The 57,671-nt window shown below is 51.0% G+C and carries 47 protein-coding genes (2 of these 47 cut by a window edge); 23 read left to right on the forward strand and 24 right to left on the reverse strand.

The window, feature by feature from the left end; translation table 11 throughout:
* The 4 genes from ACFMKP_RS12435 to ACFMKP_RS12450 form a co-directional block, all read left to right on the forward strand.
* Window positions 1-568, forward strand: partial view of a HEAT repeat domain-containing protein gene (locus tag ACFMKP_RS12435; RefSeq protein ID WP_382292255.1) — the 3' portion only. Its footprint begins 440 nt before the window's first position; 568 of the gene's 1,008 nt are visible here — the last part of the coding sequence; its start codon lies off the left edge, out of view; the stop codon is at window positions 566-568.
* Between the two features lie 346 nt (window positions 569-914).
* Window positions 915-1,652 carry a PIG-L deacetylase family protein gene (locus tag ACFMKP_RS12440; RefSeq protein ID WP_382292257.1) on the forward strand — a complete coding sequence of 246 codons (738 nt, stop codon included), beginning with the start codon at window positions 915-917 and terminating at the stop codon, window positions 1,650-1,652.
* On the forward strand, window positions 1,649-2,713 hold the full coding sequence (locus ACFMKP_RS12445) for a lipid II:glycine glycyltransferase FemX (RefSeq protein WP_382292259.1): 1,065 nt from the start codon (window positions 1,649-1,651) through the stop codon (window positions 2,711-2,713). Before ACFMKP_RS12440 ends, ACFMKP_RS12445 begins: the two co-directional genes overlap by 4 nt.
* Window positions 2,714-2,722: 9 nt before the next feature.
* Window positions 2,723-4,267, forward strand: coding sequence for a UDP-N-acetylmuramoyl-L-alanyl-D-glutamate--2,6-diaminopimelate ligase (locus tag ACFMKP_RS12450; RefSeq protein ID WP_382292261.1), 1,545 nt, complete (start codon window positions 2,723-2,725; stop codon window positions 4,265-4,267).
* Here the strand turns inward: ACFMKP_RS12450 and ACFMKP_RS12455 are convergent.
* From ACFMKP_RS12455 to ACFMKP_RS12465, 3 genes are all read right to left on the reverse strand, one after another.
* Complete coding sequence (locus ACFMKP_RS12455; protein ID WP_382292263.1) at window positions 4,252-4,860, reverse strand: hypothetical protein; 609 nt, start codon at window positions 4,858-4,860, stop codon at window positions 4,252-4,254. The genes ACFMKP_RS12450 and ACFMKP_RS12455 overlap by 16 nt on opposite strands.
* Before the next feature lie 310 nt (window positions 4,861-5,170).
* Window positions 5,171-5,857, reverse strand: coding sequence for a hypothetical protein (locus ACFMKP_RS12460; protein ID WP_382292265.1), 687 nt, complete (start codon window positions 5,855-5,857; stop codon window positions 5,171-5,173).
* 43 nt (window positions 5,858-5,900) lie between these two features.
* Complete coding sequence (locus ACFMKP_RS12465; protein WP_382292267.1) at window positions 5,901-6,629, reverse strand: hypothetical protein; 729 nt, start codon at window positions 6,627-6,629, stop codon at window positions 5,901-5,903.
* Window positions 6,630-6,833: 204 nt separating this feature from the next.
* Between ACFMKP_RS12465 and ACFMKP_RS12470 the strand changes: the two genes are divergently transcribed.
* From ACFMKP_RS12470 to ACFMKP_RS12480, 3 genes are all read left to right on the forward strand, one after another.
* The gene (locus ACFMKP_RS12470; RefSeq protein WP_382292269.1) at window positions 6,834-7,559 is read left to right on the forward strand and encodes a DnaD domain-containing protein; all 726 of its coding nucleotides are present in this window, start codon (window positions 6,834-6,836) and stop codon (window positions 7,557-7,559) included.
* Window positions 7,534-8,232 carry an ATP-binding protein gene (locus ACFMKP_RS12475; protein ID WP_382292271.1) on the forward strand — a complete coding sequence of 233 codons (699 nt, stop codon included), beginning with the start codon at window positions 7,534-7,536 and terminating at the stop codon, window positions 8,230-8,232. The genes ACFMKP_RS12470 and ACFMKP_RS12475 overlap by 26 nt, the downstream gene beginning before the upstream one ends.
* 102 nt (window positions 8,233-8,334) lie before the next feature.
* Entirely contained in the window at window positions 8,335-11,616 is a 3,282-nt protein-coding gene (locus ACFMKP_RS12480) for a tetratricopeptide repeat protein (protein WP_382292273.1), read from the forward strand.
* Window positions 11,617-11,889: 273 nt separating this feature from the next.
* Here ACFMKP_RS12480 and ACFMKP_RS12485 read toward each other — a convergent pair whose 3' ends face one another.
* On the reverse strand, window positions 11,890-12,807 hold the full coding sequence (locus ACFMKP_RS12485) for an ADP-ribosylglycohydrolase family protein (protein ID WP_382292275.1): 918 nt from the start codon (window positions 12,805-12,807) through the stop codon (window positions 11,890-11,892).
* 56 nt (window positions 12,808-12,863) lie between these two features.
* Window positions 12,864-14,087: a lipase family alpha/beta hydrolase gene (locus ACFMKP_RS12490; protein ID WP_382292277.1), complete on the reverse strand. Its 1,224-nt coding sequence runs from the start codon at window positions 14,085-14,087 to the stop codon at window positions 12,864-12,866.
* Between the two features lie 340 nt (window positions 14,088-14,427).
* On the opposite strand from ACFMKP_RS12490, the gene ACFMKP_RS12495 reads away from it, so the two are divergent.
* The gene (locus tag ACFMKP_RS12495) at window positions 14,428-14,706 is read left to right on the forward strand and encodes a hypothetical protein (RefSeq protein ID WP_382292279.1); all 279 of its coding nucleotides are present in this window, start codon (window positions 14,428-14,430) and stop codon (window positions 14,704-14,706) included.
* Between the two features lie 84 nt (window positions 14,707-14,790).
* Here ACFMKP_RS12495 and ACFMKP_RS12500 read toward each other — a convergent pair whose 3' ends face one another.
* Both ACFMKP_RS12500 and ACFMKP_RS12505 read right to left on the reverse strand, forming a co-directional pair.
* Entirely contained in the window at window positions 14,791-15,897 is a 1,107-nt protein-coding gene (locus tag ACFMKP_RS12500) for a pyridoxal phosphate-dependent aminotransferase (protein ID WP_382292281.1), read from the reverse strand.
* 1 nt (window position 15,898) lies between these two features.
* The gene (locus ACFMKP_RS12505; protein ID WP_382292283.1) at window positions 15,899-16,951 is read right to left on the reverse strand and encodes an STAS domain-containing protein; all 1,053 of its coding nucleotides are present in this window, start codon (window positions 16,949-16,951) and stop codon (window positions 15,899-15,901) included.
* A 185-nt stretch (window positions 16,952-17,136) separates the two neighbouring features.
* Between ACFMKP_RS12505 and ACFMKP_RS12510 the strand changes: the two genes are divergently transcribed.
* Window positions 17,137-17,337: a DUF2892 domain-containing protein gene (locus tag ACFMKP_RS12510; RefSeq protein WP_382292285.1), complete on the forward strand. Its 201-nt coding sequence runs from the start codon at window positions 17,137-17,139 to the stop codon at window positions 17,335-17,337.
* A gap of 16 nt (window positions 17,338-17,353) precedes the next feature.
* Window positions 17,354-17,878, forward strand: a complete 525-nt coding sequence (locus ACFMKP_RS12515) for an RNA polymerase sigma factor (RefSeq protein WP_382292287.1) — start codon at window positions 17,354-17,356, stop codon at window positions 17,876-17,878.
* Between the two features lie 43 nt (window positions 17,879-17,921).
* On the opposite strand, the gene ACFMKP_RS12520 is transcribed toward ACFMKP_RS12515, so the two are convergent.
* From ACFMKP_RS12520 to ACFMKP_RS12565, 10 genes are all read right to left on the reverse strand, one after another.
* Window positions 17,922-18,341 carry a DUF3054 domain-containing protein gene (locus tag ACFMKP_RS12520; protein WP_382292289.1) on the reverse strand — a complete coding sequence of 140 codons (420 nt, stop codon included), beginning with the start codon at window positions 18,339-18,341 and terminating at the stop codon, window positions 17,922-17,924.
* 51 nt (window positions 18,342-18,392) lie between these two features.
* A complete protein-coding gene (locus ACFMKP_RS12525; RefSeq protein ID WP_382292291.1) occupies window positions 18,393-18,809 on the reverse strand; it encodes an RNA ligase family protein in 417 nt (138 codons plus the stop codon).
* The gene (locus tag ACFMKP_RS12530; protein WP_382292293.1) at window positions 18,794-19,036 is read right to left on the reverse strand and encodes a hypothetical protein; all 243 of its coding nucleotides are present in this window, start codon (window positions 19,034-19,036) and stop codon (window positions 18,794-18,796) included. The genes ACFMKP_RS12525 and ACFMKP_RS12530 overlap by 16 nt, the downstream gene beginning before the upstream one ends.
* Before the next feature lie 35 nt (window positions 19,037-19,071).
* Complete coding sequence (locus ACFMKP_RS12535; RefSeq protein ID WP_382292295.1) at window positions 19,072-19,467, reverse strand: hypothetical protein; 396 nt, start codon at window positions 19,465-19,467, stop codon at window positions 19,072-19,074.
* 140 nt (window positions 19,468-19,607) lie between these two features.
* Window positions 19,608-20,366, reverse strand: a complete 759-nt coding sequence (locus ACFMKP_RS12540) for a Crp/Fnr family transcriptional regulator (RefSeq protein ID WP_382292297.1) — start codon at window positions 20,364-20,366, stop codon at window positions 19,608-19,610.
* A 29-nt stretch (window positions 20,367-20,395) separates the two neighbouring features.
* The gene (locus ACFMKP_RS12545; RefSeq protein WP_382292299.1) at window positions 20,396-21,397 is read right to left on the reverse strand and encodes an MBL fold metallo-hydrolase; all 1,002 of its coding nucleotides are present in this window, start codon (window positions 21,395-21,397) and stop codon (window positions 20,396-20,398) included.
* Between the two features lie 201 nt (window positions 21,398-21,598).
* Entirely contained in the window at window positions 21,599-22,981 is a 1,383-nt protein-coding gene (locus ACFMKP_RS12550) for a VWA domain-containing protein (RefSeq protein ID WP_382292301.1), read from the reverse strand.
* A 151-nt stretch (window positions 22,982-23,132) separates the two neighbouring features.
* A complete protein-coding gene (locus ACFMKP_RS12555; RefSeq protein WP_054536662.1) occupies window positions 23,133-24,065 on the reverse strand; it encodes a MoxR family ATPase in 933 nt (310 codons plus the stop codon).
* A gap of 367 nt (window positions 24,066-24,432) precedes the next feature.
* On the reverse strand, window positions 24,433-27,459 hold the full coding sequence (locus ACFMKP_RS12560) for a hypothetical protein (protein ID WP_382292304.1): 3,027 nt from the start codon (window positions 27,457-27,459) through the stop codon (window positions 24,433-24,435).
* Window positions 27,460-27,484: 25 nt separating this feature from the next.
* A complete protein-coding gene (locus tag ACFMKP_RS12565) occupies window positions 27,485-31,567 on the reverse strand; it encodes an adenylate/guanylate cyclase domain-containing protein (RefSeq protein WP_382292306.1) in 4,083 nt (1,360 codons plus the stop codon).
* A gap of 149 nt (window positions 31,568-31,716) precedes the next feature.
* Between ACFMKP_RS12565 and ACFMKP_RS12570 the strand changes: the two genes are divergently transcribed.
* Both ACFMKP_RS12570 and ACFMKP_RS12575 read left to right on the forward strand, forming a co-directional pair.
* On the forward strand, window positions 31,717-32,565 hold the full coding sequence (locus ACFMKP_RS12570) for a glycosyltransferase (RefSeq protein WP_382292308.1): 849 nt from the start codon (window positions 31,717-31,719) through the stop codon (window positions 32,563-32,565).
* On the forward strand, window positions 32,562-33,662 hold the full coding sequence (locus ACFMKP_RS12575) for a glycosyltransferase family 4 protein (RefSeq protein ID WP_382292310.1): 1,101 nt from the start codon (window positions 32,562-32,564) through the stop codon (window positions 33,660-33,662). Before ACFMKP_RS12570 ends, ACFMKP_RS12575 begins: the two co-directional genes overlap by 4 nt.
* Here ACFMKP_RS12575 and ACFMKP_RS12580 read toward each other — a convergent pair.
* The 3 genes from ACFMKP_RS12580 to ACFMKP_RS12590 are packed head-to-tail and all read right to left on the reverse strand — an operon-like array spanning window position 33,648 to window position 36,241.
* Window positions 33,648-34,241: a histidine phosphatase family protein gene (locus tag ACFMKP_RS12580; RefSeq protein WP_382292312.1), complete on the reverse strand. Its 594-nt coding sequence runs from the start codon at window positions 34,239-34,241 to the stop codon at window positions 33,648-33,650. The genes ACFMKP_RS12575 and ACFMKP_RS12580 overlap by 15 nt on opposite strands.
* Before the next feature lie 22 nt (window positions 34,242-34,263).
* A complete protein-coding gene (locus ACFMKP_RS12585) occupies window positions 34,264-35,682 on the reverse strand; it encodes a hypothetical protein (RefSeq protein WP_382292314.1) in 1,419 nt (472 codons plus the stop codon).
* 34 nt (window positions 35,683-35,716) lie between these two features.
* A complete protein-coding gene (locus ACFMKP_RS12590; RefSeq protein ID WP_382292316.1) occupies window positions 35,717-36,241 on the reverse strand; it encodes a VTT domain-containing protein in 525 nt (174 codons plus the stop codon).
* A gap of 518 nt (window positions 36,242-36,759) precedes the next feature.
* On the opposite strand from ACFMKP_RS12590, the gene ACFMKP_RS12595 reads away from it, so the two are divergent.
* The 7 genes from ACFMKP_RS12595 to ACFMKP_RS12625 all read left to right on the forward strand — a co-directional run bounded on the left by ACFMKP_RS12595 (window position 36,760) and on the right by ACFMKP_RS12625 (window position 46,912).
* Window positions 36,760-38,166 (forward strand): hypothetical protein, encoded by a 1,407-nt coding sequence (locus ACFMKP_RS12595; RefSeq protein ID WP_382292318.1) that lies wholly within the window; start codon window positions 36,760-36,762, stop codon window positions 38,164-38,166.
* 436 nt (window positions 38,167-38,602) lie between these two features.
* Entirely contained in the window at window positions 38,603-41,002 is a 2,400-nt protein-coding gene (locus ACFMKP_RS12600) for a hypothetical protein (protein WP_382292320.1), read from the forward strand.
* 486 nt (window positions 41,003-41,488) lie between these two features.
* Window positions 41,489-43,714 carry a protein kinase gene (locus ACFMKP_RS12605; protein ID WP_382292322.1) on the forward strand — a complete coding sequence of 742 codons (2,226 nt, stop codon included), beginning with the start codon at window positions 41,489-41,491 and terminating at the stop codon, window positions 43,712-43,714.
* A 57-nt stretch (window positions 43,715-43,771) separates the two neighbouring features.
* Complete coding sequence (locus ACFMKP_RS12610; RefSeq protein ID WP_382292325.1) at window positions 43,772-44,671, forward strand: amidohydrolase family protein; 900 nt, start codon at window positions 43,772-43,774, stop codon at window positions 44,669-44,671.
* A 286-nt stretch (window positions 44,672-44,957) separates the two neighbouring features.
* Window positions 44,958-45,674, forward strand: coding sequence for a thioredoxin (gene trxA / locus ACFMKP_RS12615; protein ID WP_382292327.1), 717 nt, complete (start codon window positions 44,958-44,960; stop codon window positions 45,672-45,674).
* Between the two features lie 84 nt (window positions 45,675-45,758).
* Complete coding sequence (locus ACFMKP_RS12620; protein ID WP_204753657.1) at window positions 45,759-45,983, forward strand: MbtH family protein; 225 nt, start codon at window positions 45,759-45,761, stop codon at window positions 45,981-45,983.
* 80 nt (window positions 45,984-46,063) lie between these two features.
* Window positions 46,064-46,912 carry a hypothetical protein gene (locus tag ACFMKP_RS12625; protein ID WP_382292330.1) on the forward strand — a complete coding sequence of 283 codons (849 nt, stop codon included), beginning with the start codon at window positions 46,064-46,066 and terminating at the stop codon, window positions 46,910-46,912.
* Window positions 46,913-46,968: 56 nt separating this feature from the next.
* Here ACFMKP_RS12625 and ACFMKP_RS12630 read toward each other — a convergent pair whose 3' ends face one another.
* Window positions 46,969-49,437 (reverse strand): ATP-dependent Clp protease ATP-binding subunit, encoded by a 2,469-nt coding sequence (locus ACFMKP_RS12630; protein ID WP_204753655.1) that lies wholly within the window; start codon window positions 49,435-49,437, stop codon window positions 46,969-46,971.
* An 84-nt stretch (window positions 49,438-49,521) separates the two neighbouring features.
* Window positions 49,522-50,526, reverse strand: coding sequence for a DnaJ C-terminal domain-containing protein (locus ACFMKP_RS12635; protein WP_204753654.1), 1,005 nt, complete (start codon window positions 50,524-50,526; stop codon window positions 49,522-49,524).
* A gap of 304 nt (window positions 50,527-50,830) precedes the next feature.
* Between ACFMKP_RS12635 and ACFMKP_RS12640 the strand changes: the two genes are divergently transcribed.
* Both ACFMKP_RS12640 and ACFMKP_RS12645 read left to right on the forward strand, forming a co-directional pair.
* Window positions 50,831-51,292 (forward strand): ABA4-like family protein, encoded by a 462-nt coding sequence (locus ACFMKP_RS12640; RefSeq protein ID WP_382292332.1) that lies wholly within the window; start codon window positions 50,831-50,833, stop codon window positions 51,290-51,292.
* Window positions 51,293-51,302: 10 nt separating this feature from the next.
* Complete coding sequence (locus ACFMKP_RS12645; protein WP_382292334.1) at window positions 51,303-52,307, forward strand: hypothetical protein; 1,005 nt, start codon at window positions 51,303-51,305, stop codon at window positions 52,305-52,307.
* Window positions 52,308-52,463: 156 nt separating this feature from the next.
* On the opposite strand, the gene ACFMKP_RS12650 is transcribed toward ACFMKP_RS12645, so the two are convergent.
* Window positions 52,464-53,705 carry a glycosyltransferase family 87 protein gene (locus tag ACFMKP_RS12650; RefSeq protein ID WP_382292336.1) on the reverse strand — a complete coding sequence of 414 codons (1,242 nt, stop codon included), beginning with the start codon at window positions 53,703-53,705 and terminating at the stop codon, window positions 52,464-52,466.
* Window positions 53,706-54,202: 497 nt separating this feature from the next.
* Window positions 54,203-55,660 (reverse strand): catalase, encoded by a 1,458-nt coding sequence (locus ACFMKP_RS12655; protein WP_382292338.1) that lies wholly within the window; start codon window positions 55,658-55,660, stop codon window positions 54,203-54,205.
* A 174-nt stretch (window positions 55,661-55,834) separates the two neighbouring features.
* Between ACFMKP_RS12655 and ACFMKP_RS12660 the strand changes: the two genes are divergently transcribed.
* Both ACFMKP_RS12660 and ACFMKP_RS12665 read left to right on the forward strand, forming a co-directional pair.
* Complete coding sequence (locus ACFMKP_RS12660) at window positions 55,835-56,722, forward strand: LysR family transcriptional regulator (RefSeq protein WP_382292340.1); 888 nt, start codon at window positions 55,835-55,837, stop codon at window positions 56,720-56,722.
* A gap of 369 nt (window positions 56,723-57,091) precedes the next feature.
* A protein-coding gene (locus ACFMKP_RS12665) for an SIMPL domain-containing protein (RefSeq protein WP_382292342.1) crosses the window boundary here: on the forward strand, window positions 57,092-57,671 show its 5' portion. The gene runs 83 nt beyond the window's last position; the window shows 580 of its 663 coding nt (coding positions 1-580); the start codon lies at window positions 57,092-57,094; its stop codon lies off the right edge, out of view.

Genomic DNA, 57,671 nt, shown 5'->3' on the forward strand with positions numbered 1-57,671 from the left:
CGAATTGGCCCAGCAACTTTGGGCCGCCTATGACGATCAGCAAACCTCGACCTTGGTGCGCCAACGGCTCTTGGAAACCTTAGGCTATTTGGCCGATAGCGATCCCCGTGTCAATCAAGAAATTGGCGCTGCCTACCAACGCTTTGATGATGGTTGGCAAGCTGCGGCGCTGTGTGCCATGGGCCGCACTGGCTTAGATCAATGGCTACCAACCATTACCAACAGCTTCCGTTCGAATGAGCCATTGTTGCGTTTCGAGGCTGTGCGAGCAGCGGGCGAGCTTGGCGATTTGGCCGAATCGATCGTTAATCAAGTGGCCCGCGCTACCGCCGATAGCGACATCGAAGTTGCAACCACCGCCATGTGGGCGCTTGGTCAAATTGGTGGTACTGCCGCCCGCCGCTTTCTCGAACAACTGATCAAAGAAGTCGAGGGCGTGCGCCGCGAAGCAGCCGTCGAAGCACTCAAAGAACTCCAATTCTTCGACGATCCCATGCAATCGTTGCCAATTGACGACGACGATGAGGACGAAGATGAGTATTGGTATGGCGAGGACGACGAGGAATAGCGCAAAGGATGAAGGATGAGGGATGAAGGATGAAATTGGGATCGGTGGTTGGGCGATTGGCGATTGGGAACAGCAATACGCTTCGCAATGGAGATACAGTAATTCGTGGCTAAAAAGACCTTTTTGCATTGATTAACGCAGAGGCGCAGAGGGCAAATGGCTATTGGTAATAGGCTATTGGGACATAATCCAAATAATCTGTGCAATCTGTGGCAAAAGCAATCTTTGCAATCTGGTCTAATACCCTGATCCCTAATCCCTGACCCCTGGCCCCTTCTCATTAGTAACAAGGAGCCGAACATATCCATAAGGCAGCTATGCTCTATGCTCTATGTTCTCTGTGCTTATGTATCAACACATTTGTTTATCGCCACATTTCGATGATGCGGCGCTCTCGCTTGGCGGTGCGCTGGCTAGTTGGAATGCTGCTGGCGAGCGTTGCTTGATCGTTACGATTTGCAGTGCACCACCAAGCGGCGAACTCAACAGTTTTGCCGCCTATTTGCACCAGCGTTGGGGCGCGGCCAGCGATCCCATTGCCATCCGGCGGGCCGAAGATCAAGCTGCCGCCGCTCGGCTTGGAGCCGATTTGCTCTTGCTTGAGCAACACGATGCGATTTATCGCCACGCTGCTTATGATTCTGTCGAGGCGATTTTTGGTACACCCATTGCCAACGATTCGCTGTGGGCGAGCTTAACCAGCCAACTTCAAGATCTCGCCAAGCAATATCCTGCAGCGCAGTGGTATGCACCTTTGGCGGTTGGCAATCACGTCGATCATCAAATTACCCATGGCGTGGCAGCAAAGGTTTTATCAAACCTGCGTTGGTATGAAGATTTGCCCTATTCTGCCCGCAACAATGCCCGCGAGCAACGCTTGGCCCACGTTCAACCAACGCTTGATCAGCTGATTCAAATCGACCAAACTTTAGCCACCAAACTGGCTGCGGTTGCCGATTATGCCAGCCAAATGGTTGAGTTGTTTGGCACGGTCGAGGCAATGGAGCAAGAGCTAAGCGCTTATGCAGCCAGCGTGGCCGAACACGGTTTTGCTGAACGATTATGGCGAGGAGGCCAAGCGTGAGTTTTGCGCTACGCGAGCTTGATGCGGCGCAGTGGTCGGCGGAGCTAGCAGCTCAGCCCACCGCCCATCTCTTACAACGCGCTGAATGGGGCCAACTCAAAGCCCAATTTGGCTGGCAACCCCAACGCATCGCCATCTACAACCAGCATGGGTTTTGCGCCGGAGCACAAATTTTGTGGCGCTCGCACTATGGTTTACGGGTGGCCTATGTGCCGCGTGGCCCAATTTGGTCAGCTGATCAAGCAGCCAATCGCTTGTTGTTGCAAAGCTTGGAGCGCTTGGCCCGCAAGCGTTGGGCCGCATTTTTGCGCCTAGAGCCAAATCTGCTTGATGCTGGAACGCCTGCGAAACTCCATTCTGAGCTGTTGTTGGCAGGCTACGAGCCAAGCAGCAGCATGCAACCCAGCGCCTCGATTCATCTTCAGCTTGAGCCAGAGTTAGCAGCCTTGCAAGCCCAAGCTAGCAAAGGCCATCGCGCCGATGTGCGCCGCGCTGAGCGCCAAGGCGTGACGATTCGAGTTGGCACAACCGAGGCCGATCTCGACCAGTTTTATGCAATTATGCAAGCCACCAGCCAACGCGCGAAGTTTGGCATTCATAGCCGCGAGTATTATGCGCAAGCTTGGCGTTTGTTTGGCGGCGATCAGCCCGATGGTGCGGCTCGCTTGCTGATTGCTGAACGCGAAGGTCGGGTGATTGGCAGCTTTTTGGTGTTTGCCCAAGGCGCTGAAGCTCAATATATGTATAGCGGCACTAACGAAGAAGGCCTGAAATTTGCCGCCAGCCATGCCTTGCAATGGGCATCGATTACTTGGGCCAAACAACGTGGCTGCACGCTCTACGATTTTTGGGGCATTCCCGAAGCATTCTTAGCTCTTGAAGCCACGACCGACCCTGCTGAGCGCGAACGCTTAGAACAAGCGGCGCAAGCCACGGGCATGGCCGGGGTTTATCGCTTCAAAAAAGGCTGGGGCGGTCAACCAGTCCGCTATCTGCCAGCCTATGATCGTGTTTTCTTGCGTCCGGCGTATTGGCTTTGGCAGCGCCGCCGTTCTGAATAGGAATAATTGATGAAATCGTTGGCTGAACTTTTATTGCATGTTGCCCATCAAGCCGCCGGTGATCACAGCACAACCATTAGCAACCTGGCCTATGATTCGCGCAAGGTTACGCCAGGCGCGCTGTTTGTGGCGATCAACGGCGTACACGTCGATGGCCATCGCTATATTGCGGCGGCCTTGGAGCAAGGCGCGGTGGCGGTGGTCTATGATGATCCCAATCAAGCGCCGCCAGCCAGCATTCCCTCGGCCTTGGTTGCCGATGCCAAAGTAGCGCTCTCGCCGATTGCAGCCGCCTTCTATGATTACCCCGCCAACCAATTAGAAGTGATTGGCATTACTGGCTCGAAGGGCAAAACCACGACTACCTTTTTAACGGCGGCAGCCTTGGAAGCCAGCGGCGAGTTGGTTGGCTTTATGAGCACCGTCGATTTTAAAATTGGCCCGCGCCAATGGGCCAACAAAACCCGCCAATCAACTCCCGAAGCTTTGGAAATTCAGGCCATGCTGCGCGAGATGGTGGCTGCTGGCTGTCGCTATGCGGTGGTTGAAAGCACCTCGCATGGCTTATCGCAGCGTTGGAATCGGCTTGGCGATTGTGCTTACGATGTGGCATTAATTACCAACGTGACCCACGAACACCTCGATTACCATGGCACGGTCGAGCAATATCGCGCCGATAAAGCCCAATTATTTCATTTGCTGAGCACCAGCCCCAGCCAAAAATCAATTCTTGGTCAAACCACAACCGTCGAAAAAGTGGCAATCGTCAATGCAGATGATCCGCATGCTGCGCAATATCGGCTGGCGGCTGGCAACCAAGTACGGCAACTGAGCTATGCAATTCATGCAGAAGCCGATTTGCGCGCAACCGAAATTGTTTCAACCAGCAAAGGCCTGCGCTTCACGGCCCAAACTCCCCAAGGCACGTTCAAGCTGAATTTACAATTAGTTGGCACGTTTTATGTCTACAATGTGCTAGCAGCGCTGAGCGTGTGTGTGGCGCGCGGGGTGGATTTGGCGGCGGCGATTCAGCGGCTCGAAGCGATTGCTGGCATCAACGGTCGCATGGAGCAAGTTGAGCTTGGCCAGCCATTTAGCGTGCTCGTCGATTATGCTCACAATCCCGATTCGTTCGAACAAGTGATGAGCATGCTGCGCCCGTTGACTCAAGGCAATTTGATTGCAGTTTTTGGCTCGGCAGGCGAGCGTGATCGCGCCAAGCGTCCGATTCAAGGCCAAATTGCCGCTAAATGGTGCGATCTGTTGTATCTGACCGATGAAGATCCGCGCGCCGAGGATTCAATGCAGATTTTGCAGGAAATTGCGGCGGGAGCACAAGCTGAGGGCAAAATTATCGAGCATAATTGCTGGCTGATTCCCGATCGGCGCACAGCGATTGAGCAAGCGCTGGCCAACGCCAAAGCTGGCGATGTGGTGCTTTTGCTCGGTAAAGGTCACGAAGGCAATATCATTTACGCCAGCGGCGACATCGATTGGAACGAACATCACGAGGCAGAACGGGCCTTACAAGGCTTGGGCTATACCAAACGATAAATCCGTTTGAGCCGATCAAGCTCGGTATGGGTCACTTGGGTCAGGAAGGGCTTAAGGTCTTGAACTGGTTGCAGAGCCTGATAGCCACGGCGCAAAAAGCGATGCAATTCGCCCATGCCCATTAGTTTGGCAAAGGTTTTGGTATTGTTGAGCGCCGTGCCAAGCAGGCTAATCCGCGATAAGCGATGCACCCGCCGCAACGATTCGTTGATCAGCTCGATTTGGCGCACCCGTGGCTCAAAACTATTGACCCGATAATAGGCCTCTTCATATTGAGCTTCGCTAAATGGCAGGGCTACGCCATTGTGTTCAAGCCAATCGGCAACCTGCTGATCGAGCCGAACCGTGAGATTGAGCAAATCGAGCGTTACCTCAATATCTTCGATACTCAAGCCCGGAGCTAAGTGAATAAATTGGTGTAAACGCCGGGCTTGGGTATCGCGGGCATGAAAATCATATGGCCCATACATATCTTCAAGAAAAAACTGGGCTAAACCATGGTATTGTGGCTCGGCGAGGAGATGTTTGTAATCGCGTTCTAAGCGTTTGGCCTGAAAAATTTGGAGATAGTTGTAATACTTGGCTGATGGCATAAGGCGAAGCACCGTTGCTTGAATTCTGTCATAGCAACCATTGTAGCACGCTGTGTCATCGCATAGAAATAGGTTTTAACGCAGAGGAAATGAGGCTATGGGCTTTTGGCTGTCGGAGATTGTACATAGGTAGAGTTTCCGTTCCCTCACCCCCAGCCCCCTCTCCCACTGAACGCGGGCGAGGGGGAGCACTCGTTTTCACCACGCAGTGCGGCAGAACCACGGGATTAAAGCCCCTCGCCCGCCACGTGGGAGAGGGGTTGGGGTGAGGGCATGCCGCTGATTGCCCATAGCCCATAGCCTTTTGATTTTATTGACTGCGCCGCCAGCCAACCAATGCACCTACGCCAGCCAAGACTCCGATGCCAACCAAAACCCAAGGCAAAACGCTTGCTTGCTCGGCTGTGGTTTCGGTGGCTGGAAGCACAGCCACTGGGGTTGAGGTCGGTATATTGATACTCGGTGCTGCATTTGGCTCGGCAGTTTGATCGACTGGCAGCACAGTGGCGGTGGGACCGCCTGCCAAACTATAATTGGTCAGCGTGCCCACCAAATCAGCTAATGGCAGGGTGTGCTCACGGCTTTGCTCGCGATAAACCACCTGATCTTGTTCAACCTTCAGCACACCATAATCGCCAAAACTCATTGGCTGCCAAACCGCTGGGCTATCGAATTGATTTGGGCCGAGGAATAAAACCCACGTGCTGCCCTCTGCAAAGCGATTACCATCGCCAAGCATAAGCTCGCACATTGCACCAGTGCCGATCATATGATTGAGGACACTGAACGGTTCGTTGGCAACTGCGCCTTTGATCGGCGTATCGACGGTGAAAAAAGCCTGATCACCGTCGATTGTGCTGACGGTGGCAACCACAACAATATCGGCTTGTTGGGTTAAGCTATCAAGGGTTGGCTCGACCATCGAGCATGCCGCAGCTTGGGTTGCCGGCCACAAAACGACGATCAACCCAAGCAAACATCCCCCCATCCAACGCATCGTAGCCTCCTTACAATCAAGTAGCGCTCAACGGATTGAATTATTATTGTGCGCTGCGGCTGCGTCGCCAGCCAAGCAATGCACCAATTGCAGCAACGACGGCTACGCCAACCAGCACCCATGGCAACCAACTCGGGGCGCTGCTAGAATTGGTTGCAGCGGGAGCAGCATCAACTGGCGCAGCGGGTTTAGCATTGCTATTGGGCAATGGTTCGACCAAAGCTGGGTCTGGGGTTGGCATAATTGCTGGCTCGACCGCAGGATTGCCAATCACTGGATCACCCAACTGATTCGGATTAACCCCACTAAAATTGGTCAACGTTTCGACCATATCGGGCAATGGCATTTGTTGGGGCGATCCTTGCTCGGTATAGCTTACTTGATCTTGTTCAACTTTCAAGGCACCATAATCGCCAAAACTGGCGGTTTGCCACGTAATATCGGGGTCGAGCGTGGTTGGCACAAGGAACAAAACCCAGCGGCTGCCTTCGATAAAACGATTGCCATCGCCCAAATTTGGCTGACAATCAGGGCCGTTATGAATTTGATGGTTGAGCACATCAAGATCATTTTGAGGCAAGCTGCCTTTGATTGGCGTTTCAACGCTAAACGTTGCTTGGCTGCCTTCAACCTTGGTAACAGTTGCGACAACGACCAGCTCAGCTTGTTGGGTCACACTATCAAGCGTTGGTTCCATCATTTTACAGGCGGCAACTGGCGAAACTTGCCAAAGCGCGACACAAACTGCCACAAGGCCTAAAATTCGGCGCATTAGGAAACTCCATCTTGCTAATAGAGAAGTAAGGATTTAGATTAAAGGCATAACGCTTATTGGCCCTGAGAAGTTCCTAGCCTGCGCTTGGCGCTAGGCTGGATGTGGGTGACTTCCACCGTGGATAGTTGGTCGCAAGCGTTGCGGCATGTGGTATCATTGAGTGCAGACGAATCAGCGCAGTGCTACTTTTGGAGGCAACCCGTGGCGGCGTTTCATGGCTTCTCAACTGAGAATCTCGTGCCGCTACCGGCAGAATTCTTTAGCGATGTTCTACCCTCGATCAGCAATTTGGCTGAGCTTAAAGTAACCCTGCATATCTTTTGGTTGGTCAGCCAGCAGCGCGGGCGAGCCAAACGGGTTTCATGGGATGCATTATGCAACGATCCCGTGCTAGCCCAAGCCTTACGCAGCGTTTCGCAATTGCGTCCAACCAGCGATGTTTTAGAAGAAGCCTTGGGCTTGGCAGTTGAACGCAGCACACTGCTGCACTTAATCAGCCCAGAGCCTGGCCGCGTGGTCAGTTGGTATTTAGTCAATACCCAAGCCAACCGCCATTGGGTCGAGCGCCAAGCAGGCCAACGGGTGCTTGCCCCCGAAGCTAGCCCCGCCGCTCAACCAACCATTTTTGGCCTATACGAAAAAAATATTGGCCTGCTCACGCCATTGCTGATTGAGCAATTGCACGAAGCCAGCGCCAAATATCCCGCTGAATGGCTCGCAGAAGCCATCACCAAAGCGGTTGAAGCCAATGTGCGCAATTGGCGCTACATTCGGCGCATCTTAGAACGGTGGGAAACCGATGGAAAAGAATCTACGTCGCATCGATCCGAGCAGCTTTTCGATCTCAGCAAATATACCACGGGCAAATATGCCGCCCTCTTCGGAAGAAGCGGCGACTCCGATGGAGGAGATTTGTCCGATTTGTAAGGGCGCTGGCTATTTCTGCATGGATGTGCCGATTAACGACCCGAACTTTGGCCATTTGATTACCTGCCAATGTAAACTTGCCGAAAAAGAAGGCCGCCAACGTGATAAACTATGGCAACAAAGTAATTTGCAGGCCTTTGAATCGAAAACCTTTACAACCTTCAACGCGCATATCGTTGGGGTGAACGAATCCTTTGCACGAGCCAAGGCGTTTGCTCAAGCACCGAAAGGTTGGTTGCTTTTAGTTGGCGGGTATGGCTGTGGCAAAACCCATCTTGCAGCCGCCATCGCCAACGAAGCAGTGCGCCGCGAGTATCAGACGATCTTTATGGTCGTGCCCGATTTGCTCGATTATCTGCGCTCGACCTTTGGCCCAAGCTCCGAAGTAGCCTACGATGAGCGTTTTGAGAAAATTCGCAATATTCAGCTCTTGGTGCTTGATGATTTGGGGGCAGAAAGTTCAACTGCTTGGGCACGCGAAAAATTGTTCCAAATTATCAATCACCGTTATAATAATCACTTACCAACGGTTTTTACAACCAATGTCGATTTAGATAAGCTTGATCCACGGATTGCCTCGCGTTTATTAGATGTGGAACTGTGTAGACAAACCGTAATCCAAGCAAAAGACTATCGACAAACAACACGTAACAATAACATTCGATACAAGTAAGATCGCCAACGGGCCGAGTGCGCGGCATTAATCCAGGCAACTGGCTGCAACGTCCACACTCATCCAACGAAGTTCTTCATCCTTGTGTCTGTGGGGGTTCGGATGGCAGGGAACCAAGCAATTTTTGACCGTGCGTTAGAACAATATCAGCTTGCATCACGTGCTGGCGATTGGAACAAGGCCTTAACTGAAGCCGCTCGCGCCATGACCGAATTTCCAACTCACGAGCAGGCACGGATCGCTGTCGCCACAGCTTTGTTTCATACCAATAAGTTGCCGCAATCGTTGCAATTGTGGCAGGAATTGCTCAAACGCAATCCTGATAATCCAATTTTCAGCGAATATATCGCCAAGATTTATCGCGCCCAAGGCGACACCGATCAAGCGATTGAGCTGTTTATGCAGTTGGCCGAGCGCTTGATCGCCCAAAAATTGCCGCTCAAGGCCGTGCGCGCCTACCGCGATATTTTGGAGATTCACCCCAGCCACGAAGAGGCGCGGGTACGCTTGGCCATGGTGCTGGCTGAATCAGGCGATAAGCCTGGCGCAATTCGCGAATATTTGCATTTGGGCCAGCAGTTTTACGATGTTGAGCAATACGATGCCGCCGATGAAGCTGCGGTCGAAGCACTCAACGTCGATCCTGCCAGCCTCTCGGCCCAAGAATTCAAGAAGAAAGTCGATCTGGCACGCCAAGCCTTAATTACGGCGGCAACCGGCGATCAATTGCCCGACCAAGGCCGCTTGCAAACCAAAGAGCAAATTGAACGCGCGGTCAACGAGGCCATTGAATATCAAAATAATGGCTTGTTGGAGCAAGCAGCCCAAATGTATGAACGGGTGGTCGAAGTCCTGCCCGAACGCGCCGACATGCAATATAGCTTGGGCTTGATTTACGATGAGCTTGAGCGCCACCAAGATGCCTTGCGCGTGCTCGACATTGCCAGCAACAACGATGAATATGCGCTCTCGGCCCACTTCGCAATTGGCACAATCTACCAAAAAATTGGCCAAATGGAACGCGCCGCCCAAGAGTTTGAGCAAGCAATTCGCTACGTCGATTTGCAATCGATTGGCAAAGAAGAAGCCAGCGATTTGATCGATATGTACGAAGCGACCTCGGCAATTTATCTTGAGCTTGGCGATGTAGCGCGAGCCGCCTCGTTGTATTCAACCTTGGCAGGCTTTTTGCAGGGCAAGCGTTGGGGCACCGAACAAGCAGCCCAATACAATGCCAAAGCCAAAGAATTGACCGACCGCAGCATGATGTCGAAATTGCGCATGCTGGGCACGGGCATTTTGAACGCGCCGCCACCAGAAGAGGCTGTGCCCGAACCACAGACCGAAACGTGGGGCAAAATGCCGTCGATCACCGATTTCCTCAGCCCCAAAAACCGCGTCGAAGCCAGCCCAATCGACGATATGGCCAGCCTTGAGGCCTTGATTAACAGCAATACCAACCATCTAGCTCACGCGCCGCAAACTATGCTGACCGACATCGATCCACTTGATGTGCTAGCTGCCAATTTGCCACCAGCCAGCGAGATGCATTTTGCGCCGCTCACCCCAATTGATATCGAAGGCCGCAGCGAACGTATTCAGCGCTTGGTCGAGGCCAGCGAATCGTTTACCGAGCAAAATTTCTTGTATGCTGCGCTCGATGCCTGCCATGAAATTATTCGCTACGATCTTGAATTTTATGCGATTCACTTGCGCATGGCCGAAATTCTCGAACGCTTTGGCCGCATGGATCAAGCGCTCTCGAAGCTTAATTTGTTGATCGAAACCTACAAAGCGCGCGGCGAAACCCACAAGGCAATTGGGGTGTATCACAAATTAATTGATCTTTCTGCTGATAGTACGATTATTCGGGCCGAATTGGCTGAAGTGCTGCGCAAACAAGGCCGCAACGACGAAGCTGCCGAACAATTGGCCTACGTTGCTAACCAACAATTCCGCCAAGGCCAAACCGTCAAGGCGCTTGAGCAATTCCGCAAGTTGCTTGAATGGGCACCTGATAGCGTCAATTTGCGTGCTCAATATGGCCAAGTGCTGCTCAAGCTCGAACGCTGGGAAGCAGCCTTGGAAGAGTTCCGGCGCGTCATCGTGCAAAAGCCCGATGATTTGGTGGTGATGGCCCAAGCCAATATTGCCTTGGCGATGATGGGCGAGTTTCCCGATGCCATTTGGGATTCAGTGGCGAGCTTGATGCAAAAGTTGGCCAACCATCCGCAGCAATTGAACGATGTGCAAGCAGAATATCGCTCGGTCACCTTAATTACCGATCGAGCAATTATTCAGTTTCTTTTGGGCTTGATTCAACAATCAACCAAGCAACATCAGTCGGCAATGCACTCGTTCAATCAGGCGCTCGAATTACTGGAAATTGATGCCGATCCGTTGGTGCCGCCAGTCTTGGTTTATCAAGCAATTGCTGATAGCTATATTGCCGAAGGCAACGCTGCTGGCTCGATTGAGCAATTGCGCAAAATTGAGGCGATTCTGATTACTGGCACCGTGCCAGCGCTGAGCACCAAGCATGCCTTTGCCCAGCCCTTCAACGAGGGCGAGTTGCAACGCCGCTTGGCCGAAGCCTACGCCGCCAACGAGAACTTCGAAGGCGCGATTCAGGCTTTGCAACGGGTCAAGCAATTGCTACCCTACGATCGCCAAGCCTACACCAAATTGGCCGACATCTACTTCCGCCAAGGGCGCTTGCCTGAGGCTTTGACCCAACTTGACGAGTTGGCAAGCTACTACGAAAGCCAAAGCCAGCTTGACCGAGCTTTGGAGATTTTGGCAACAGGCTTGCAACTCGCCCCCAAGAATATCCCTATCAAATCGCGCCATGCTCAAATGTTGATGCGGCGGGGCTACCTTGACGAGGGCTTGGCAGGCTTGGATGAACTGGCCGAACTGCAACGCAAGCAAGGCTTGGTCAAGGATGCAGTCGCCAGCATTCAGCAAGTAGCGGATGTGTATTGGACTTTGGGCAAGGTTGATAAAGCTGCCGAAATGTACAACAAAATTGTGCAGATTGCCCCCAACGATACCGAAGCCCGCCAACACTTGGTCAGCTTTAACATTCTCTCGTTGCGCACCAAAGATGCGGTGGTGCAATTGCGCGAAATTGCGCGGCTCTCAATTCAGCAACGCAATTACGAAGAAGCAATCGCTTCATTTCACCAAGTGATTGCGCTCGACCAAAAAGATGCAGATGCCTACGAACAGTTGGCTGATGTGTTGATGCGCGTGCAGGAGTATGGCCAAGCGGTGCGAACCTACAAACAACTAGCCAAATTGTTGCCCGATGACGAGCGGGTTGAAGCGTTGCAAAGCGCTGCCCAACGGATGCTCGATCAGCAGCAAGTTGCCAAAGGGTAAAATTCCCTCACCCCAACCCCTCTCCCGACCAGCAGGAGAGGGGCTTGGCTAGGTTGTTAAGATCCCCTCACCCCAACCCCTCTCCCACTGCGGCGGGCGAGGGGCTTTTGGTTGTATGGGTTTGGCATGATTGGTGGTGAAAACGGGTGCTCCCCCTCGCCCGCGTCCAGTGGGAGAGGGGGCTGGGGGGTGAGGGAACGCTCCACCGCCGACCAATCGCTCAAAACCTACCCCTAAGCGTTGAACGGACGAGAGGTTTTTTGTTTCGTGGCTTTAGTGGCTAAATCGATATAATCGTTCGGCAAATTCGACAATCAGGTCGTGGCTCACAATCGGCTTGCGCCATTCGGTGGGGATGCCAGCCTCGCCATAGTAGGCTCCAGCGATTTGGCCATAAATTGCAGCAGTGGTATCTGCATCGTGGCCAAGATTGGCCGCCATCAAACAGCCCTCGCGAAACGAATCGCTGTTGGCAAAAGCCCACAAAGCAGCTTCAAGCGACCGCACCACATAGCCAGTGCCCTGAATTTCTGGCGGTTGGCGCTGCCAAAACGAGCCAGCGGCAATCTCGGCAATATCTGCTTGCAATGGTTGTTGCTGCCAATAATTGGTAATTGGGCTATAGTGTGGGGCCAGCAACGTCGCCTTATCAACCCCATTCAACGCACCAATTAACAAACCTGCGAAATAGCGACAGGCATCAAGCGCCGCTGGTGCGCCATGGGTTGTGCGCGAGCTATCGACCGCCATTTGCATGGCATGCTCTGGTTGGCTGGCATAGGCCAAAACCACTGGAGCCAAACGCATCAACGAGCCATTGCCAGCAGTCGCAGGGTCGGTCGAGCCGCTATAGGGTTCGCCAGTGCGTTGAAAGCTACTAAGAGCATTGCCAACCGTAATTCCGCAATCAAAACACGAGCTAGTGCTGCTCATATAGCCATAATCACGCCAACGACAATAGCGCTGCATCTGATCAACTGCATCGAAGCCTTGGCGTTCGATCAAGCTGGCAGCAAGGCATAAGGCCATCGATGTATCATCTGTCCATGCTCCAAGCGGCAAATTAAACGGCCCGCCGCCAACCATCTCGGTCAAGGGCTTAAACGAGCCTGGTGGGCTAAATTCTACCGTCGTTCCAACTGCATCGCCAACCGCCAACCCCAACAAACAGCCACGATAACGCTCAAGCATAGCTACCTCATCAACGTCGATGGATTCAATTGTAGTGCTGCAACGGCTTCTGTCTATCAGTTCTCGAGTGCAATCTTAGCAGCATTCATGCCAGATTCAAGCGGCTGCAACCAAGCCAAAAGCTGCTGATAGGCCACTTGGTTGGCCAAAATGCCTAAATGATGGGTGCGATACACAATTGCCTTGCGCTCAGCAGGAATCTGCAAATCGAGATCTGGCTGATTCGCGGCATTGCCCAACGCACTAGCAACCGCCACCAAGCCATCACCCCGCAAGCTCGAATGCGCGGCTTTTTTAGCCGAACGGGTCGCCGCCAAGGCATAACAGGCAACATGCGCGGGCAATGCTACGCGATCAGGGCGTTGGCCAGGTTTTTCAAAACGATCAAAGGCTGGCAGATCGTAATCAATCAGCTTGCCATAGCGCAAATCGGTAATGCCTGCGCTGCGTAAACGAGCAATCTGGCCAAATAAGGCGCTATAGCGATTGCGTTCAAGCAGGTAGTGCAACCAAGCGCCATAGCGTTCCACCGCAGAACCATGGTGCGGGGTGGCCAGAAAGATCAGTTTGCTCAGTTTCTGAGGCCAGCTATGCCCCAATTGCTGAGCATAGTAACAAGCGCTGCGCGCAACCAAACCGCCCATGCTATAGCCCAAAATCACAACTTCGGCAACGGACACAGGCCAATTGGCGAGCAGTTGTTCAAGCAATTGGCTTAATTGCTGACCATTGCTGGCAATCGGCAAACCAGTGTTATAGCGCCCATGAATTGGACTATAACCTAAAGCTGCGGCGGCAGCCAAGCCATGATCATGGCCATGCTGTTTGAGTTGCTGCTCGTGCATACACACGCCATGCAGGTAGAGCAAAATTCGCGCTTGGGGCTGATCGATTGCTGCATGCAGATCATCAAACTCAAGCGTTTTTCCTGCCACGCGTAGGCTCATGCTGGTTTGTAAAGGGTTGTTGCTGGCCACGAGATAATCGCCTAAAACACCATTTAAGGCTGCCAGCAGGTCGTCGCGTTGGCGAGATGATTCTGTTTGCGTGGCCGCTGTGCTAAATGCAGCCAAAACTGCCTCAAGGCCCTCGCCAACCAAGCGCGTAATCGTATGAATTTGGCGATAAACGAAGCCAGGAATTCCGCCAATGCGGCGGTTTGGGCGGCGCATAATCGTGGCAAACAAGCCTTCGCTGATGTTGGTAATCTGGGTTGTAGCCTCAATTGCCAAGCGACTAAGGCCTTGCAGATCACTGCGTTGCAGATGAGCTTTGGGCATAACGCCTCCCTGCCTATGAGTAGGCTGTGATCAATGTTCAGGTAGATGAAATAGCTAATGAGCAGAACTGCAAGCCAACCCAATCAACCATTACAGCTATTGTATAGCAGATACGCGAGCGCTGACGGCTTCTATGCTATACTATGTTAAGTTTCTTCGATCAATGTTGCGTCTGTTGCCTATGTTTGGGATGGTGCTATTTGCCAACAAGCAGATCAGCAATGCAAGCTTCCTCGCTTAATCAACAACTCATGGATGCTCAAAGCAAGCCACATGAGCCACAACCAATTGATGTTTTGCTTCAGCGATACCCCAAAATCCTATGAAATGAGGCCAGTCAATGCCCCCGAAAACCTATCTGCATACCCGCAGCCAGCGTTTGGCTGAGAATGCTGCTGCCAACGAACGCATGCTTGATGAACGTATTGCCCGCGTTGTCGCCACTGCCAATGCCGCAGAATCAGTCCGGCTCGCCGAGATTTGCCCAAGTTGCCAGCGGGTAGCCTGCCAAACTCACCGAAGTTGTATGATTCGGTTTCGTGCCATCACTCAACATCGGCTGCGCCAAGAAGCTGAAGCAGCCACACGCTGGCATGAAAGTCGCGATTTTCCACGCTAAACATATGCTTCAACACCAATTCAGCGTGATAAGGATTGCCGTCACGCTGAATTATTTACTTCACAAAGCTGGGTTTGACAAACATCAATGCTGACTCAACCTGCGCAGGGTTTGCTGAAATAGGTCTAAGCCCGATTCCAAAACTGTGGAATCGCCACCAAAGCCAAGCCGCACATGCTGGTGGTAGGCTGGGCCAAAGAATGCTCCAGGCACACATCCAGTTAATGCAGCTACTTGCGAGATTTGGGCCACAGGCAGATTGAGGCTGGGGAAATAGCTACAACCAGCGTCAGGAAGCACTCCACTGATCAATTCGCGCTCAATGAGTGGTTGAATTACCGCATGCACTATTTGGCGATTGGCGGCAACATGGCGTTGAGCCTCCAGCTGATAGGTTGCCAATTGTTCAATCACGCTTGCGGCCAGATATTCGGTCAGCGGCGAGCCAATGTTAATCAAATCAAGATAGGCGGGGCGCAGTTGTTCAAGCATTGATGGCGCTGCCATAATCCAACCACAGCGCAACAAACTTAATCCATAGACCTTCGAGAGGCTATTGATGCTGATCCATTGTTCGCCAAGTTCAGCAACGCTGTCAAATTCAGGCTGCGCCACTAAATGCCAATAAATTTCATCAACCACGATTGGCAGCGGCGCAAGGCCAAGTTTAGCAGTCGTTTGATTGAGGGTCTGTTGCAAAGCCAGCAACTGGCTTTTAGTGCTTAAGTTGCCGCTTGGGTTATGCAAATTACTGAGCAGCACAAGCTTGGTACGTGGCGTAATGCTGGTTGCTAGTTGCGCTAATTCAAATTCGAAGCTGACTGGATGGCGTGGGCAGGCGCTCCAGGTTGCGCAGCGAGCCAAAACACAACGCCGAAATGGCTCGTAGTGCGGAGTTTCGATTAAGGCATGGTCGCCTGGTTGCAACAATGCTTGGCAGACGATCGCCAAAGCGCTCGAAGCTCCAGCCACAATTAATGGAGCGTGGCTACTCTGATGCCAAGCCTGCAACGCTTGTTGCAGCCGTGGATGGCCCCAAGGATTGGCATGTTGCGCAGCCTCGAACCAAGCAGAATCAGCCAATTGCTGTTGAATCGCGTTGCGCACACTTGGCAGGTATACGCTGCTATTGCTCAAAATTGCGCTGGCTGGCTGCTGTTTGGCCCATTCAAGGTAGGGTGATTGGGGCATGCTACTTTTTGCTCTGAAGCATGGTTAAATCTTCAATTGCATCGGCGATAGTGGCATAGGTTTCGGGCAAGGCGGTATGCAAATCAAAATCAACAAACATATGCGCAGTTTTTGGCTGAATTCCAGTCAGAAATACCTTTGCGCCCAACACATAAATTGCTTGCACCAAACGCTGTAAGCCTTGAGCAAAATTCTGATCAACACTGGTCACACCAGTAATATCCACCAATACAGTTTGAATCCGCTCACGATGAATATGCTCAAGCACGATTTTTTGAATTTTGCTTAAACGTTCATCGGAAACATAGCCCAAAATCGGAATAACCACGGTATCGGCCAGAATTGGAATCGCCGGCGTTTCCAGTGTATCAATCACATCAAGCAATTTTTGTTTTTCAAGGTTATCATGGTGCAATTGTTCGTTGAGGGCAATTTGATCAAGGCGGGCTTCTTCTGCATCGCGCGCCCGTAAAAATGCTTCGTCTGAACTCTCTTCTAAACGTTTAACTGCCATGTTAATGATAATTGCGGTAACGATTAACATACTCAATGATGCAATAGTTTGAACAATGAATGAGATAGTTGCACTACTATCAAATTGATAGGCTTTAAACCATTGATTATAGTCGGCGATTGCTAAAAATATCGAAACAAAAATTGATAATAACAAAGGGTAAATTGTATAGCGAAAGCCAATTAAGATGGCACTAACAATTATCAACAAAATTGAAACGAGTGCCATAAACGAGGGAACATTAAACACAACTGCCAAAATTGCGCCTAATAAAATACAACTCATAATGAAGAAAAATGCTCCACGTTGTTGATGGCCTTGGCGAATCCAGTATAAACTGGTGAAAATCACCGCAACTCCGCTGATCGCAACGAAGGTCATAATCACAAAGGGAATTGTTCGGGCTTGGGAAAAGGCCAAGGCAATCAGCATCACAACACTGAGCGCGCTCGTCGACATGAGAATGGTGCGAAGAATTTGATTAAGCAGGGTTTGCTGAATTTGGCGATACGATTGACCAATTGTTTTATCTGCTTCCATAAAAAGCTCCCAAGACCCTAGCAATGGAGATTGATGGTTGGGGCCTATTATACTCTAGCACTGACCGCAATGATAGTTCCCAATCTGGCAGCTTGATGACAAGCCGATTTTGCCGATTTTGAATCCTTTGGGCCAATTGGCGACTCTTATAGCTATAACAACAATTGAGCTATGAGGAATCACCCGTGATCTATCGTAAAAATTTGCCAAGTTGGGAACGTTGGGTGCGAAGTATTTTAGCCTTGTCCTTAGTTGGAGTGACGCTATGGCTAGCCCCAACAGCAATTGTTCAATGGCTAAGCATTTTTAGCGCGCTTGTGCTGGTGGTTACAGGAATGTTTGGCTATTGCCCTGCATGCCATTTAATGGGCCGTAAACCACAATAAAGCCCAAGGAGCACCCATGTTGCTAATCCAAGATTTAGTCGAACAAGCTCAACAGGGCGATCACGTGGCCCTACAACAACTCTTGTACCACTACCAACCAGATGTGACCCGCTTTGCGCGCCGCGTCTGTGCCACGCCAGAAGATGTTGAAGATGCGGTGCAAGAGGCGTTGTGGATTGCCACCAGCAAGATCGGGGCATTACGCGTGGCGGGAGCATTTAGTCGTTGGTTATTTCAGGTTGTCAAGCACGAATGCTACCGTTTAATGCGCCAACTACGAGGCAACACCAGCTTATCTGAGCAATTGGCGCTCAGCATGGCCCAAACTGACCAAAGCGAACTAAGCCATGATTTGGCATTGGCAATCAGCCATTTAGCGCCGCTTGATTGCCAAGTTTTGGTGCTACGCGATATTCAAGCCTTGACCACGCCAGAGGTTGCAGCTCAACTTGGCTTAAGTCAGGCGGCGGTCAAAAGTCGGTTGCATCGCGCACGCCAACAGCTGCGCCAAACCCTTACTGAGCAGTATTGCCTTGGTTAAAAAAGTTCAGCGCGTGAACCACAATTTATGCGCTGAAGTAGTTTTATTGGCTGCGCTTGCCCGCTCGATAGGCCGACCAGCCGCGCCATGCCAACAGCAAAATCATGTTGAAAATGAAGGTGGTAATGGCAAAGCCAGGCTTGAAATCGTGCTTCCAAACCAGCGAGCGCAACACGAGTCCAATGGGTGCAGCCACACACCACGCCAACGCGGTGCGTTGCAAGGCAGTTTTGGTATGTTCGCTGACCGCAGGCGAGTAAAGCTTCAGCAGTGGTGCGGCAACGCCCCAGCCAATCACAAATGGCGCAGCTACATTAATCACTGCATCTGCATTCACACCTTCCTCGTGCGAAAGCCGCCCAATAATCACAAATAAGGCAAAAATCGCCACATCGCCAACAATCAGGCCAATCACACGGGCAGAGTTGTCGGGCGTGTTGCTAAGTTCTTGATTTGTCGTCATGCTCAAATCCTTTGTAAAGCAATTCGCTATCTTGGATTGTAGCATAGCCGCTCACTCCCAGTACGCTTCCCAGCGCTCGGCAAAAGCTAGTTTGAGCAGGGCTTGATACTGGCGGGTTTTGATTTTGATCATCCACAGATCGCTGCCACCAGTGCCGCCCTTACAAACAACGCCTTCGTGCACGTCAAATTTGCCATTGCGCACATCTTCAAAGAATTGGCCAGTTAATGTGCCTTCGTAAACCACTCGCGCACTGTTGAGGCTGGCAAAATCGGCGCTAAATTGCTGTGGCCCGATAAAGCCATAGCCCTCAAGCCACACATCAAACAAGCGGAGTTCTTTGGGGTCAGCGGTTTTGTGCAGGCCTGCAAATGAGTTGGGGGCGAAAAACTCAGTAAACACCCGAATTTCGTTGTAGGCTTGATAATTGGCATTGCGCAGCAAAATTTCGGCTAATGGCTGGGCCAAACTGCCTGAAATAGATTTGGCGCTGCTTGAAGATGGGCATGTGCTTGGCTAAATTGCTTGCTGCCATGGCTGGTTAATTCAAAGGCTTCGCGACGCGTGCCAAAGCGATGCCAACCAAGCTCCCGATCCCAATCCCAGTGCAAATTTGTGCCATCATATTTTTCAAAGGCCCAGCAACGGGTCAAGGGTGCGTTGCGGCTATCAGCCATTTTGGGATAATAAAGCATGATCATTCCTCAGCGCCAGATCATGCGTGCTGGATTTAAGGCACAATCTGGGGCAAATCGCCATTGATTAAGTGTATTTTCCAGCTTACTTCGGCTTTTGTGCTTGGCAAATATTGATGATTAACCCGCACTTGCTGAACCACAACGTTATCCACAAGCTGGTGTTGTTGGCCGAATTGATCGGTTAGTGTGCTGGTGATAATTGCGGTTTTGTAAAATTGATTCTCAGTATCATGGAACGCCACAGCTTGAAAATTAACATTGTGATTGGCATAAATCGCCGTGGCCTGCTGTAACTGGCTGCGTTGCTGCTCAATCTCATCAACAAATACTGCTTGCTCGCTTAGTGAATCGGGTTGCTGCATAAATTGCAAATAGGCTTCAACTGCTGCTTGGGGATGGGAATGCAGCGCAACTAAATTTAAATTCAATCAGCCCAAGCCAACGATTAACAAACATAACGCTACGAGGGAACCAATTAGCCTTTTTTGCATTAACTTCTCCCACTTAAACCCAAAGCCACAAGTGGTTGCTTGTGGCGTGTTGCTAGTTTGCAGTTTTGAGCCACAACTCACTTAATGCGTTTGGCCAAAGCCTCAAGATTATGCAAACTGATGTGATACTGTTGATCGACGCTGAGATAGCGGCGTTGCTTGAAATAGCCAATCACTTGGTTAACCCGCTCGCGTGAAGCGCCGACCAAGCCCGCCAAATCGCTCTGGGTTAGGCGAATTGGAATTTGCACCGTTCCAGCTTCATCGGGATGGCCATATTTTTGGGCGAAGGCTAAGAGCTGACGCGCCACCCGCCCGTGCACATCAAGCGTCGCCAAGGCCTGAATTTGCTCATTGGCAAGGCGTAAACGGCTCGAAAGCATGCGCACAAGGTTCAAGGTAATCACCGGAGCGTTTTGCAAAGCTTCCAAAAAAGCTGTGCGATTCATCCAAAGCAAGGTTGATTCTTCTTGAGTGACGACGGTCGCCGAGCGGCCAGCACTATCGATTAAGCTCATTTCGCCGACCGTATCGCCAGCGCCAAGCATCGCGATGATTACATCGGTGCCCTCTGCTTGCTCGACATGAATTTTGACCGTGCCACTTAGGATGATATAAACAACCTCGCCAGGTTGCTCGACCGACATCAAATTGGTTCCAGCAGGGAAGGTACGCCGCACCAAGCGTCGGCTAATTTGCGCGGCCTGCTCTGGGGCAAGGCCCTCAAATAGCTCAACATCGCGGAGTAACGCCAGGTCTGCATCGCTCAACATTGGGTTATCTCCTAGCATGCGCCAGCCAAAACTCTGATTTATCGTTGTTATGGTTGGATTCATGAGCGTCTTCCTCCACCTGCTACCGTTAATCAACTTATAACATCGGTGCTCAATGGCTCAGTCACAGCGCTGCTTGGCTCCTCGTTGCTGGCAGCTGCTGGTTGGGGCTTGTTGAGCACCAATTCCAAGCCTTCGCGGGCAGCAAGCGTACCAGCAAACATCGACTGTGCATGCTGTTCAATTGCCTCGATTACATCGTCGCCATAATTTGGCTCATGATGGAATAATACCAAGGTGCCAACTTTGGCCGATTTAGCTACATCACAGGCCATAGTAGCAGTTGAGTGGCCCCAGCCTTGGGTCGAGCCAAAGCCTGGCACTTTGCCCAAGTAGTGATCTTCGGTATATTGGGCATCGTGAATCAGCACATCAGCCCCTTGGGCAAATTGGGCTAGCCGTTGATCACCATTAATATAGCCTTCTGTGTCAGTGGCGTAGACAACGCTCATGCCTTGCCATTCAATTCGATAGACCAAAACCCCATCGGGGTGTGCATATGAGCGCAGGGATTTGATCACAATCATATTCTCGTCGATATCGCTGAGATTATCGTGAAAACGATTGCGCAACATCGCCTCGCCGCGTTCCTCTGAGAGCAATAATACATCAGTTTCGCGAATGCTCGACACCATTTTTTGGGCGGGCAATTCGGCCATCGAAACTGGAAAAACTGGCGGCAACATGGTTTTGGCCAATGTTTCTTCTAAATCACGCTCAAAAATGCCAGGCCCAAAGATATGCATATTGGTATCGCCACGATAAGCAGGGGTGAAAAATGGAAAGCCCTGGGTATGATCATGGTGCATATGGCTGAACAAAATCGTCACATCAATGGGCTTGCCACTGGCTTTGGCGCGCGCATTCAAGCTTTTGCCAAGGTTAATAATCCCAGTCCCAGCATCGAGAATAATCGTGTGGCCATTGGCCTCCACCTCGACGCACAGGGTATTGCCACCGTATTTCAAATATTCTGGGCCGGAAACTGGGTGGCTGCCACGCACACCCCAAAAACGCACTGTCATGGTTGTCATTGGCTATCTCCTTCTGGGTTGACGTGGGTTTGATGTATCGTGGTTCTATTATGCCCAATTCATAAACAAGCGGCTGTTAGCTAGCTCACACTTGCCCAACGAACTATAGCACAGGTTAATTGTGGATTAAAGCAACCATACAGGGGATTATCGGTGAGGATGTCTAAGCCACCTATGGCCTATAGGTGGCTCACTAAATAGCTAGTTAGCCAATAAGCGATCAACCGCCGAGGTCAATTCTGCCAAGTTTGTCACGAGGTGAACGCGGTCGCAAAGCGGCGCGTAGAGCTGCATGTCGCTATCGCCAGTGTCCCATTGATAGGTATCTTCAGGGGTAAACCAGATTAAGCGTTTGGCATGACGGCGGATGGTTTGCAACGATTCCAAGCGTGGATTATTAAAATTATTGCGACCATCGCCCACAATAATCACCGTTGTGCGCCAATCGACGGTGCTGAGGTGGCTATGCAAAAAGGTGTCGAGGCTGCGGCCAAGGTCGGTGTTGTAGTAGCCTGGTGGAATACTTTCGAGCACATCATTGACGCTAATATCGGCGCGACTATCGTTGAGTTGGTCGGTAATATCGTGCAAATTAGCAATAAACGCGAATGAATGCGTTTTACTCACTTGATCTTGCAATTCGTAAATCATGCGCAGCATAAACTCAGCCACAGGCCGCATTGAAGTCGAAATATCGCAAATAATCACAAGTTTGGGTTTTTGTTGTTTCTTACGATGTTCCAATTTCATGGGCACGCCATCATAGCGCATATTATTGCGCATCGTGCGTTTGATGTCGATTTGACCTGCTTTATCACGCTTTTGGCGTAATGATGCCCGTGAACGCAACAAAGCTGCCAACCGCCGCACTTCTTGGCGCATGCGCTGAATATCTGCATCAGAGAGCGAGCCAAATGGCCGATGTTGCAGATCGTCGCCATACTGCGGATTATAATCGTCGCTCATGCGTTCGGCCAAGCCAGAACCAACAAATTGGCTAATTTGGTCGCGCATGGCTTGAGCGTTGCCCTGCATTTGCTGCATAATTTCAGCGAGGGCTGCCGCATCCATGCCGTCTGCTTCCAATTGTTTGAGCAAATCCTCAAGCGCTTGTTTGAACTCAGTCAAGCCCATTTGCTGTTCCATGCGCCGTTCGACCCAGCGGCGTTGGTTGAGCGATTGAATATGATTGATGCCTGAGCTACGAGCCAGCGCCGCCAATTCCTCTGGGGTAAGATTTTGACCATCCATCAGACGTTGCATCAATTCGCGAATTCGTTCGCGCAGTTGGGCAATTTCTTGGCGCAACTGCTGTAATTCCTCGGAGTCGAGGCCGCTCAAACCATTGGCTTCGCTGATCATCGGGGCATCGCCATGGCCAAAAAAGAGCGGAAACAGCTCTTCGAATTGAGCCTGATGGGTTGCATCTTTGACTAAGGTTGCCAACAGCGCATCGTGAAACAGCTGGCGATCGGTGATGCCCAGCTGTTCTAAGGCATTAAAACTATCAAGGCTTTCGGCGAGCGACACACGAACTCCGGCTGCTCGCAGCGCCTTCACAAATGCCACAATCCGTTCATGCATCGGAAACCCCCTGAAGGTCAAAAGTCAAAAGTCAAAGGTCAAAAAGTGAGAAGTATGGATTGGCAACAGCTTTTAAATGTTTGAGATCTTTTGCCTTTGAATCCCTGATTTTGCCTTCTGACTTTTGCCTTCTGACTTTTGACTTTTGATTTTACTTTCTGCGTCCTTCGTCGTTGCGGTTGCGGCCTGTTTGCATCGCGCGTTGGGTGCGTTGCAAATCGCTTTCATGTTTCAACAGCACGGTCATGGTTTGATCAAGGGTTGTTTGGTCGAGTTGCTTGGCGTTGAGCAACACCAAGGCTCGTGCCCAATCGAGCGTCTCGGAGATCGATGGCGATTTTTTGAGGTCAAGATTGCGCAGGCGTTGCACAAACTCAACCACTTGGCGCGCCATTTTGGCTCCCAACGAAGGCACTTTCAACTCAACGATACGCAATTCTTCTTCGAGCGATGGATAGCCGACGAACAGATACATACAACGTCGTTTGAGGGCTTCGGAAAGCTCGCGGGTATTGTTGCTGGTCAAAATCACAATTGGCCGATGGGCTGCTTTGAGCGTGCCAAGCTCAGGCACCGTAATTTGAAAATCCGACAAGACTTCGAGCAAAAAGGCCTCAAACTCAGCGTCAGCACGATCGATTTCATCGATCAGCAACAAGGTTGGTTTGGGGTTCAGAATTGCCTTGAGCAAGGGTCGTTGCAACAAAAAGCGCTGCGAGAAGAAAACTTCTTCTTCGGCGGCGAGGCGATCGGCGGCAGAGCGCAACGAATCTGCATCGGAAAGCAAATTGTTGAGCTTATCGCGCAAGAGTTGGGTATACAACATCTGTTTGGCATATTCCCACTCGTAGAGCGCCTTGGTTTCATCAAGCCCTTCGTAGCATTGCAAACGAATCAATTCGCGGCCCGTTGCTGCGGCCCAAGCCTTGGCAAGCTCGGTTTTGCCCACGCCGGCAGGGCCTTCGGCCAAAAGCGGTTTTTCCAAACGATCAGCCAAGTATAAAACCGTGGCAATTTGATCGGTTGGAATATAATTTTGGGCGATCAGCCCATCCTTAACAGGCTGAATTGGTTGCTCTTCCATAGAATGCTGCTCCTGTAGGCTTGGCGGAAACTTGGTTTGGTGAGGGAGAGTTAGGGGTAACGGTCACACAAATTAAGTGTAGCACTTTTTTGATCAAATGCATGGTTGGATCAGTGGAGCATGCCCTCACCCCAACTCCTCTTACAAAGGTAGGTTTAAGATCCCCTCACCCCAGCCCCCTCTCCCGTGGCGCGGGCGAGGGGCTTTTGGTTGTGTGGGTTTGGCATGATTGGGGGTGAAAACAGGTGCTCCCCCTCGCCCGCGTTTTCGTGGGAGAGGGGGCTGGGGGGTGAGGGAATGTTTGAACCAATCGCTCAAACCTGCCCTTGTTGGGAGCGCGGGCCGGGGTGAGGGAACGCTCAATCATTTAGCGTTTAACATTGACATTGGGTAGATACAGTTCGTAATCAATGTCGAAACGCCCGCCATAGGTTTCGACCCCAACGTTGCCGGCCTCGTCTTCAACCTGAATCATCAGTTGCAGTGGTTGGGCGGCGGTCGTTGGTAGGCTGGCTGAAATTTGCCAACGCTCGGTCGTGCCAACTTGGAAGGTATTCATGCTGATACTTTGCCAAGCGCCAGTGCTGGTTTTGACCAACATCTCAGCTTCAATTTCATTGCCTGGGCCGTCGTCATCGCGCTCGATCACCATTGCGCGAATCTTGCCATCGCTGCTGCGTTGAGTATCGCGCACAATCGGTTCGAAGCTATCGTTGAGCAAATCGGCATCAGCACCATCACTCAAATATTTAAGCCGCAAGGTGATTGTGTTGAATTGGCGTAATTCGCCGCCGTTGGCCGTGCCTTTAAATTGGGTTGGCGTCAATAAAAGCTGCGAGAAACGCCGATCTTGGTTGAAGGGGCCATTATCTTCGAGATTATCGCTCTCGAAGACACTATAACTAAATGGCTGGTCGGGATACCAGCGATCAGCAAAATCGAAGCTTGGCTCGTGGGTCAGATAAATTTCATCGGTAATTAAACGGGTAACAAGCGGATTAAAGGTCGCGGTGGTTGCGGTAGTGCCGCCAAGCAGCTGAATACCTTGCAAACGTTGCTCGCCAAAGCTATCGGCCAACGAAAGTGGAATATTAAAGTTGGGCAATGATGGCAAACCTGCCGCATTGACCATGGTGCGATTGAATGTGCGACCTGTGAGCAAGCCTTCACTATCATTGACCACCGTAGCTTGGGCCGCAATGATCTTGCCACGGCTGGTATTTTGGGCGGTTGTATAGCTAATGCTGAAGCTAAGATCGCGATCAATTGTATCGTCGGTGACAGTTGCCCGCTGCGCCACGTTTGGCGGACAGGTCAAACAGCCGTGATCTTGGCGATCGTTGGGTGGGAAGGGAATTGGAGATTGCACCTTAACTAAGATCATCGGCATGCCATATAAGGTTGATTGCAGCAGCACTTTTTCATCATAGACGCTGAATGTGCCAGGCGTGCCTTCGCGCAAATAGGCTCGTTTGGCCCGCACTAAACCATAGCCAACCGGGATTCCTTCGTAAACCCCAGATGGTTTTTTCCATTCGCGACCCATTTCAAGGGTAAATTGGGCCATGAGTTTTTCGCTATAGCCCACCAAATCGCTATCGCCATAGCCAAAACCAGTGTTACCAACCCAGATTCCATGCTGTTTGATGTAGGCTTGGGGGAAGTCGATTGCTGCGCCACTGCCGCTCACCACATCACTATCGACGACGCTAAAGCCTGAGTGACAACCAACGCTATAGCCTAAACGCCGAATTTGATAGGCACTTTCAAGCGTTGCATAGGGGTGATTGTAGAGAATCGAGGCGCTCACAACATCGCTCGAACTGGCAAAATTGGTCGGAATTGCCTGATAGTGGGTAAAGTGGGCATTGATCGATTGCGCTGGATACGGTGACTTGGAAAGATTATTATCAATATTTGGCAGCCATGTTTGCAGCAGATCATTGGCATTCCAGCTATCGTTAATTAAGCCAATTGGCCGCAGCCCAGTCAACATATTCAAGGTACTTGAAACCGTCTTGGCTTGGTCAGTCAAGAAATCGTAGCCTGTTACCAAACTGCTACCTTGAGAACTTAAATAAATTGTACTATTCTCCTCAAAGGTAGAATACATATTCAGTTTTTTCAAATACATATGAATCGAAGCTGGGCTTTCGACCAAACGCCCAACGCTCAATTCAGGAACCCACAGCTGGCGGCCACGATAGGGAATTGGCTTGATCGCGCCATAAATATTGTCGGTCAGAATGGTTTTGTATTTAAGGCTGCTGGCGGTAAAACTATTGGGGTCGATCTTTGAGCTAGCCAAATAATCGCTTTCATTGGCAATCACGGTTTCGTCGGGCACGCGATAGAAGGGCACAACCGCATCGCCGCCCACAATCGTGATATAGCGCAACATCGGGCAGCGCCGTGCATATTGAGTAATCAGATGATGCACACCCTCAGCCAGTCGATTGGCGTAGAATGGATTTGTGCGATGTGCATTCCACTGGGTCGCGGCATCGCTAAACGCGTTGCTCGGCTGAATCCACGGAATATTGGCCAAATCGATCACCAAACCATTGGTATTCGGATCATTGATATTATCGGAAAAGCCAAGCAATTCGTCATTAATACTGGTGTTGTAGGGCGCAAACGTTTGGTGAATATCAAGATAGTCGCTATGGGTGATGTACAACGCGCGCTTACAAGCTGGCGGCTCATTTTGCACAATATTAAACGGAATCGGCGCAGGCTTGGTTAAGCTTGGGTCGAAGGCGGCTTCGATCGAAAGTTTGTAATCGCCTGATTGATCTTCGTCAAGCGGATAGACTAAAACATAATAAAAGCCAGGTGTCCAAACAAAGCTGTTGATGCTCGCATCGGAATAGCCATTTGCCCCAATCGCGTTCAGGTTGCCGATTGCATTCAGGTTGCCGATTGCATTCAGATTGCCGATTGCATTCAGATTGCCAATCGCGTTTATATTGCCAATCGCATTCAGATTACCGATTGCATTCAGGTTGCCGATTGCATTCAGATTGCCAAGTGAAACATGGCCAGTTTGGGTAATCGGCTGGCCCAAATCATAAAAGAGCGCCATCTGATAATCGCCAAACGTATCAGTTAGGCTCATTGCCAAGGTTGTGGCTGGCTGAATAGTAATTTTATACCAATCAAGATCGCTGCCAGTGCTCAAATCGCCAGCAACATCGCAGACACTAATACTTGGCCATAAACAATCATCAGATAGATCGTGGGCGTTTTGCCAAACGTCGTTCCATTCAACTTCGGGCACTGGCACCGGCAGCAGGGCTGGCTTGGCCAAACTATTCGATGTAGGCTGCTGGGCCAATAAACTTAGGAGCAAAACAACGACTCCTATTAAACGGACGTAACGGAAACGGCGCATAAACCCTCCATTGCGAAAATCTGGGCTAAGCCTTGGTTAATCGAGCCAGTTGATCCTGATATTGAGCCATGCGGTGCGGATCGGTGGTTTTGGTCAAGCGGATCAATTGCTCCAAACAGCGTTCAATATCTGCTTGGTTATCGCATTCTAACAATAGGCTAAGGGCTTGTTCGGCTGCATTTAAGGCTGGAGCATAATGGTCTAAGGCCAGCAAAATCTTACTTTGGGTCAATTGGGCCATCCCTTCATCGGCTTTGGCCGAATGTTGGCGCGCCTGCTCCAGTGCAAAATCACAATAATCTAAGGCTTTGGCATAGTTTTGACGGCTGTAAAACAATTCAGCATAAATCCGATACAACTCAGGCAAAAATGAATCAACGTGAATTTGATCGAAAATCGCGCGGCTGCGATCGAGCATAGCTTCAGCATTAGTGATTTGGCCTTGCGCAAACAGCGTATTGCCCATATTCATGTGGGTCACAGCGGCTCCAAGTTTGGAGTTGAGCTTGTTCCAAAGCCCAAGGCTTTGGTTGAAAGTCTCTAAGGCTTGGGCATATTGCTGGGTTTTGCGATAGAGTTCACCAAGGTTGAGGCTCACCAGCGCTTGGCCATAGCTATCGTTGATCGTCTTTTTGATGTTGAACGCAGCTTGATAGAGCGCGATCGATTGATCCCATTGTTCAAGATCGCTAAAGTTGATTGCGGCGTTGTTGTAGGCATCGGCCAAGCGCGAAATATCGTTGACGGTTTGATAAAGCTCGATTGATTTGGCGAGCGCGCCAACTGCTTGCTCGCGTGAGCCAAGCACACGGTAGGTTCCGCCGATCAGCAAATAGGCCCGCGCTTGCTCCGCTTGCAAGCCTAGCTCTTCGGCCAACGCCAAGGACTGCTCGGCCCAAGCAATTGTTTCGTGGTAGCGGCCTTGGCGTTGATGCAGGCCTGCACCAAGCAACAGCGCCCGCACACGCTCAACCGATTGCTGCTCGCCCAACAAAGCGAGTGCTTGTTGCAGCTGCTCAAAGGCTAACTCGTATTCGCCTTGGCGCTCGTAAATTGTGGTGATATGGCGCAAAATGCGGGCTTCGCGGCTGTGGCTGTAGACGCTACTTTGGTGCAATTGGGTTTGCGCTTGAGCCAAAATTGGCAACGCTTCAGCATAATCACCTGCTTGCAACAGCACATAGCCCAAGCGCTCGGTTAATTCTTGCGCTAATGCATGCTCAGGTTTGCCCAAGTTGGGCAGCAACTCCAACGCATCGCGATAGTGGGCGCAAGCTTCTGCATTAAAATAGCGTTTTTGGGCGGTAATGCCAGCTTCGCGATAATAGCGCACAGCTTCGTGCCAATCCTCGGCGCGGGCATAGTGGCGCGCCAAAATCGGCAACACATCAAGCAAATTTTGGCGATAGACTTCTTGAATGCGCGCCGCCACCCGCCGATGCAATTCACGCCGCCGCGCATACAAAATGCCTTCGTAGGCCACATCGCGGGTTAGCGTATGTTTGAACAAATAGGCCAAATCGGCAGCAATATGGTCGGGCAACACCACATCGGCGTTGGTTAGGCGATCCATTTGGTTGACCAAATCGTCGTCATTGGTGATGCCGCGCAGAATTGTCAATTCAAAGCGCCGCCCAACCACCGAGGCAACTTGCACAGTTTCGCGAATCCGTGCATCAAGCCGATCAAGCCGCGCGGTAATTACGCCTTCGATGGTGGTTGGCAGGCTATCAAGCTCGCCGCGCAAATCCCAGCCGTCGCTGGTTTCGACGATTACGCCTTGCTGAATTAGGCTGCGCATCATTTCTTCGATAAAAAACGGATTGCCCTGAGGATTGAAAAAGCGTTCGTCGCTGCGTCGCCAGCGTTCGAGCAAAGCCGCAGGCAATGGCGCGTTGCCAATAATTGCACTCGCCAAGGCTTCGCTTTCGGGCATGCTCAATTCGCTCAACTCAAGCGTAATCGTCTGCTCAGGCCAATTCATGGCGCTCAGGCCTTTGGTGCGCGAGCCAACCAACAAGGCAATTGGCGCTTGATCAGCATGGTTGGCTAAACGTTCGAGCAACTGGCGCGATGAGGCATCGATCCAGTGGGCATCATCCCATAAAATTACCAGCGGCGTAGCATTGGCGCTAGCGCCAATTAAGGCCACCACCAACTCAATCGTTTGATCGTGGCGTTGCTCAGGCGCGAGGGCTTGGGTTAATTCATTTTCAGCCAAGCTAACATGCAAAATATCGCTCAGCAAAGGCAAAAATCGCTCAAGATCGGGCGCAAGTTTGCTCACTCGTTGGCTGATAATCTGAATCAAACGCTCGCTGGTCAAGCTGCTATTTAAGCGCAGCACTTGGCGTAGCATCTCGCTGGCCGAAGCAAATGGCGTGGTTTGCTCATACAATTGGCATTCGATTGTAATCGGCATAAATTCGGGTACGTTCAGGTTTGGGTCGAACGAAGCCAACGATAAACGGCTGAGCAATTCTTCGAGCAAGCGTGATTTGCCAATCCCAGCCTCGCCAAAGATATTGATAATTTGGCCTTGGCCTTGCAAGGCTTGCATACTAATCGCGGCTAATTGATCAAGCTCCTGCACCCGACCAACCAAATCGGCGCGCATTGTTTCGCGGCGCACATTGTAGGCGCGATCAACGCGGGCAGGCTCGATTGGCTCGCTTTTGCCTTTGAGCGGCAGGGCTGGCAGAGTTTCGTAGGCAAAGGCATGGCTGGTAAGCCGCTTGACCGCAGGGCTAGCCAACACCTCGCCATAACGGCAAACGCTCATCAAACGCACAGCAGTATTGACCGGATCGCCCATAACAGTGTATTCACGGCGGGTTTCGCTGCCCACAATTCCAGCAAAGACGTGGCCTTGGTTGATGCCAATTTGTTGGTCAAGCAAGGGCAAACGCATATCGTGCTGTTGAATCAAAGCATTAATTTCGTTCATGGCCGATTGCATATCGAGGCCAGCTCGCACCGCTAGCTCGGTATCATTTTCGTTGGCTACTGGCGCACCAAAAATTGCCAACAATTTATCGCCATCGGCAGCCATATCGAGCTTGTTAACCACGCCGCCGTAGTGATTGACGATCTGTTGCATGCGCTGGTAGTAATGGTTCAGCAACAGCGTGGCGCTGGCAGCATCGCATAATTCCACAATCGTGCTAAATGGCGCAATATGGGCAAAAACAATCGTTACCAAGCGAATTTCGCCACTTTTGCTGGCGGCGTTGCTGAGCAATTGCTCTTCGCTCATGCGCTGGGGCAAGAGGCCTTGCAGGCCGTGATAGATCGTCGCGAGGGCTTGCACCCGCGCCAAAGTAACTGACTGATCAAGCGCCGTAACATTGGATTCTGCTTGATAGGGCGGATGTTCAAGCGTGGTTGTGAGGGCCGTAAATGGCGTATTGGGTTCAGCGGGCAAGTCAAGCAAGCGCATTGTATCTTTGGAGCAGACCACCTCGCCAGGCCGCGCCAGCTCTTGCGCACGGGCAACTAAGTTGACCGCAATCCCAGTCAGCATCAACTCGGCATGCTGCTGATCGCCAAGCAAAGCGGCAAAGGCCTCGCCGCTATGCACGCCAATCCGCAACGTAAGGTTAAATTGCTCAGCTCGAATTTGAATCTTGCCCAAACTGGCCATTGAGCTTTGCATTGCTTGGGCTGCGTGAGCTGCATACAGGGCGTGCTGCGCACCAAGTTTGGTTTGATCAAAAAAAGCCGTAACTGCATCGCCACCAAATTTGATTAACGCCCCGCCATGAGCCTCAATATCGGCCACCAGCTGATCAAACAAGCGATTGATAATGCTCGTCACCTGTTCTGCGCCCTCTTTGCCCAAGCGGGTCAGGCTTTCGGAAAGCGCCGTAAAGCCCGAAAGATCGGCAAAGAGCAACGAGCCAGTCCAATGTTCGCCATAGGGAATCGTCAGCGAGCCTTGTTTCAAGCGCTGCACAATTGGGTCGGGCACATAGCGCTGCAATTGCTGAATCCGATGGTCAAGCTGATGATACAAAGCATCAAGCTGTGGTTGGGTAAGCGAAACCTCGGCCTGTTGAACTTGGTGCAACAATGAGGCAAATTCTGACGAAGAAGGCGAAATCGACATGGTTTAAACCTTCGCAAAGTAGCAAGCATCAATCACGATACCCTGCATTATAGAAGCTTCTGGCAACAAAACAACGGTCTAGCAGCAGGAATTTCTGAGCAGCGTGGTATATTAATCCAGATTGATTTGGCTAGCTGAATGGACGATCTGTGAGCGAAATTCCCCAAATTGCGGTGGTTATTCCGGCCTTGAATGGCGAAATTAGCGCCTTGCGAGCTTCGCTGGCCCGCCAAACGTGGCAGCCAAGCCAAATCGAGGTTGCAGTTGGAGTGCGGCCCAACGGCAAAGCCCGCAATATAGCAACCGTGCGCAGCAACGCGCCCTACGTGGTGTTTATTGATGATGATGCAGTGCTGGCCAATGACGATGCGCTTGAGCAATTGGTCAAGCCGTTGCTCAGCGACCAAACGATTGGCGTGACTGGTGCAGCCAAGCTCTTGCCACCAGATGCTTCGGCGTTTCAGCGTTGGGTCGCCCGCGAAGTGCCCAGAATTGAGCATGCCGTCGTGCAAACGCCGCTGGAGAGCAATCCCGATCCGCCTTCGTTTTATTGCGAGCTAACCACAACCTGTTGTGCAATGCGCCGCACGGTCTACGATGAAGTTGGCGGCTTCAACAACGAGTTAATTCGCGGTGTGGATACCGAATTTTTTACGCGAGTGCGGCGGGCTGGCTATCGCTTTATTTTGGTGCCACATACATGGACGTGGCATCCGGCTCCGGCCAACCTGTGGGCTTTGTTGCGCAAACATTGGTTATATGGGCTGGGCCATGCCCAAGAGGTGCGGCGTGATCCGGCGCGGGGGCGGGGGCGGGTGCTCAAAACGCCGTTGCATGCGCTGGCCTATTGGTTGCTGCGCACGCTGATTTTGCCAATTAATATCTTCTTGCCCTACTCGTTTGCAGCGCCATCGTGGCGGCCAAGCTTCAAGCCGTTGAAGGCATTAACCAGCTATGTCGGGGCCTTAGGCTATATTTGGGGATGGTATCGGGCATGAAGCAAGCAACGATTGCGCTTGATTTACGGGTGTTGGATGATCATTTTCCTGGGATTGGGCGCTTTACCTATGATCTGACCTTGGCGTTGTTGCAAACGCCAATTGCCAAGCAACTGCATTTGGTGTTGCCGCACCAACCCCAAACCCAGTTTGATCTTACGCCGATTTTGCGGCATGCGGCAATTTCGCGGGTGCAGCATGGCTTGTTTGGTTTGGGCCAACATGGCGAGTGGCGCAGCTTGCTGCGTGAAATAAATGCAGAGCTGGCGATTTTTCCCTATTATATTCGCCCGTTGTTTCAGCCTTGCCCCAGCATCACGTTCATTTACGATACGATTTCGTGGCGCGTGCCAGCAAGTTTTAGCCGCAGCAAGCGTTGGCAAATCGCCGCCTTGCATCATGTGGCAATTCAGCAATCAGCAGCGATTGGCACGATTTCGCATTCAGCAGCTAGCGATATTGCCCAATTTTATAGCGTTAATCCCCAGCGTTTGGCCTATTTGGGCGTGGGCATTTCCGAGCAATTTCAGCCTCAGCCAGCAGCAACCATTGCGGCGCTGCGCGCCAAATATGGCTTACCAGAGCGCTATATCGTCTATGTTGCTTCCGACAAACCGCATAAGCAAATCGATTTTTTGTTGCAAGCATGGCAAGCTGCCCAAACTGGCGAGGTTGGTTTGGTGCTTGGCGGGCGTTGGAGCAACCCAGCCAGCGAGCAATTGCTGGCGAATCCCAGCTTGCATGGGCGAGTTTGGCGGATTGCCGATGTGCCAGAGGCTGATTTAGCAACGTTGTATAGCGGTGCGTTGGCCTTGGCCTTTCCGTCGTTATATGAAGGCTTTGGCTTGCCTGCGCTCGAAGCGATTGCCTGTGGCACGCCAGTGTTGGCCCAAAACAGCTCATCGTTGCCTGAAGCGGTTGGGACGGCAGGCTGTTTATTGCCAAACGAGCAAGCGGCGTGGGTCGCAGCCTTGGAGCGCATCTGCCATGATGGTGCATGGCGACGCGATTTGGCGGCTCAAGCCAACGCTCAAGCCGCCAAATTTAGCTGGGCACAGGTTGCCCAACGCTTGGTGAAGCTGTTAGATGCTCTCTAACTCGGAGATACCTGCATTTTCGGTGCTGCGGCGCACAATTCGCCAGCCACCATGGCGTTGCAAATAGCGCAGCGTCATCCAAATAAAGGCGCGATGGGCAACCACGACCGCGCGCGTGCTTGGCGACCATTGCTCAAGCATCGTATTCCAAGCTTTGATCACGCGGCGCTGCGCCACCCACCACGTTTCGCCCCACAGCGGGCGATGCGGAATCAGCTGCGAAAGATAGCCACGAATATACATTGTGCGCAACAGCCGCACACGCTCGCGGCGCAGCAAAAATGGCACAATCGCGCTAATTTCGTGCAACTCGTTGATCGTCTGAATTGGCAGCCCAACCCGTGCCGCGATAATTTGGGCCGTATCGAAGGCCCGAATATAGGGGCTACTATACAAACGGGTGGGATTGAATGCGGCTATTTCTTCTGCGACATTTGCCGCCTGCTCGCGACCCAAGGCAGTTAATGGTGAATGCTGGGCATGCTCCAATAACTGCCGAAAATCTTCTAGCCCAATTAAGCGTTTTAAATCAGCGGCATTTTCTTCCGATTGACCATGGCGCACCAGATAGACCCGCATGGTTCCCCCACAGGCTAAGCAACTATTCGCCAGTCGTTAATGGCGTGTATTGTTTATACATGAATGGGTCGGGAAATGCTAGTACATGAATATTGGGATCGATCATGCGCACGGTGCTACTATTGGTTGGATAGCCATCAAAATTAAAGACATTCAAGCCGCTGGCAAACTCGCTCATGCCAACCGAAGTCATGGTTTTGTCGTCGCCTTGGCCGCCGACCATGCGGAACAAGGTCAAATCGCTGGTGCGGGTGCTGCCCAAAAGCACATTGGTGTTGGCCCGCAAACGAGTGCGCACTTGTGGCTCGCCATTTTGTTGGCCAACCGTCACATTGCCCACCACAATTCCACGAGTAAACCCAGATGTAGTCAGAAGACAATTGGCCCACGAGCTAAATTCACCATTGCTGAAGAAGCTGCTTGAATCGTTCATGCTAGTACAGGTGCGGAAGTTGCTGCCACTAGGGAAGGCCAAAACCACCAAACTTGAGCGCGAAAGATAGGCTTGATCGCTACCGCTGCCATTGCCGAGGAAATTGATTGTATGGTTGCCAGCGGTCAAATTGAAGGTTGCAGCAATTGAGGTTGAAATATCGTTGCCATCAATTTGCTCATTGTTTGGCTCTAAACTATCAACATCAACATAGCGATCGGTGCGTACATCGCCGGTTGTCGCTTCGTTAACGCCCAAGCGAAATTGTAAGGCCACCTCGTTGCCAGGAATTGGCAAGGCCGAGCCATCGGCGCTGACAAAGACGGTGCTATTGCTTGGCAAATTGAAACTACAGGCCCGAACTACACTGAATGCAGCCGTTGCCCGCCAAACCCCAAGCCCAGTGTCGGTGGCGCAAACTTGAATATTGGCCGAGTTGGTGGGAAAGGCCAAAACCGTTAATTGAGCATTATTCAAGGTGAGTGGGCCATAGCCAACAAAGCCGCCAACCAAACTCAGCGTATGCACGCCAGCGCTGGCAGTAAACACGGTGGTGCTAGCAAAAATGCTGGTTTCGCCAGTGTTGAGTTGGCCCAGCGCATAGACATTGCCCCAACGATTGCTACTTTCGCGCAACACACCATCGAGAGTTAGGCCAATGCGGCCTTCGTAGGTGTTGGTTACGGCGTTGGTTTGCATGCTGAAACTGCCGGTTGCCATCACAAAAATCATGGCCGCTTCGGGCACATAAATTTCACAATTGAGGGCTGGAGTATCATCGCGGACACTGCTTTGCCAATTTTCGGCGCTTGCAGCACAGGGAACGAGCCATTCGCTGCCACCTTGCGGGGCTTGGCTGCGCAAGGGTTCGCGATTGCTGAGGCTTGGTTCGGGCCTAATTTTTGGTGAGAGCGGTTGTTGCGCTTGGCTCGGCTGCACTGCCGTAGCCAACAACAAGGCCAACAAACCAAAAAGTCCTAGTGTACGAACCTGTAGCAAATGATGCACATGTTCCTCCCTTCCAAAAAAGCTAACACTGGCATCACATTGTCGATTGACCGATCAGCGCAAGGATGGTAAAGCGCACAATTTTACCAGCGCAGCAGGCCAGCAAAAATTTATACACTGGCATGCGGGCGATCCCTGCGGCTATGCCTGCAAAATCCATCAGTGGATTGGGGAGGGCTGCTAGGCCAAAAATGGCGAGTGCTCCCCATCGTTCAACGTAGCCTTGAATGCGGATAAAGCGTTGTTGATCAAAAACGCTGCGACCTGCACGCCCAGCAATATAGCCTGTCACTTCCCCGATGCCTGCCCCCAACCCGCTGATAACTCCTACTAACCAGGGATTGAGGGTGCGCCCAGCGGCCAAGGCGGTCATAAAGGCTGGCGCGGGCACAACCACGGTCGCATTGCCCAACAAGACCAGCACAAAAACTCCCAGATAGCCATATTGGCCAAAATGGCGAAAATCGACCAGCAACAAGCCAATGCTGATGGCGATCATCAATCCAATTGTTAAGCTGGCGCGCAAACGGCTTGGTCGGGGCGATGTTGGTGTTGTCATTGGCTGGCTCTTTCAATTCTAGCATTCATTACGCCGATTAAGCATAGTACTATCCATTGATCAACTGCTAGTTCTTAGGTGTATTGGGCGATTTGGTTTGGCTGCTCTCAGCCCAGCCCTGTACCTTTCAATGGTAGGTTTTAAGATTCCCTCACCCCAACCCCTCTCCCATCGACTGGGCGAGGGGCTTCACCCCATGGTTCTTGGGCAATTCTTGGTAAACACTGGTTGGCTCCCCCTCGCCCGCGTTCAGTGGGCGAGGGGGCTGGGGGGTGAGGGAATCTTAACCATGGCGTATTCTTTCACAGTTGTTAAAAACCTACCCTTGTAAGTAGCCATGTGTACAGTCCATTGAAAAAAAATAACGTGTGGAGCGTTTGCTTGCAGGATGTAGACCTTTAGGACGATGACACACACTTTAAAATTTATTAACCAAGCCCTATAACGGCTTGATTATACGAGTGAATTGGTGGAATGGAGCAGGATAGGTTTGGCAAATGCTGTATTTGGAGGTTTGGATGGTTCGTTTAATGCGTTGGTTTGGCATCGTGTTGGCAGGGCTTTTGATCAGTAGTTTATATGCCCAACCGCTGGAGCGTGGGCCAATTTATGCTGGCCAAGAATTGGATTATCAGCCGTCGATTATGCGGCTTGGCAACTCGAATCAGCTTGTAATTGTGTTTGAGCGTTTGAATCCGACTAATCTCAGCGGCGATTTATTGCTGAGCAGCTCAAATGATAATGGCGCAACGTGGAGCACTCCGCAACCAATCATCGCCACCAATAGCAATGAGCGCCACCCAGCCTTGGTACAACATGGCGCACAAGCTTATAGTCTTTTTTATCTTTCGAATGCAACTGGCGGCTTTCGCATTCATCGGGCAACCTCCAGTGATGGCTTAACCTGGGCAGCCCAAGGCCCGCTTGAGCTTGGCTGGGCCAGCACTGGCGAGATCAATCCAACCGTGATTGTGGCCGACGGCAAGCTGACCATGACCTATCAACGGCTGGGCAGCCCTTCAACAATCCACATTGCGCAATCAAGCGATAACGGAGCAACTTGGGATACCCAACGCACCCAAATTGCCCAAGGCCAATTGCCGCGCTTAGCATGGCGCGCCGAAGATAACCAATATGTTGTGGCATATCAAACTGGCAATACCATGCTCAAAATGTATAGCAAAACCTCAAGCGATGTTTACAGCTGGGGCAACCAAGCGCATCCGCTATCAATCGATGCTAATAGCCACGATGCCATGCCGCTTGTGCTCGAAGATGGTACATTTTTCGTGAGTTATGTCAAAGCGAACGATGCGAATGGCTTTGATGTGATGTATCGCACCAGCAGCGATGGCCAAACGTGGTCGCCTGAAGTGGCAGTAACCAACGAGCATGCTGGCGATGTCGAGCCACATGGCTTGCTAACTGAGCAGGCAGGTCGATTGCTCTTGGCATGGGGCCGACCCGTCAGCAGCAGCGATTATAATATTTGGCTCGAACGCGATTTGGTTATTCCCGCGGATCTGAGCAATGCCCAACTCAGCGTTGATCAAACCAATTTCGACCCCGGCACAGAACTCAACTACACGCTGCAATTTACCAACACCGGCCTTGCACCAAACACTGGTCAACTTACGATAACCCTGCCAACGGTTTGCTGCCCTGATCTTGCAGGCCAAAATGCCAGTCATGGAACCCTGAGCTATGATTCACAAACCCACCAATATATGTGGAGTTACATCTTACCAGTTGGTGAGCCAATAAGCATCAATTTGAGGCTTAAAGTTGCAGATCTCGGCATGGCACCTGGTACCGTGCTAACCACCAGCGCCATCATTCAAACCAACGATCAACGATGGCCCTTGAGCGTGAGCAGCATCGCCAATGGCGAACAGCGCATCTATCTACCATTCGTTGGGCACTAACTACGCTGTCGCGGATGGCTATTGGCTGAAGGCTATTGGCTAGTTGAAGTAACAACAGGATCATTCCCTCACCCCAACCCCTCTCCCGTGGCGCGAGCGAGGGGCGTTCATTCTGTGGTTCTTGCCTCAATCGTGATGAAAACGGTCGGCTCCCCCTCGCTCGCGTTTTCGTGGGAGAGGGGGCTGGGGGGTGAGGGAACGCGATTGATAGTCCAATGAACCAGTACAGCTAAGGGATAGCATGCTCCACGTTAATTTCATCCATCATAATTTTCGCCTGGGCTTTCAAAAAACGATAAAATATAGTAGGATTAGCACAACAGCGCAACGCGTCAAAACGGGCAACTTTTTAAGCTTTTGACAGCCTGCCTAGGCTCCTCTATCATAAGCATATTAATTTTTTTAGCCATTGGGCATGTGGTGTGGATGGGGTATCATGGATTCGCAGCAACAGTTCACCGCTGCCTCGCATTTGACTGCCGATAACTTGCGGAGTATTGCACGTTCAATCTCAATCAGTCAGGTGTCGCGGTTGTCGTTGCCGGAGATCGATGCCGTTGTTGACCAAATCTCGCGGGTCGTGCCAGCTGGCAATGTGCCGGGGGTTATTCTCAGCGGCATGGCCAAGCTCACAGGCCGCCGCCCTGCTGGCAACGTGATTAAACGCGATGTCAATTTGCTGTTTCGCGGGGTCGAGCAAGCGCTTGATCGAGCGGTGTTTAGCACCTTCTTTGCTGGGCCAGCCGCAGTTATTTGGGGCTATCAAAAGCTGCTTGAGTTAGCAGGCAAAGATCCCCAAGATGCCTTTCCTGAAGGCACATGGCAATTTTATGTTGGCTATGCCTTGCGCGAAGATACCGCCCGCCACGCCAACGAAACCATCGGCTTCGACGAAACGCTCAGCGATCACAACATTAATCTAGCCCCAATCGACCGCATGACTGCTTGGGTCATGGCGGCAATTCACATTCTCCACAGCTACCCTGAATTGCTTGAAAATGAATGGCGCGAACGGGTTTCGTTGGCCTTGCTGCGCGATTTGACCAAGGTCAATCCTGAAACACGCCAATTTGCCGACCTTTATAGCCAATGGGAACGCCAACGCCCCTATGGCCGCGGCCCCGATGTGCAATCGCAAGAAACTTACGCCAGCTATCGCAAACGTAAATTCGATGAATTTATGGCCGAATCGACCCGCGATTTGCCTAAAGAGCTGCGCGAACGCTGGGGCAAGCAATTTCAACGCGCCCGCGAAATCGCTCTGCCTGCCTATCAACGTCAAATGTCGTTGGCAGCCTACCTTGATCCCACGCCCTATAACGAAAATATGGTGGCCTTGCCGCGCCAAAGCTGGCATATTGGCTTAATCTTGCGTGGTCATTATTATTTGATGCCTGCTTGTGCGCCCAATAGCACTCGCCCCAACGATGTGAGCAATGTGCGCAGCCAGATTGCCGCGCTGCTGGCCAGCCCCGCCAATCATGCGCCAACCTCGTTGATTCCCTTGGCAACCACCAAGCGCGCAAGTTTACCAAGCATTTTGGGCAAGCTGCGGCCTGAAACCAGCCAACAGCTCGAAGCCCTGCGTTGTGCGCCAATTTGGTTTAATGCAGATGGTCGCCCGCGCCATTTGCCGTTGGCCGAAGTGCGGCTAACCGAACGCGCGCTTGGCGACCACGGCTTGACCTTGATCGACACTGGCTCAAGTATGGTCTTTGATCAATCGCATATCTTTTTTGATGGCGCTTGGGGTTCAGCAGTCGCCGAAATTATGACTCTCGAAGCCTTGGCTTGGGCGGTCTATTTGCGCGGCCAACCAGCTCCAGTAGCAGGCTCGGTGCGGCCATATGCACCAAATATCGAGCTGAACGACGAAGAAAAGCAGATCTTAGCCGATAGTCCCAAAATCGTGGCCGAAGCGAGCGCCGAATCGATCGGACTCGATCTGAAGAAAATATTAGATTTGCGCAAGCTCTTCAAGCAGCGCAACGACCAAATTCGCATCACAGTTAATGATATTTTGGTGCTCTATCGCGCTTTCCATGCTGTTTCCTACAAGCCAAATCCTGAGTTGCAGGCCTCGTTGCAAGAAGCTGCCAACGATCCGCAGCTCAAGCCAGCGGTTGAAGCAACAATCACCGCATTTGAAGAATCGCTCAGCAATCCAGCAATTTTAATTCCGGTTGATGGCAGCATTCCTAATCCCAGCGATCGCCTGCATCCCATGACCTTCGAGGTTCCACTCGAAGAGCTTGAGATTAGCAAGTTGCACGAACGAGCGTTGAGCTTGCTTGATCAGGCGCGCCAAGAGTGGCGGGCCGAAGTGTGGGATACATTTGAGGCTACCCAAAAGCATTATTTGGCGACGATTGCTGGTTTTGGCGAGGTTTCAGCCCGCGCCAAAGATATTGCGCAATCGGGCGAAAGCACCTCGTCGGGAGCTTTGCGCTTGTTGGCGCACGTGCCAATGGCCTTGCAACGCCTACTCGATGCGATTCCAGGCAAATTCGATGTGCTCAATGATTTGATCAAAGGCCGCGAAGTGCTTTCCAATGTTGGCGCGGTCGCCGACACCAGCTCACTCTCGCGCTTTATCACCGCCAAAGACGATAACGAAAAGAAAACCTTGGCTTGGGGCGTAATTACCGATGCCAATGGAGTGATGCACGTTTCGCTGCGCGACTTCCGCCCGCATGTTGGCATGTTTATCAATGCTGGGCGACGCGATTTGGCCCGCCGGATCGCCAACGATTATCTTGAAAGCTATGTCAATGGCCTCAATCGCTTTATTAGCGAATTGACCAAAATTACCCAAGGCCGCCATAGTCGCCAATAAAGAACAGAGAAAATTATGAAGGATGAAGGATGAGGAGATGAAGAACACAAAGCATAGAACATAGATGTGCTGATACATTAGATTGGCAACCATGTTCCCTCACCCCCCAGCCCCCTCTCCCACTGAACGCGGGCGAGGGGGAACACCCTTTTTTACCAACGCCGTGCGACAGAACCACGGGATTCCCCTCGCCCGCCACGTGGGAGAGGGGGCTGGGGTGAGGGGATTAGGCGGTGGTTAACGCAATGAACCAGTACACATAGAACATAGAGGATCGGGGATCGGGGGTTGGGGATCAGAATCAACGCAGAGGCGCAGAGAAGCGAAGGATCAAGTTAAAGCCCAAAGCCAATAGCCTGTGCTTCGCGCTCTTCGTGTTCTTCGCGGTTACAATACGTTATGGCACTACAACATTAGCAATATCTCTATCACACGCTCGATCAAGCCGTTCTGCCTTTTGACTTTTGATTTTAAGCTTGGCACACTATGACTGATGATCTGCTTGGAAAACAACTCGCCAACTTTCGCATCGACCGAGTTCTAGGCCGTGGTGGCATGGGCTTGATCTACGTCGGCCACGATGTCAAACTTGATCGGCCTGTGGCGATCAAGGTGATCGATGGGCGCTATCGTCAAGTGCCAAGCTATGCCGAACGCTTTGTGCGCGAAGCTCGTGCCATCGCCACGTGGCGGCACGAAAATATCGTGCAAATCTACTATGCCGACGATACCGATAATCTCTATTATTTTGTGATGGAGTATATCGATGGCGTTGATCTTTCCAAAGTGCTTGCCCAATACACCAGCACCAGTAGCTTGTTGCCGCATAGCGCCGTGATGCACATTGCCCGTAGTTTGGCCAGCGCACTCGATTATGCCCACAAAAAGGGCGTAATTCACCGCGACATCAAGCCCTCAAACGTGATGGTTGCCCACGACCAACGGGTGGTGTTGATGGATTTTGGCTTGGCACTCGATACTCAGCTTGGCTCTCAGGGCGAAGTCTTTGGCACTGCCCACTATATCGCGCCCGAACAAGCTCGCCGCTCATCAGATGCGATTCCGCAATCGGATTTGTATGCTTTGGGTGTGATTTTGTATGAATTGTTGACTGGCTCGGTGCCATTTGATGATCCGTCGGCGACGAGCGTGGCCTTGCAACACCTCACCCAAGCTCCGCCAGCGCCGCAAGAGAAAAACCCCAAGCTCAACGATGCGACATCGGCAGTCTTGCTCAAAGCTTTGGCCAAAGCACCAGCTGAACGCTATCAAACGGGCGCAGATCTAATTGCGGCACTAGAACAAGCCTTGGGTATCACAGGCAGTCATCAAATTACGGCGGCAGCAAATAATGTTGCGCCTGGCGTGCGCCCACCATCACAGCCAGGAGCCTTGGGCTTTGCTACCTTCGACCCCGAAAAACCGTTGGAAGGCCAATATCTCGATGGCTATCGGGTTGAGGCCTTGCTTGGGCGCGGCGGCATGGCCAATATTTTCCGTGGGGTCGATATACGGCTCAATCGCACGGTTGCGATCAAAGTTATCGATACGCCTTTCCGCAACGATCAAAGCTATGCCGAGCGTTTCAATCGCGAAGCCCAAGCCATCGCCCAGCTCGAACATCCCAACATTGTGCGGCTTTATCACTATGGCGATTCGTATGGCTTGCTGTATATGGTGATGGAGTATATCGAAGGCCAAAATCTGCACAAGGTGATTGAACAGGTGCGAACCAGCGCCCAAGAATGGACACCCCGCACGCTGTGCCGCATGATTCGCGAAATCTGCGCGGCGTTAGATTATGCGCATAGCAAAGGCGTAATCCATCGTGATGTCAAGCCATCGAACATTATGATCAACAAAGATGGACGGGCGATTTTGGCCGACTTTGGTTTGGCTTTGTTGACCGAGGTTGGCACACGCGGCGAGATTTTCGGCTCGCCACATTATGTTGCGCCAGAACAAGCAATTTCATCGGCCAAAGTTGTGCCCCAAACCGACCTCTACAGCTTGGGCGTGATTTTGTATGAGCTTTGGACGGGCCAAGTGCCGTTTGACGATGCCGATCCGCTGGCAATCGCCATGCTGCATATGGCCGAGCCGCCCAAAGCGCCGCGCTCGATCAATCCAGCAATTTCAGCCCAACTAGAGGCCGTGATTCTCAAAATGTTGGCCAAAGATCCCAGCGAGCGCTTCCCAACTGGTTTGGATTTGGCAGAAGCGTTGGAAGCTGCTTTGGGTATTTCATCAACTGGCACTGGCGAATATGTGCGCAGCAAAATCACGCCGGTGCTTGATCAAGCAGTTAATAGCCCAAGCCAGCCAGCAATTTCAACCCCAACCCCGATGGTTGTGACAAGCGAGCCAACTGCGCCCAAAACCGCCAGCCAGCCAGTTGCCAACGTGGTGCCAGCAGAATCGTTGCCAACGCCACCAACGCCCAGTAATAAGTATGAAAAAGCGCCATCGGAGCCGACTAAGCGCCGTGTGCAGCCCTTGCCGCCAACGCCTGCGGCAGTGGCCAAAGCGCCTGAACCAACCAGCGCGCCAACCATGCCCATGCCACCAGCAGATAATACGATTCGCGAAGCGCCAGCGCCGCGCTTATACACCAACCGCCAGCAACGCAGCCGCTGGTTGTTTATGCTGATTGGTGCAATTGCTTTAATCACGTTTCTGGTTATTCTCTGGCAATTAGTCAGCATGATTTAGGCAATATGGGCATTGGTGCTACTATTTGAGCAGAATCGCAACTAGCTGGAGTGCTCAATGTATACCAATGCCCATACCCACTTAGAACTTAGCGCCTTGGCCGAGCTTTGCCCAACTGGCCAAGAATTTGGCGCATGGCTGCAAACGATGTTAGCACGGCGCATGCAGCTCGATAATGCCACCCTCGAACGCGGCATCCATAGCGCCATCGAACAGCTTCACCACAATCAAACCACCACGGTTGGCGATATTTCGGCCACCAGATTAAGCATCGAACCCTTGCTCAACAGCGGCTTGGCTGGCGTGGTCTACCTTGAAGTGCTTGGCTTTGATCCACATGTGGCGAACGAGCGGTTTAGCGCCGCCCAACGCGAAATCGACAGCTGGCGACAGCGCGAAACCGCCATGAAAATTGGCCTCAGCATTCACGCGCCCTATAGTTGCGCGCCATCGCTATTTGAGGCAGCGGCCCGTTGGTGTCAGGATGAAGCCTTGCCTTTGGCGATCCACATTGCTGAATCACCAGCAGAAGTGGCTTTTTTGCAGCAAGGAATTGGCGCATTGCGCGAGCTGAATCGCCGCATTACGCCGCATATTGAGTGGCAAGCTCCCCAATGCTCACCAATTGCCTATCTCGAACAGCTTGGCGTTTTGGAAGCCCAACCAGTGTTGGTGCATGCTGTCCAAGTCGATGCTGATGATCTGGCGTTAATTGCCAAATATGATTGCGCTGTGGTGCATTGCCCACGTTCCAATCACAACCTCTTGTGTGGGCGCATGCCGCTTGAACAGATGCTGGCGCATGGAATTCGGGTTGGCTTAGGCACCGATAGCCTCACCTCTGCTCAATCGCTGGATATGCACGATGAAATTAGCTTTGCCCAAGAATTACACGCCTACAAAGTTGAGCCTGCGCTGATCGAGCAATTAGCAACCCAAGCTGCTATTTTGAGCTAGAGGCAAGATCCCCTCACCCCAACCCCTCTCCCACGCGGCAGGCGAGGGGCTTTTGGTTGTGTTGGTTTGGCATGATTGGTGGTGAACATTGGTGCTCCCCCTCGCCCGCGTTTTCGTGGGAGAGGGGGCTGGGGGGTGAGGGAAGGTTTGACCACCACGCTTTTTTAAAACCTACCCTTGAAAGGCTGGGGATGAGGGAGCTATGGCGTGAAAATTGATAGATTGCTAATGCACCAGGCCAGCGCAACATGCTAAACTCAGAACAGAAACAGCAAGGAGCTGAGCAATGACATTTTCAACCCCCATTCATACCAACGATCAAAGTTTCGAGCGCGTGCTCAAAACTGGCTATCCCTTGATGGTTGTCTGGAGCAGCAAAACCGACCAACACAGCCAAGCCTTAGATAAAGTGCTCAATCTTTTGGCAATCCAATACGAAGGCCGCGCCCTGATCGTCAAAGTTAATCCTGAGGAAAATCCCAACTTAACCAAGGATTATAAGATTACGGCGTTGCCGACCATGGTTTTTATGCGCCAAACCGAGGAACAAGGCCGCTGTGTCGGCACACTGAGCAAAGAGCAATTGCAACCAATGCTTGAGGCCTTGGTCAATGGCCAAGCCTTGGGCAATTTGCCAAATGCAGCCAGCACACCCGTAGCATCTAGCGTTGCGGCAGCTGGTGGCTCCGCACCCGTGACCTTGACCGATGCCAATTTTGAGCAGACGATTCGCAGCGGTCAAACCGTGCTAGTCGATTTTTGGGCTGCTTGGTGTGGGCCGTGTCGGGCAATCGCACCTTCAATCGAGACGCTGGCCAAAGAGTTTGCAGGCCGCGCGGTGGTTGCAAAATTGAATGTTGATGAAAACCCGCGCACAGCCCAACGCTTCAACATCCAAGGCATCCCAGCCTTACTCGTGTTCAAGGCTGGCAAGGTTGTCGAACAAGTTACTGGCGCACAGCCATTGAATGCCTTACGCCAAGTTTTGGCGCGTCATGCCTAATTTTGGCTCTTGCGAGCCGCTCAATCTATCCAGTAGAATGGATTGAATCTATGCAAAGCCAGCTTAATTGGAGGATTATCGACCATGGGTTGGAATGACGAAGAAGACAGAACGATTTACAAAGTCGTGATCAATCATGAAGAACAATATTCGATTTGGCCAGCCGATCGCGAAAACCCATTGGGCTGGAATGATGCTGGCAAAAGTGGCACCAAAGCCGAATGTCTGGACTATATCAGAGAAGTTTGGACTGATATGCGGCCCTTAAGTTTGCGCAAAATGATGGATGAGCAAGCAAACCAAGGCTAAACAGCTGCCAAAAGTCACTCTCTGACACATCAAGCGACTATCCTACAAGGGTAGTCGTTTTTTGCTGCAAGGAGCCTGTGATGAGCCACAAGTTGCCAGCTTGGCACACCGAATTGCGCCGCAACCAAACTCTGCATCAATGGGGCTTTCGCTGGCATTCGCAACGCCGAGTAAGCCGCACGCCAGCCCGCAACGATGGTTTGATCAGCTTGGGTTCATGTCCGTCGCTCACAACCCGTCATGGCCGTTCGAGCATCGTCTTTGATCCAAGCCAACCCCACGATTTATGGCTTGATTTTTGTAACGATCCCGAGCAACCACATTTGCGCTGCGAACCAACGTTTTCCGCCTTGAGCGAGGTCTATCAACGCTATTTTGCACGCTTCAACGGCCAACTGAGCAGCAATGGCATGAGTCTGTTGGCGCAAGTGGTGCATTTGCGCTCCCAAGCAGGTCCAGTTGATCTGGCTAGCTTTTTGGGGGCTGGGTATCAGCAGTTCCAGCTCTTTTTGGGCTTGATCGACGAGGATGGGATTGTGGGTTTGGAAAATTCGCTGGTGTTTAATCCATGGCTAGCCTTGCATGCTTTGGCTATGGATTCAGCCAGCGGCTGTGGCTATTCACAATATCGCACGGCCTATTCTGGCGCGATTGTGACCATGGAATTTAATCGCAATTACACGGATGATGTTGCGCTCTGTCTGGCGCGTATTGCCTATCAGCCAAGTGCTGAACAGGCGAACATCCAACGCTGGCAAATGCAAAATCCCGAATCGATTGCTGCCTGTTTGCCGCTTGATGTGCCGTTTGATATTTTGGGCGCGTTTCAGCATGGCGCATGGGGTTGGTGGCAAACTGCCGAAGAAGCCCAAGCTTTGGCCGCCGAAGGCGATTCCAATGCGACGATCATCGCCAGTTTATTGGCCTAAAAAACGCCAGCGGTCGAGAAGCTATTTCTCGACCGCTGGCTTGCAGTTGGTTTGGTTTAGGCCGAAAGTGGCTCAACCGGTTTGCTGCTGGTCATTTGCAATTGTTCGCCTTTGTTGAAAATAATCACACCATTTTCAACATCGACCTCAACCACGTCGCCAGCGCTGAATTCGCCTTTGAGCAAAGCCCGTGAGAGCGGCGTTTCGACCAAGCGTTGCAAGGTGCGGCGCAATGGGCGTGCCCCATAAACGGGGTTGTAGCCTTCTTGCACCAACAATTCCTTGGCGGCGCTGGTCAAATGCAAGCTAATTTGCAATTCGCTCAAGCGAGCAACAACTTCATTGGCCAAAACATCGATAATCCCAGTCAATTCGGCCATTTCCAATGGCTTGAACAGAATGATCTCATCGATCCGGTTCAAGAATTCCGGTCGGAAGGTGCGTTTCAAGGCATCGTCAACCCGTTTGCGCACTTCGCCAAGGTCAATTTTGTTCTCGCGGCGGAAGCCAATCGAGCCAGCCCGAATCTCATCAGTTCCCACGTTCGAGGTCATAATGATTACGGTGTTGCGGAAATCGACGGTGCGGCCTTGGGCATCGGTCAGGCGGCCATCGTCAAGCACTTGCAGCAAGGCGTTGAACACATCGCCGTGCGCTTTTTCAATCTCATCAAACAAAATGACTTGATATGGACGACGGCGAATCGATTCGGTCAATTGACCGCCTTCATCGTAGCCAACATAGCCTGGAGGTGCGCCAACCAAGCGCGAGACGGTATGGCGTTCTTGATATTCCGACATATCGACGCGAGTCATGGCATCTTCATCATCAAACAGGAAGGCTGCCAAGGCTTTGGCCAATTCGGTTTTACCAACCCCAGTTGGTCCCACAAAGATGAACGAGCCAATCGGCCGGCGTGGATCTTTGAGGCCCGAACGAGCACGGCGAATCGCATCGGAAACCGCAGTCACCGCATCGTGTTGACCAACAACCCGTGCATGCAAGCGTTCTTCCATCTCGACCAATTTGAGTTTCTCGGTTTCGAGCATACGCTGCACCGGAATCCCAGTCCAAGTCGCGACGATGGTAGCAACATCTTCTTCATCGACCACATCGTCGAGTTGATTGGTTTCGAGCCATTGCTGGCGCTCAAGCTGAAACTCGCTTTCCAAGGCCAAGGCTTCTGCTTTGAGAATCGCGGCGCGTTCGTAATCGCGCTGATTGCCAGCATCTTCCTCGCCACGGTGCAAATCGCGAATGGCTTGTTGCTTTTCGCGCAGCTCTTTGGGCATCGAATAAATATCAATCCGCAGTTTGGCCGAGGCTTCGTCGATCAAGTCGATTGCCTTGTCGGGCAAGAATCGGTCGTTGATATAGCGATGCGAGAGATTGGCGGCGGCCTTCAAGGCTGCATCGCTAATCGTCAAATTGTGATGTTCTTCGTAGCGGCGACGCAAGCCACGCAACATTTCGATGGTGGTTTCAACATCAGGCTCTTCAACATACACTGGCGAGAAACGCCGTTCGAGCGCTGCATCTTTTTCGATATGCTTGCGATATTCGTCGGTGGTCGTCGCGCCGACAGCCTGCATCTCGCCACGCGCCAAGGCTGGCTTGAGCATATTCGAGGCATCAATTGAGCCAGCAGCCGAGCCAGCGCCAACCACGGTGTGCAATTCATCGATAAAGACAATCACTTTGCCTTTGGCCGAGCGCACTTCGTCCATCACTGCTTTGAGCCGTTCCTCAAACTCGCCACGGAATTTTGAGCCAGCGACCATGCCAGCCAAATCGAGCGCCAAGACGCGACGATTGCGCAAGAGTTCGGGCACATCGCCATTGGCAATCCGTTGAGCGAGGCCTTCAGCGATCGCAGTTTTACCAACGCCAGTTTCGCCTACCAGCACAGGGTTATTCTTGCTGCGGCGGCTCAAAATCCGAATCACACGGGTAATTTCGCCATCGCGACCAACCACCGGATCAAGCAAGCCTTGGGCTGCCAGCGCAGTCAGGTCGGTGCTATATTTTTCCAGCACTTCGTAGCGGCTTTCGGCAGTTGGATCATCGGCGCGTTGCGAGCCACGAATCTCCATCAGAATTGCCAGCAAGCGCTCGGTATCGATGCCAAAGCTGGCAAGGATACGAGCCGAAGCACCTTCGCGTTCGCCAGCGATGGCAATCAACAAATGCTCAGTTGAGACATATTGATCGCCCATGCGCTCGGCTTCTTGCTCGGCGCGTTTGACCAAGCGTTGGGTGCGTGGCGTAACGTAGACGCTTTGCTGAGGATAGCCATAATTATAAACTTTGGGCGATTTATCAAGCTCGCGTTCGACGCGGGCAATCACCGATTCAACATTGACACTAAGGCGACCCAAAACCCGCCCGGCAATCCCATCTGATTGGCGCAACAAAGCCAAGAAAATATGCTCAACATCGAGCTGCGAGTGATGCTGTTCGTGCATCAACTCTTGGGCATGTTGAAACGCTTCTTGCGCTTTTTCGGTAAATCGTTCTAACTTCATATAAAAACCCTTTGAAGGGATGAAGGATGAGGGATGAGGGATGAAACAGCTTCATCCTTCATCCTTCGTTCTTCATCCTTTCGGTTAATCGCTATCCCGTAGAGCCATCACCAATTCGCGCTGTTTGGGAGTCAGGCTAGTTGGTAGCACTGCCTGAACTTTGACCAGCAAATCGCCGCGAGTGTTTTGGTCGCGCAGGTTGGGCAAGCCCTGGCCGCGCAAGCGAAAAACTTTGGCATTTTGGGTCTGTTCGGGCACCGTCAATGTTAATTGCTTCCCATCAGGCAATGGGACTTTTATTTTGCCACCAAGGATGAGGGTATGCCAATCGACTGCGAGATCGGTATGTAAATCGTTGCCTTTGCGCTCGAAGCGGCTATCGGGCACGAGATTCACCACCAACATCAAATCGCCACGTTTGCCTTGGTCGATGCCAGGGCTGCCTTCGCCAGCAACGCGAATGCGCGACCCTTGATCGACACCGGCAGGAATGCGCACGTTGATGGTGCGGGTGCTTGTGCCGCTTACGCCAGTACCGCCACAGGTTGGGCAAATACTGCCACGGCTGGCCCCACTGCCACCGCAACTGCTACACATCTCGGGCGCTTGTAATTGAATCGTGCGTTGAGTTCCACTGAGCACTTCAGCTAAAGTAACATCAATGGCTTGCTCAACATTTTGGCCGCGTTGTGGTCGGCGATTGCCATAGACCCCGCTGGTTTGGCGGCGGCTGGCATTGCCAAACAACATCTCGAAAAAATCGGAGAACTCACCGTTGGCGAAATCGCCGCCAAAGTTGCTACCAAAACCACCTGGTTGCGAGGCGTATTGATTCCAATTAAACCCCGAACCTGTACTTTGGGCGCGTCCCCAATCGGCACCGAAGCGATCGTACTTCTCTCGCTTGTCTTTGTCCGACACTACCTCATAGGCTTCGTTGATTTCTTTGAATTTACGTTCAGCTTCAGAATCGCCGGGATTGAGGTCTGGGTGATATTGACGCGCCAATTTCCGATAGGCTTTTTTGATTTCAGCTTCGGTTGCAGTTTTTGTTACTCCAAGAATTGTATAGTAATCCTTGTAATCCATTACAACCCCTTCTAGTGCGAGCTTCTGAACGTGAATTGATCATACGCCGCCCACCATGGCATGTCAAGATAACACAACGTTAACGGCACATTTTCTAATATGCTGTTAGCAGTTCGCAGCGAAGTCCAGCGTCAGCGCGCACTCCAATAGTACCAAGCCATGCTATGAATCGTCTAGCGGTATCAATCGAGGATCAGGCTAGTTCTTTCGGCATAAACGGCCTAGGCCCAAATAGCCATCACAAGCAGCGCGTGGGCCTCTAGAATACTCAGCAGTTAACCTATCTACATACGCAGGAGACGCTATGGTCACTCAATTATTTTCGCTAAGCAGTCTATTCGTTATGCCATTTTGGTTTTTGATGGTTGTGCTGCCCTTTTGGAAGTGGACGCAGCGCATCATTCAATCGCCATGGATTATTCTTGGCCCAGCGTTGATTTATGCGATCGTCTTAGCCCCAATCTTTGGTACGGTTTGGGCTGGCGTGAGCAACCCCACGCTGCCAGGCATCATCGAATTAATTGGCAATGAGACCGGTGCCACGCTCAGTTGGGTGCATTTTCTGGCCTTTGATCTCTTCGTTGGGCGTTGGATCTATTTAGATAGCCGGGAACGCAACATTTTTGCCCTCATCACCAGTCCTATCCTCATCAGCGTCCTAATGGTCGGACCCGTCGGATTTTTGATCTATATGGTCGTGCGCACGATCCACGGTCTTGTTCGTTCAACCAAACCTACATCCGCTATGCAACCTGTAGCTAAATAAAGGAACAGCCATGACAACGACTGCTCAATTCCCAGAGGCTCGGCAGGCTATGCCAGGAGCTGGAGCCATTTTGCGCCAATTTTGGGCCACTAGCAAAGGCATGACCATCTTTTTAATTGTAAGCTGCTTTTTCTTAGTGCTGGCCTTGGCAGGGGTAATTGTCGACCCCCGCGAGGTGCTTGGCCAACCAGTTTGGATGAAGAGCCTGAAATTTGCAATTTCGTTTGTGTTCTATGCCCCCACAGTGCTGTGGATGTTCAGTTATGTCAAAATTCGCCCCCGCTTGATGCACTTTGTGCTGGATGCATGTGCAGCAGCACTTTCGATCGAAATGGTGCTCTTTATCATTCAAGCGGTGCGTGGCCAGGCAATGCACTTTAATGTTTCTACGCCGTTTGATACAGCACTATGGGGCATTATGAGTATGTCGATCATGGTGTTCTACGTGATTAATATTATTGGCTTTATTATCTTTCTGCGCCAAAAACCAGTTGCCGATCGCGCTTTTATGCTGAGCCTCAAGTTGGGCATGGGCCTGATGCTGATTGGCTTTGGACTTGGCTTCTTGATGACCAACCCAAGTGCTGATCAACTGAAAACCTTAGAAGCAGGTGGGACGCTGACAGCAATGGGCGCGCATACGGTTGGTGCAGTCGATGGCGGGCCTGGAATTGCGCTGATGGGCTGGAGCAGCGAGCATGGCGATTTGCGGATCGCGCACTTTATTGGGATTCACGGCGCACAAGTGCTCGCTTTGGTCGGCTGGTTGCTCTATACCGTCAAGCAACGCTTTAGCGATAAACAGCGTTTGACCTTGATTTGGGGCGCTGCGGTTGCCTACCTCGGCCTAGTTGCCAGCGTCACGGTGCAAGCGCTACGCGGTCAAGCGCTGTTGCAACCTGATGCAATGACTCTCGGCTCATGGATTGGGCTAGCAGTGGTAAGTACCTTGTTTGCCAGTGTTGTTATGAAGCAGGGATCAGGGGCTGAGGTTCAGGGGTCAGGGAGCTTTTAACGCAGAGTAGAAATAGAACATCCGGTTGGGAGACGATTGAAGCAAGGCTGACTCCATCCAGCATATCCGCCATAATCCAGATGCTGAAATCCTTGTTTATGGTGGAAGTTGGCGATGGAATCAGCCTTGCGCAGCAATGCTACCGCTGTCGCTGCATTATGTTTCCAGTATAACGTTTAGATCATGCTTAGAGCGAGTAGTTTCAATAAGTACCTCTAACATCATAACCCATAGCATAAATACAAAAAATAATGAAATATCTAAGTCTGATTGAGAAGAAAAAGCGAAAATAGTTAATATAATTAATATAAAACCAATATTTATTTTTTTCATAAATTTATGATAGTATGTATCAAACAAATATATAATTGTTGGATATAGTGTTATTAAATGAAGATTCCATGAAACAGGGGCGATCATAAATAATAATGGCATAGTAGTCAGTACTATTTTCTTTATAGCTTGATTATCATTTAAATATTTATATACTACAAAAAATGTAATCCCACATAATAGTATACAGATACTATATGTAAATATTTTTGCTAATAATGGATAATCCATTAACTGATATGCATCTTGTTGTTTAGTAAATATTCTTGAAAATAATCCATTGAAACTTTTATTATAACTATAGGAAGGATCAGAGAATCCTTTTGGTGACTTTCCATAGCCTCCATTGGGAACAATATCTAGAATCCAATCCTTCCATACAAATTTTGGAATAGTTATAGCAGATATAATTGAAATAGTAACTATTGAGATTATTGTATTAATAAATATTTTGTATTTCTTAGATATTAATAATATTAATAAAATAATAATAGGATATAATTTTATAATAATCGCAAAAGATAACATAATAGATGACAACACTGGATAATCATGTTCACATATTACAAATAATAATAAAAATACAATTATAAATATGTTTATTTGACCGAAATAAACATTTTGCATCATAGGATATGAGTTATATATCATAATTATCAATAATAACGATTGATGTGATAAAATTTTATATCTAAAAATCTTATTTAAGAGCAAAATAAATATTATGATAAAAATATGATTCATAATTAAATGAAGAATAAGTGCAGAATCATAGTTTAGAAGAGAAAATGGATAAAAGAAAATGATACTTGGTGGAGCATAGGCAAAAGGAAAAACGGCTAAGCCAGTATATTTTTGAATATAGTCAACATCATAAGGAGAAATATTATGATTGAATAATACATCGCTAGCCCAATAGAATGATGGAAAATCAAGGGTTTGTTTTTCTAGTCCAACAATAATTCCATACGTTATAGTAAATTGAATAAAACTAACGATTGCTGTAATAATTAATGCTGGTTGAATAAATCGTCGTAGATAAGGACTTGTAAATAGCTTATTCATACAATATCTCCTCAGTCATTGATCGCTTATACGTGGGATAGCAGCTAGCCTAGAAAAGAACCTAACATAGATATATACCCTCAAAACTACGTACTATGGATGCTGAACCTCTAATCATAAGAGGGCTGTTCGATGAAATCGAATCCCTATTATATGTCAATTTATTTAACTCGTCGTCTATCAATCGTGGGGTTGTGAGGATCTTTCTGCCTGTTCGCCAATCAGATTTTTGGGGCGGAATGGCATATAGGCATGGCTTCTCTCGGTAATATGTCGTGATGCTGAGGGTTGGAAGGGCCATAATCATACAGCTATAACCAACCATCGATTGCCGCCAGCCAATTTTCTTCATGGCTCAAAAATAGTCTTTCGTAAAAAAAGGCTCTTGGCTTGGTAGCTTTGCCGCTACTTCTGCCAAGAGCCTTAACTTTTAATCTGCTGTATTACAAAGGTGCGAGATTTTCATCCCTCATAATTCAGCCTTCATCCTCCCAAAACTAGGCTTCGAGGCTGCTGATGTCGAGGCCCAAGGCTGCGGCAACACCGCGACCATAGGCTGGATCAGCTTTCAAGAAGTGGCCAATTTGGCGCAATTGGATAAATTCTGGCACACCTTGCATTGCCGCTGCAATGTTATTGAACAACTGTTGTTGTTGATCAGCATTCATTAAGCGAAAGAGATTGCCTGGTTGGGTGTAATCGTCGTTGCCGTCGCGATGGTTGTAGCGATCGGCATCGCCGCTGATTTTCAATGGTGGCTCAGCGTAGCGTTGGTTTTCAACTGGGCCGCCAAAGCTGTTTGGCTCATAGTTGACCGAACCGCCGCCATTGTTGTCGAAGCGCATTTGGCCATCGCGATGGTAGGTATTGACTGGCGAATGAGGCTTATTGACTGGCAACGCAGCATAATTCACCCCAATCCGATAGCGGTGGGCATCAGCATACGACATAATCCGCGCTTGCAACATCTTATCGGGTGAGAAGCCAATGCCTGGCACGATGTTTGATGGCTCGAAAGCGGCCTGTTCGATTTCGGCGAAGAAGTTTTCTGGGTTGCGATTCAACTCCAAGGTGCCAACTTCGATCAATGGATAATCGGCGTGTGGCCAAACTTTGGTCAAATCGAATGGGTTAATGTGGTAGGTTTCAGCTTCGGCTTCGGGCATAATTTGCACGCATAACTTCCAGCTGGGAAATTCGCCGCGTTCGATTGCTTCGAACAAATCGCGTTGTGAGCTTTCGCGATCAACGCCAACAACTTCGGCGGCTTCGGCGTTTGTCCAGTTCTTGATGCCTTGTTGGCAGCGGAAGTGGAATTTAACCCAGAAGCGTTCGTTTTGGGCATTGATAAAGCTATAGGTGTGGCTGCCAAAGCCATGGACAAAACGATAGCTAATTGGCAAACCGCGATCGCTAAACAAGATGGTTACTTGGTGCAAGCTTTCAGGCGAGAGCGACCAGAAATCCCACATTGCTTGGGGCGTGCGCAAATTGGTTTTGGGATTGCGCTTTTGGGTATGAATAAAATCGCTAAATTTCATTGGGTCGCGCACAAAGAACACTGGCGTGTTGTTGCCAACCACATCCCAGTTGCCTTCGTCGGTGTAGAACTTGACCGCAAAACCGCGCACATCGCGTTCGGCATCGGCAGCGCCGTGTTCGCCAGCAACGGTCGAGAAGCGCAGCAAGACTGGAGTTTGCTTGCCAACTTCACCAAAGATCGCAGCCTTGGAATATGCCGTTACATCGTTGGTAACAGTAAACGTTCCAAATGCGCCTGAACCTTTAGCGTGGACGACCCGTTCTGGCACCCGTTCGCGGTTGAAGGTAGCCATTTTTTCCAACAGTTGAAAATCTTGCATCAACAGTGGGCCACGGGGGCCAGCCGTCAATGAATTTTGATTGTCGGCAATCGGCGCACCATGGGCGGTCGTCAGTTGTTCTTGCTCATCCATTCGAACAAATCTCCTAAGGTAATCTGAGAAAACGGGGTGCTCGCCTCTTTTGGCACAAAGCGAGCGAACGAACAGGTGCAGTAGTTGGCCGAAACCAAGCATGCCCCCATACTGTATGCTATTATAGCTATAGTTGCAAGATCTTATTGACTATACATTCTATAGGCAACAACTATGGAAATTCATCAATTGCTCTATTTTGTGGCCGTGGCAGAAACCGGTGGCTTTAGCAAAGCAGCGCAACGCTGCGCAGTCAGCCAGCCCTCGCTCAGCCAGCAAATTATCAAATTGGAGCATGAGCTTGGCCAAAGCCTGTTTGAACGCTTGGGTCGCACGATTCGGCTCACCACTGCTGGCCAAGCCTTGCTGCCTCAAGCCCAACAATTGCTCGCTCAATGGCGTTCAATCAAGCAGCATGTCAGCGATAGCGTTGAGCAACATGTCTGTCGTTTGGCGCTGGGAATTATCCCAACCATTGCACAGCACTTTTTTCCTCATGCGAGCGCAGCCTTCCAACAGCATTATCCGCGCACAACATTAATAATAGTTGAACATACGACGAGCCAATTATTAATCCAGCTGATCGATTACAGCTTGGATTTGATGCTTGCCAGTGCGCCAATTGAGCATCCATTGCTGCAAATCGAGCCATTATTTGATGAACCATTGCTGGTTGCTTTACCCGCTACCCACGCCTACGCGCAACGTTCAGCTTTGCAATTAAATGATTTATATCACATGCCGCTGCTGGCCTTACACGATGACCATTGTTTGAGCCAGCAAGTCGATGCCTTTTGCTACGAGCAACATTTGGAGCCACAAATTGTTGGCAGGGTCACCAATTTAGCCACCATCCAACGCTGTGTTGCTGCTGGTTTGGGTATGGCGTTTGTGCCGCAATCGTTGGCCCAAACAGAACCGCAGCCAAATATAGTTTATCGGCGCTTGGTCGAGGCCCAACCCCACCGCCGAATCGTCGCCGCATGGCATCATCAACGCCCACCAAGCAGTAGTGTGCTCGCTTTGCTGAAAACAAACCTTTTAAGCAATTATGAAGGATGAAGAATGAAGGATGAAGGTAGGGATAGAAGAACAGAGAACATAGCTGTAATAGTTTATAAGGTTGGCAACTAGGATCATTCCCTCACCCCCAGCCCCTCTCCCACTGAACGCGGGCGAGGGGAGCACCAGTTTTTACCGACAAATTGCGCAAGAACCACGGCGTTAAAGCCCCTCGCCCGTCGGACGGGAGAGGGGTTGGGGTGAGGGGGCAAACCGTCGTTAATCCAATGAACCATTACAAGAACCAAATCACATCAATCTGTGCCAATTCGTGGCTAAAAAACTCAGCCTTCGCGGCCTTCGCGCTCTTCGCGGTTAAGAATACCTTCGTGTCCCTTCGTGCGCTTCGTGGATCAAAAAGGAAGAATTATGGAACTTAATCTGCTCAACGTCAGCAGCAACTACCACCAAATGATCGATGCCAATCGTGCCGAAATCAGCGTCAGAATCAAAGGCTCATCGGTAATTAGCAATGCCACCGCCTTGGAAAAAGCCAAAGAAGTGCGCCAATTGGTCGAAGCCTTAACCAGCTATGGCTTAGCCAAAACCGCAATTCAGCTTGAGAGTGTGGTTGCTGAGGTCAATAATGGCGGGTTGTTGCGCAGTTCCAGTGCCACCTATAGCCTGTTAATTCGCTGCGACGATTTAGCGCAACTGCCCGATCTGCTTGGCATTATCACCAGCCACAAACAAGTCAGCCTCGAAAACGTCACCTGGGGCTTTCCCGATGATCCAGCAATGATCAATACGTGGTTACAAGCTGCGCTGGAATTAGCCAAAGCCAAGGCCAAAGCGATGGCGCAAACCCTTGGCGTGCAAATTATTGGCGTGCATCGGGTCGATGATCACTATCATAGCGAGCACCAAGCCTATGCACCACAAACTTTGAATCGCAAATCGGTTAGCCAATCGCGGGCTAGTGGCAGTTTCAACAAAGACGATTTGGGCT

This window comes from Herpetosiphon sp. NSE202 (genome assembly GCF_042688385.1).
Lineage (GTDB): Bacteria > Chloroflexota > Chloroflexia > Chloroflexales > Herpetosiphonaceae > Herpetosiphon.

Bases quoted from the DNA above. Each gene is read 5' to 3' on its own strand.
- ACFMKP_RS12480 (WP_382292273.1), top strand. From the start codon at position 8,335: ATGGCAGGGAACCAAGCAATTTTTGACCGTGCGTTAGAACAATATCAG.
- ACFMKP_RS12575 (WP_382292310.1), top strand. From the start codon at position 32,562: ATGAAGCAAGCAACGATTGCGCTTGATTTACGGGTGTTGGATGATCAT.
- ACFMKP_RS12600 (WP_382292320.1), top strand. From the start codon at position 38,603: ATGGATTCGCAGCAACAGTTCACCGCTGCCTCGCATTTGACTGCCGAT.
- ACFMKP_RS12540 (WP_382292297.1), bottom strand. From the start codon at position 20,366: ATGAATCCAACCATAACAACGATAAATCAGAGTTTTGGCTGGCGCATG.
- ACFMKP_RS12630 (WP_204753655.1), bottom strand. From the start codon at position 49,437: ATGAAGTTAGAACGATTTACCGAAAAAGCGCAAGAAGCGTTTCAACAT.
- ACFMKP_RS12555 (WP_054536662.1), bottom strand. From the start codon at position 24,065: ATGGAAGAGCAACCAATTCAGCCTGTTAAGGATGGGCTGATCGCCCAA.
- ACFMKP_RS12530 (WP_382292293.1), bottom strand. From the start codon at position 19,036: ATGCTTTATTATCCCAAAATGGCTGATAGCCGCAACGCACCCTTGACC.
- ACFMKP_RS12515 (WP_382292287.1), top strand. From the start codon at position 17,354: ATGTTGCTAATCCAAGATTTAGTCGAACAAGCTCAACAGGGCGATCAC.
- ACFMKP_RS12595 (WP_382292318.1), top strand. From the start codon at position 36,760: ATGGTTCGTTTAATGCGTTGGTTTGGCATCGTGTTGGCAGGGCTTTTG.
- ACFMKP_RS12495 (WP_382292279.1), top strand. From the start codon at position 14,428: ATGCCCCCGAAAACCTATCTGCATACCCGCAGCCAGCGTTTGGCTGAG.
- ACFMKP_RS12455 (WP_382292263.1), bottom strand. From the start codon at position 4,860: ATGCCATCAGCCAAGTATTACAACTATCTCCAAATTTTTCAGGCCAAA.
- ACFMKP_RS12475 (WP_382292271.1), top strand. From the start codon at position 7,534: ATGGAGGAGATTTGTCCGATTTGTAAGGGCGCTGGCTATTTCTGCATG.
- ACFMKP_RS12610 (WP_382292325.1), top strand. From the start codon at position 43,772: ATGTATACCAATGCCCATACCCACTTAGAACTTAGCGCCTTGGCCGAG.
- ACFMKP_RS12625 (WP_382292330.1), top strand. From the start codon at position 46,064: ATGAGCCACAAGTTGCCAGCTTGGCACACCGAATTGCGCCGCAACCAA.
- ACFMKP_RS12620 (WP_204753657.1), top strand. From the start codon at position 45,759: ATGGGTTGGAATGACGAAGAAGACAGAACGATTTACAAAGTCGTGATC.
- ACFMKP_RS12460 (WP_382292265.1), bottom strand. From the start codon at position 5,857: ATGCGTTGGATGGGGGGATGTTTGCTTGGGTTGATCGTCGTTTTGTGG.
- ACFMKP_RS12465 (WP_382292267.1), bottom strand. From the start codon at position 6,629: ATGCGCCGAATTTTAGGCCTTGTGGCAGTTTGTGTCGCGCTTTGGCAA.
- ACFMKP_RS12580 (WP_382292312.1), bottom strand. From the start codon at position 34,241: ATGCGGGTCTATCTGGTGCGCCATGGTCAATCGGAAGAAAATGCCGCT.
- ACFMKP_RS12450 (WP_382292261.1), top strand. From the start codon at position 2,723: ATGAAATCGTTGGCTGAACTTTTATTGCATGTTGCCCATCAAGCCGCC.
- ACFMKP_RS12560 (WP_382292304.1), bottom strand. From the start codon at position 27,459: ATGCGCCGTTTCCGTTACGTCCGTTTAATAGGAGTCGTTGTTTTGCTC.
- ACFMKP_RS12590 (WP_382292316.1), bottom strand. From the start codon at position 36,241: ATGACAACACCAACATCGCCCCGACCAAGCCGTTTGCGCGCCAGCTTA.
- ACFMKP_RS12565 (WP_382292306.1), bottom strand. From the start codon at position 31,567: ATGTCGATTTCGCCTTCTTCGTCAGAATTTGCCTCATTGTTGCACCAA.
- ACFMKP_RS12650 (WP_382292336.1), bottom strand. From the start codon at position 53,705: ATGAATAAGCTATTTACAAGTCCTTATCTACGACGATTTATTCAACCA.
- ACFMKP_RS12550 (WP_382292301.1), bottom strand. From the start codon at position 22,981: ATGCATGAACGGATTGTGGCATTTGTGAAGGCGCTGCGAGCAGCCGGA.
- ACFMKP_RS12655 (WP_382292338.1), bottom strand. From the start codon at position 55,660: ATGGATGAGCAAGAACAACTGACGACCGCCCATGGTGCGCCGATTGCC.
- ACFMKP_RS12635 (WP_204753654.1), bottom strand. From the start codon at position 50,526: ATGGATTACAAGGATTACTATACAATTCTTGGAGTAACAAAAACTGCA.
- ACFMKP_RS12505 (WP_382292283.1), bottom strand. From the start codon at position 16,951: ATGGAAGCAGATAAAACAATTGGTCAATCGTATCGCCAAATTCAGCAA.
- trxA (WP_382292327.1), top strand. From the start codon at position 44,958: ATGACATTTTCAACCCCCATTCATACCAACGATCAAAGTTTCGAGCGC.
- ACFMKP_RS12605 (WP_382292322.1), top strand. From the start codon at position 41,489: ATGACTGATGATCTGCTTGGAAAACAACTCGCCAACTTTCGCATCGAC.
- ACFMKP_RS12645 (WP_382292334.1), top strand. From the start codon at position 51,303: ATGACAACGACTGCTCAATTCCCAGAGGCTCGGCAGGCTATGCCAGGA.
- ACFMKP_RS12500 (WP_382292281.1), bottom strand. From the start codon at position 15,897: ATGCCCCAATCACCCTACCTTGAATGGGCCAAACAGCAGCCAGCCAGC.
- ACFMKP_RS12485 (WP_382292275.1), bottom strand. From the start codon at position 12,807: ATGCTTGAGCGTTATCGTGGCTGTTTGTTGGGGTTGGCGGTTGGCGAT.
- ACFMKP_RS12660 (WP_382292340.1), top strand. From the start codon at position 55,835: ATGGAAATTCATCAATTGCTCTATTTTGTGGCCGTGGCAGAAACCGGT.
- ACFMKP_RS12490 (WP_382292277.1), bottom strand. From the start codon at position 14,087: ATGCCCAAAGCTCATCTGCAACGCAGTGATCTGCAAGGCCTTAGTCGC.
- ACFMKP_RS12545 (WP_382292299.1), bottom strand. From the start codon at position 21,397: ATGACAACCATGACAGTGCGTTTTTGGGGTGTGCGTGGCAGCCACCCA.
- ACFMKP_RS12520 (WP_382292289.1), bottom strand. From the start codon at position 18,341: ATGACGACAAATCAAGAACTTAGCAACACGCCCGACAACTCTGCCCGT.
- ACFMKP_RS12440 (WP_382292257.1), top strand. From the start codon at position 915: ATGTATCAACACATTTGTTTATCGCCACATTTCGATGATGCGGCGCTC.
- ACFMKP_RS12640 (WP_382292332.1), top strand. From the start codon at position 50,831: ATGGTCACTCAATTATTTTCGCTAAGCAGTCTATTCGTTATGCCATTT.